This window comes from Blastococcus sp. TBT05-19, assembly GCF_003319095.1.
Classification (GTDB): domain Bacteria; phylum Actinomycetota; class Actinomycetes; order Mycobacteriales; family Geodermatophilaceae; genus Blastococcus.
On record NZ_QOHI01000001.1, the window covers coordinates 959,521 to 1,015,964 of the forward strand.

General features: G+C 74.0%; 53 protein-coding genes and 2 tRNA genes (2 of these 55 only partly in view). 23 read left to right on the forward strand and 32 right to left on the reverse strand.

Annotated features, from left to right (window positions below; all coding sequences use genetic code 11):
* The 3 genes in view from DQ244_RS04725 to DQ244_RS04735 are tightly spaced (at most 29 nt apart) and all read right to left on the reverse strand, a layout consistent with a single transcriptional unit that may run on beyond the window.
* A protein-coding gene (locus DQ244_RS04725; protein ID WP_113810664.1) for a SpoIIE family protein phosphatase crosses the window boundary here: on the reverse strand, nt 1–505 show its beginning. 1,859 nt of this gene lie to the left of the window's left edge; 505 of the gene's 2,364 nt are visible here — the first part of the coding sequence; it begins with the start codon at nt 503–505; the stop codon falls past the left edge of the window.
* Complete coding sequence (locus tag DQ244_RS04730; RefSeq protein WP_113810231.1) at nt 502–1,140, reverse strand: biliverdin-producing heme oxygenase; 639 nt, start codon at nt 1,138–1,140, stop codon at nt 502–504. The genes DQ244_RS04725 and DQ244_RS04730 overlap by 4 nt, the downstream gene beginning before the upstream one ends.
* 29 nt (nt 1,141–1,169) lie before the next feature.
* Complete coding sequence (locus DQ244_RS04735; protein ID WP_113810232.1) at nt 1,170–2,291, reverse strand: CdaR family transcriptional regulator; 1,122 nt, start codon at nt 2,289–2,291, stop codon at nt 1,170–1,172.
* 128 nt (nt 2,292–2,419) lie between these two features.
* Between DQ244_RS04735 and DQ244_RS04740 the strand changes: the two genes are divergently transcribed.
* Together DQ244_RS04740 and pruA are read left to right on the forward strand one after the other, a co-directional pair.
* The gene (locus DQ244_RS04740) at nt 2,420–3,349 is read left to right on the forward strand and encodes a proline dehydrogenase family protein (protein WP_113810665.1); all 930 of its coding nucleotides are present in this window, start codon (nt 2,420–2,422) and stop codon (nt 3,347–3,349) included.
* A 58-nt stretch (nt 3,350–3,407) separates the two neighbouring features.
* A complete protein-coding gene (gene pruA, locus DQ244_RS04745) occupies nt 3,408–5,033 on the forward strand; it encodes an L-glutamate gamma-semialdehyde dehydrogenase (protein WP_113810233.1) in 1,626 nt (541 codons plus the stop codon).
* Between the two features lie 65 nt (nt 5,034–5,098).
* Here the strand turns inward: pruA and DQ244_RS04750 are convergent, their stop codons facing one another.
* The 6 genes from DQ244_RS04750 to DQ244_RS04775 form a co-directional block, all read right to left on the reverse strand.
* Nucleotides 5,099–5,620: a DUF488 family protein gene (locus DQ244_RS04750; RefSeq protein WP_113810234.1), complete on the reverse strand. Its 522-nt coding sequence runs from the start codon at nt 5,618–5,620 to the stop codon at nt 5,099–5,101.
* A 20-nt stretch (nt 5,621–5,640) separates the two neighbouring features.
* Nucleotides 5,641–6,141 carry a DUF3592 domain-containing protein gene (locus DQ244_RS04755; RefSeq protein ID WP_158544461.1) on the reverse strand — a complete coding sequence of 167 codons (501 nt, stop codon included), beginning with the start codon at nt 6,139–6,141 and terminating at the stop codon, nt 5,641–5,643.
* Nucleotides 6,142–6,221: 80 nt separating this feature from the next.
* Nucleotides 6,222–6,566: a hypothetical protein gene (locus tag DQ244_RS04760; RefSeq protein ID WP_113810236.1), complete on the reverse strand. Its 345-nt coding sequence runs from the start codon at nt 6,564–6,566 to the stop codon at nt 6,222–6,224.
* Between the two features lie 50 nt (nt 6,567–6,616).
* Nucleotides 6,617–7,435, reverse strand: coding sequence for an ABC transporter permease subunit (locus tag DQ244_RS04765; RefSeq protein WP_113810237.1), 819 nt, complete (start codon nt 7,433–7,435; stop codon nt 6,617–6,619).
* The gene (locus tag DQ244_RS04770; RefSeq protein WP_113810238.1) at nt 7,432–8,358 is read right to left on the reverse strand and encodes an ABC transporter ATP-binding protein; all 927 of its coding nucleotides are present in this window, start codon (nt 8,356–8,358) and stop codon (nt 7,432–7,434) included. The genes DQ244_RS04765 and DQ244_RS04770 overlap by 4 nt, the downstream gene beginning before the upstream one ends.
* Nucleotides 8,359–8,467: 109 nt before the next feature.
* Nucleotides 8,468–9,562: an FAD-dependent oxidoreductase gene (locus tag DQ244_RS04775; RefSeq protein WP_113810239.1), complete on the reverse strand. Its 1,095-nt coding sequence runs from the start codon at nt 9,560–9,562 to the stop codon at nt 8,468–8,470.
* A gap of 135 nt (nt 9,563–9,697) precedes the next feature.
* Between DQ244_RS04775 and DQ244_RS04785 the strand changes: the two genes are divergently transcribed.
* Complete coding sequence (locus DQ244_RS04785) at nt 9,698–11,023, forward strand: ATP-grasp domain-containing protein (RefSeq protein ID WP_147251467.1); 1,326 nt, start codon at nt 9,698–9,700, stop codon at nt 11,021–11,023.
* Nucleotides 11,024–11,084: 61 nt separating this feature from the next.
* Entirely contained in the window at nt 11,085–11,579 is a 495-nt protein-coding gene (locus DQ244_RS04790) for a DUF4396 domain-containing protein (RefSeq protein ID WP_113810242.1), read from the forward strand.
* An 8-nt stretch (nt 11,580–11,587) separates the two neighbouring features.
* Here DQ244_RS04790 and DQ244_RS04795 read toward each other — a convergent pair whose 3' ends face one another.
* Both DQ244_RS04795 and DQ244_RS04800 read right to left on the reverse strand, forming a co-directional pair.
* Entirely contained in the window at nt 11,588–13,105 is a 1,518-nt protein-coding gene (locus DQ244_RS04795) for an LCP family protein (RefSeq protein ID WP_233491170.1), read from the reverse strand.
* A gap of 174 nt (nt 13,106–13,279) precedes the next feature.
* Nucleotides 13,280–13,355: transfer RNA gene (locus tag DQ244_RS04800), tRNA-Lys, on the reverse strand.
* A gap of 183 nt (nt 13,356–13,538) precedes the next feature.
* Here DQ244_RS04800 and DQ244_RS04805 point away from each other — a divergent pair.
* The 4 genes from DQ244_RS04805 (at nt 13,539) to DQ244_RS04820 (ending at nt 16,642) form a co-directional block, all read left to right on the forward strand.
* Nucleotides 13,539–14,741 carry an Ig-like domain-containing protein gene (locus DQ244_RS04805; protein ID WP_233491171.1) on the forward strand — a complete coding sequence of 401 codons (1,203 nt, stop codon included), beginning with the start codon at nt 13,539–13,541 and terminating at the stop codon, nt 14,739–14,741.
* 74 nt (nt 14,742–14,815) lie between these two features.
* Nucleotides 14,816–15,226, forward strand: coding sequence for a hypothetical protein (locus DQ244_RS04810; protein ID WP_147251468.1), 411 nt, complete (start codon nt 14,816–14,818; stop codon nt 15,224–15,226).
* 55 nt (nt 15,227–15,281) lie between these two features.
* Nucleotides 15,282–16,364, forward strand: a complete 1,083-nt coding sequence (locus tag DQ244_RS04815) for a sialidase family protein (RefSeq protein ID WP_113810246.1) — start codon at nt 15,282–15,284, stop codon at nt 16,362–16,364.
* Nucleotides 16,361–16,642: a ubiquitin-like small modifier protein 1 gene (locus tag DQ244_RS04820; RefSeq protein WP_113810247.1), complete on the forward strand. Its 282-nt coding sequence runs from the start codon at nt 16,361–16,363 to the stop codon at nt 16,640–16,642. The genes DQ244_RS04815 and DQ244_RS04820 overlap by 4 nt, the downstream gene beginning before the upstream one ends.
* Before the next feature lie 19 nt (nt 16,643–16,661).
* On the opposite strand, the gene DQ244_RS04825 is transcribed toward DQ244_RS04820, so the two are convergent.
* From DQ244_RS04825 to DQ244_RS04835, 4 genes are all read right to left on the reverse strand, one after another.
* Entirely contained in the window at nt 16,662–16,904 is a 243-nt protein-coding gene (locus tag DQ244_RS04825) for a hypothetical protein (protein ID WP_113810666.1), read from the reverse strand.
* 107 nt (nt 16,905–17,011) lie between these two features.
* Nucleotides 17,012–17,317, reverse strand: a complete 306-nt coding sequence (locus DQ244_RS19535) for a transcriptional regulator (RefSeq protein WP_199580180.1) — start codon at nt 17,315–17,317, stop codon at nt 17,012–17,014.
* A complete protein-coding gene (locus DQ244_RS19540) occupies nt 17,314–17,763 on the reverse strand; it encodes a hypothetical protein (protein ID WP_199580182.1) in 450 nt (149 codons plus the stop codon). The genes DQ244_RS19535 and DQ244_RS19540 overlap by 4 nt, the downstream gene beginning before the upstream one ends.
* A 45-nt stretch (nt 17,764–17,808) precedes the next feature.
* Nucleotides 17,809–19,599, reverse strand: a complete 1,791-nt coding sequence (locus DQ244_RS04835; RefSeq protein WP_113810249.1) for a long-chain fatty acid--CoA ligase — start codon at nt 19,597–19,599, stop codon at nt 17,809–17,811.
* 137 nt (nt 19,600–19,736) lie between these two features.
* On the opposite strand from DQ244_RS04835, the gene DQ244_RS04840 reads away from it, so the two are divergent.
* From DQ244_RS04840 to DQ244_RS19290, 4 genes are all read left to right on the forward strand, one after another.
* Nucleotides 19,737–20,879: an acyl-CoA dehydrogenase family protein gene (locus DQ244_RS04840; RefSeq protein WP_113810250.1), complete on the forward strand. Its 1,143-nt coding sequence runs from the start codon at nt 19,737–19,739 to the stop codon at nt 20,877–20,879.
* A 66-nt stretch (nt 20,880–20,945) separates the two neighbouring features.
* Nucleotides 20,946–22,160, forward strand: a complete 1,215-nt coding sequence (locus DQ244_RS04845) for an acetyl-CoA C-acetyltransferase (RefSeq protein ID WP_113810251.1) — start codon at nt 20,946–20,948, stop codon at nt 22,158–22,160.
* A 10-nt stretch (nt 22,161–22,170) separates the two neighbouring features.
* Nucleotides 22,171–24,321: a 3-hydroxyacyl-CoA dehydrogenase NAD-binding domain-containing protein gene (locus DQ244_RS04850; RefSeq protein ID WP_113810252.1), complete on the forward strand. Its 2,151-nt coding sequence runs from the start codon at nt 22,171–22,173 to the stop codon at nt 24,319–24,321.
* 77 nt (nt 24,322–24,398) lie between these two features.
* Nucleotides 24,399–24,944 (forward strand): TetR/AcrR family transcriptional regulator, encoded by a 546-nt coding sequence (locus DQ244_RS19290; protein WP_158544462.1) that lies wholly within the window; start codon nt 24,399–24,401, stop codon nt 24,942–24,944.
* 13 nt (nt 24,945–24,957) lie between these two features.
* Here DQ244_RS19290 and DQ244_RS04860 read toward each other — a convergent pair whose 3' ends face one another.
* On the reverse strand, nt 24,958–26,121 hold the full coding sequence (locus tag DQ244_RS04860) for an acyl-CoA dehydrogenase family protein (RefSeq protein WP_113810254.1): 1,164 nt from the start codon (nt 26,119–26,121) through the stop codon (nt 24,958–24,960).
* 154 nt (nt 26,122–26,275) lie between these two features.
* Between DQ244_RS04860 and DQ244_RS04865 the strand changes: the two genes are divergently transcribed.
* Nucleotides 26,276–26,911, forward strand: a complete 636-nt coding sequence (locus tag DQ244_RS04865) for a TetR/AcrR family transcriptional regulator (protein WP_113810255.1) — start codon at nt 26,276–26,278, stop codon at nt 26,909–26,911.
* A gap of 102 nt (nt 26,912–27,013) precedes the next feature.
* Here DQ244_RS04865 and DQ244_RS04870 read toward each other — a convergent pair whose 3' ends face one another.
* Genes DQ244_RS04870 through DQ244_RS04900 form a run of 7 tightly spaced genes read right to left on the reverse strand, consistent with a single transcriptional unit; the run spans nt 27,014 to nt 36,701 of the window.
* Nucleotides 27,014–27,775: an enoyl-CoA hydratase-related protein gene (locus tag DQ244_RS04870; RefSeq protein WP_113810256.1), complete on the reverse strand. Its 762-nt coding sequence runs from the start codon at nt 27,773–27,775 to the stop codon at nt 27,014–27,016.
* Nucleotides 27,768–29,369 (reverse strand): class I adenylate-forming enzyme family protein, encoded by a 1,602-nt coding sequence (locus tag DQ244_RS04875; RefSeq protein ID WP_113810257.1) that lies wholly within the window; start codon nt 29,367–29,369, stop codon nt 27,768–27,770. Before DQ244_RS04875 ends, DQ244_RS04870 begins: the two co-directional genes overlap by 8 nt.
* The gene (locus DQ244_RS04880; protein ID WP_233491172.1) at nt 29,359–31,392 is read right to left on the reverse strand and encodes a biotin carboxylase N-terminal domain-containing protein; all 2,034 of its coding nucleotides are present in this window, start codon (nt 31,390–31,392) and stop codon (nt 29,359–29,361) included. The genes DQ244_RS04875 and DQ244_RS04880 overlap by 11 nt, the downstream gene beginning before the upstream one ends.
* Nucleotides 31,389–32,984 carry an acyl-CoA carboxylase subunit beta gene (locus tag DQ244_RS04885; RefSeq protein ID WP_113810259.1) on the reverse strand — a complete coding sequence of 532 codons (1,596 nt, stop codon included), beginning with the start codon at nt 32,982–32,984 and terminating at the stop codon, nt 31,389–31,391. Before DQ244_RS04885 ends, DQ244_RS04880 begins: the two co-directional genes overlap by 4 nt.
* Nucleotides 32,981–34,756 carry an acyclic terpene utilization AtuA family protein gene (locus DQ244_RS04890; protein ID WP_113810260.1) on the reverse strand — a complete coding sequence of 592 codons (1,776 nt, stop codon included), beginning with the start codon at nt 34,754–34,756 and terminating at the stop codon, nt 32,981–32,983. The genes DQ244_RS04885 and DQ244_RS04890 overlap by 4 nt, the downstream gene beginning before the upstream one ends.
* Nucleotides 34,753–35,562: a TIGR03084 family metal-binding protein gene (locus DQ244_RS04895; RefSeq protein WP_113810261.1), complete on the reverse strand. Its 810-nt coding sequence runs from the start codon at nt 35,560–35,562 to the stop codon at nt 34,753–34,755. Before DQ244_RS04895 ends, DQ244_RS04890 begins: the two co-directional genes overlap by 4 nt.
* Nucleotides 35,559–36,701, reverse strand: a complete 1,143-nt coding sequence (locus DQ244_RS04900; RefSeq protein WP_113810262.1) for an acyl-CoA dehydrogenase family protein — start codon at nt 36,699–36,701, stop codon at nt 35,559–35,561. The genes DQ244_RS04895 and DQ244_RS04900 overlap by 4 nt, the downstream gene beginning before the upstream one ends.
* A 113-nt stretch (nt 36,702–36,814) precedes the next feature.
* On the opposite strand from DQ244_RS04900, the gene DQ244_RS04905 reads away from it, so the two are divergent.
* The 3 genes from DQ244_RS04905 to DQ244_RS19295 are packed head-to-tail and all read left to right on the forward strand — an operon-like array spanning nt 36,815 to nt 41,373.
* Complete coding sequence (locus DQ244_RS04905) at nt 36,815–38,293, forward strand: NAD(P)/FAD-dependent oxidoreductase (protein WP_113810263.1); 1,479 nt, start codon at nt 36,815–36,817, stop codon at nt 38,291–38,293.
* A complete protein-coding gene (locus tag DQ244_RS04910) occupies nt 38,286–40,007 on the forward strand; it encodes a GMC family oxidoreductase (RefSeq protein ID WP_113810264.1) in 1,722 nt (573 codons plus the stop codon). The genes DQ244_RS04905 and DQ244_RS04910 overlap by 8 nt, the downstream gene beginning before the upstream one ends.
* 43 nt (nt 40,008–40,050) lie before the next feature.
* Nucleotides 40,051–41,373: a methyl-accepting chemotaxis protein gene (locus DQ244_RS19295; RefSeq protein WP_158544463.1), complete on the forward strand. Its 1,323-nt coding sequence runs from the start codon at nt 40,051–40,053 to the stop codon at nt 41,371–41,373.
* Between the two features lie 54 nt (nt 41,374–41,427).
* On the opposite strand, the gene chrA is transcribed toward DQ244_RS19295, so the two are convergent.
* From chrA to DQ244_RS19310, 4 genes are all read right to left on the reverse strand, one after another.
* Nucleotides 41,428–42,810 carry a chromate efflux transporter gene (gene chrA / locus DQ244_RS04920; RefSeq protein ID WP_113810266.1) on the reverse strand — a complete coding sequence of 461 codons (1,383 nt, stop codon included), beginning with the start codon at nt 42,808–42,810 and terminating at the stop codon, nt 41,428–41,430.
* A gap of 34 nt (nt 42,811–42,844) precedes the next feature.
* Nucleotides 42,845–43,276: a chromate resistance protein ChrB domain-containing protein gene (locus tag DQ244_RS19300; protein WP_158544464.1), complete on the reverse strand. Its 432-nt coding sequence runs from the start codon at nt 43,274–43,276 to the stop codon at nt 42,845–42,847.
* On the reverse strand, nt 43,273–43,761 hold the full coding sequence (locus DQ244_RS19305; protein WP_158544465.1) for a Chromate resistance protein ChrB: 489 nt from the start codon (nt 43,759–43,761) through the stop codon (nt 43,273–43,275). The genes DQ244_RS19300 and DQ244_RS19305 overlap by 4 nt, the downstream gene beginning before the upstream one ends.
* Before the next feature lie 138 nt (nt 43,762–43,899).
* Complete coding sequence (locus tag DQ244_RS19310) at nt 43,900–44,199, reverse strand: hypothetical protein (RefSeq protein ID WP_158544466.1); 300 nt, start codon at nt 44,197–44,199, stop codon at nt 43,900–43,902.
* 217 nt (nt 44,200–44,416) lie between these two features.
* Here DQ244_RS19310 and DQ244_RS04930 point away from each other — a divergent pair, with 217 nt between their 5' ends.
* Nucleotides 44,417–45,139 carry a GAF and ANTAR domain-containing protein gene (locus DQ244_RS04930; protein ID WP_158544467.1) on the forward strand — a complete coding sequence of 241 codons (723 nt, stop codon included), beginning with the start codon at nt 44,417–44,419 and terminating at the stop codon, nt 45,137–45,139.
* Between the two features lie 101 nt (nt 45,140–45,240).
* Here DQ244_RS04930 and DQ244_RS04935 read toward each other — a convergent pair.
* Nucleotides 45,241–45,316, reverse strand: a tRNA-His gene (locus DQ244_RS04935).
* An 81-nt stretch (nt 45,317–45,397) separates the two neighbouring features.
* Entirely contained in the window at nt 45,398–46,045 is a 648-nt protein-coding gene (gene orn / locus DQ244_RS04940) for an oligoribonuclease (protein ID WP_113810268.1), read from the reverse strand.
* A 157-nt stretch (nt 46,046–46,202) separates the two neighbouring features.
* Between orn and DQ244_RS04945 the strand changes: the two genes are divergently transcribed.
* Nucleotides 46,203–47,378, forward strand: a complete 1,176-nt coding sequence (locus tag DQ244_RS04945) for a hypothetical protein (RefSeq protein ID WP_113810269.1) — start codon at nt 46,203–46,205, stop codon at nt 47,376–47,378.
* Between the two features lie 156 nt (nt 47,379–47,534).
* Nucleotides 47,535–49,250 (forward strand): hypothetical protein, encoded by a 1,716-nt coding sequence (locus DQ244_RS04950; RefSeq protein ID WP_113810270.1) that lies wholly within the window; start codon nt 47,535–47,537, stop codon nt 49,248–49,250.
* A 1-nt stretch (nt 49,251) separates the two neighbouring features.
* On the opposite strand, the gene DQ244_RS04955 is transcribed toward DQ244_RS04950, so the two are convergent.
* Nucleotides 49,252–49,848, reverse strand: a complete 597-nt coding sequence (locus DQ244_RS04955) for a TetR/AcrR family transcriptional regulator (RefSeq protein WP_113810271.1) — start codon at nt 49,846–49,848, stop codon at nt 49,252–49,254.
* Nucleotides 49,849–49,936: 88 nt separating this feature from the next.
* Here DQ244_RS04955 and DQ244_RS04960 point away from each other — a divergent pair, with 88 nt between their 5' ends.
* The 3 genes from DQ244_RS04960 to DQ244_RS04970 are packed head-to-tail and all read left to right on the forward strand — an operon-like array spanning nt 49,937 to nt 54,754.
* The gene (locus DQ244_RS04960; protein WP_113810272.1) at nt 49,937–51,550 is read left to right on the forward strand and encodes a carboxyl transferase domain-containing protein; all 1,614 of its coding nucleotides are present in this window, start codon (nt 49,937–49,939) and stop codon (nt 51,548–51,550) included.
* Between the two features lie 52 nt (nt 51,551–51,602).
* Nucleotides 51,603–53,600 carry a biotin carboxylase N-terminal domain-containing protein gene (locus tag DQ244_RS04965; RefSeq protein ID WP_113810668.1) on the forward strand — a complete coding sequence of 666 codons (1,998 nt, stop codon included), beginning with the start codon at nt 51,603–51,605 and terminating at the stop codon, nt 53,598–53,600.
* Nucleotides 53,600–54,754 (forward strand): acyl-CoA dehydrogenase family protein, encoded by a 1,155-nt coding sequence (locus DQ244_RS04970; protein WP_113810273.1) that lies wholly within the window; start codon nt 53,600–53,602, stop codon nt 54,752–54,754. The genes DQ244_RS04965 and DQ244_RS04970 overlap by 1 nt, the downstream gene beginning before the upstream one ends.
* A 198-nt stretch (nt 54,755–54,952) precedes the next feature.
* Here DQ244_RS04970 and DQ244_RS04975 read toward each other — a convergent pair whose 3' ends face one another.
* Nucleotides 54,953–55,312, reverse strand: a complete 360-nt coding sequence (locus tag DQ244_RS04975; RefSeq protein ID WP_113810274.1) for a LuxR family transcriptional regulator — start codon at nt 55,310–55,312, stop codon at nt 54,953–54,955.
* A 9-nt stretch (nt 55,313–55,321) separates the two neighbouring features.
* Nucleotides 55,322–55,813 (reverse strand): cupin domain-containing protein, encoded by a 492-nt coding sequence (locus DQ244_RS04980; RefSeq protein WP_233491214.1) that lies wholly within the window; start codon nt 55,811–55,813, stop codon nt 55,322–55,324.
* A 232-nt stretch (nt 55,814–56,045) separates the two neighbouring features.
* Between DQ244_RS04980 and DQ244_RS04985 the strand changes: the two genes are divergently transcribed.
* Nucleotides 56,046–56,444, forward strand: the 5' end (the start) of a protein-coding gene (locus DQ244_RS04985) for a GntP family permease (protein WP_199580184.1). The gene runs 1,098 nt beyond the window's last position; the window shows 399 of its 1,497 coding nt (coding positions 1–399); its start codon is at nt 56,046–56,048; its stop codon lies off the right edge, out of view.

A 56,444-nucleotide genomic window follows, 5' to 3' on the forward strand; every position in this document is an offset into this window, starting at 1 on the left:
TCCCGCGCACCGCCTGGTAGGTGTTCGGGAAGGAGAACGGCCGCGGTCCGCGCGCCGGCTCCAGCTCCACGACGACGCTGGACAGCGGCAGGCCGTCGGTGGCCACCGGCCCGTCGCCGGCGTCCTGCGTGCCCCGCTCGACGACGGCGCGGTGCAGCAGCGCGTCCACCGGCACGGGGGCGCCGTCGACGTCGAGCGTGATCTCCACCGGGTTGCGCTCGCGGAGGTCGCCGAACGCGCTCGCCAAGCGGACCACCGCGCCGGCCGCCGCGACGCCCAGGACGTCGGCCAGCGGGCGCCCGATCGCGTCCTGCCACGCCACGCCGGTGAGGCCGGCCAGGTTCTCCGAGGCCTGCTGGACGATCCAGTCGGGGTCACGCACCACGATCAGCACCCCGCGCGGCTGGATGCTGCCCGGGATGTGGATCGGCTCGCGCTCGCAGTTGGAGAGGTCCACCGGGGTGCCCGGGGCCAGGAAGTCGATCGTCCGGTCGACGTCGGTCACGCCGGCACCTCCTCGGAGCAGGCGGCCGGCGCGCACCAGGCGGCGAGCGTCGCGAAGGTCTCCCGGGCGGCGGACACGATGCGGTCGACGTCGCCGCCGGCGGCGACGTGGGCGCGGGTGGCGCGGCGGAACGCGGCCCACATCGCGCCGGTCCGGTCGCCGTAGGGGGAGAAGGCGCCGATCCGCACGCCGGACAGGGCGGGCAGCGTGGCCAGGTGCCGGTCGATGAAGGTGCCGCCGAGCGTGGAGCCCTCGAGCACGTACAGCCGGCCCAGCGCCTCGTCGGTGCCGGGCACCGCGGGCAGCTCTGGGACGCCGGCCGGGGCGCCGGTGCCCAGGGCGCGCAGGTCGGCAGCGAACAGCTCCGCCCGGCGGCGGCGGGGCCAGTCGACCGCGGCCGCCTCCCCGGGCAGGCGGGCGGCCCACTCGTCGAGGCCCCGCTCCGCGGCGATCCAGAACCCGTGCATCAGGGCGAGCGCGGCGCCGAGCCGGGCGCGGTCCAGCCGCGGGTCCAGGAGGTCCAGGGTGCGCTCGACGGCGTCGTGCTCCGCCGCCGTCCCGGTGCGCAGCAGCCGCAGGACGTCGTCGCGATCGCTGCGGTCGTCCTCGTGCACAGTTCTGTCGTCCGCAGCCATCACTCCCGAGCGTAGGTGACCGGCGCGGGTCAGGGGCGGTCGAGCCCGGACAGCCGCGCCGCCCGGAGGCCGGTGTGCAGCAGCAGCCGGTCGTCCCCGTCGGCCAGGTCCAGACCGGTGAGCGCACAGATGCGGCCGAGCCGGTAGTAGAGCGTCTGGCGGTGGATCCGCAGGGCGTCCGCGGTGCGCACGACGCTGCCGGCGAGGTCGAGGTAGGTCTCGGCGGTCCCGGCCAGCACGGGGTCGGCGAGCAGGGGGAGCACCACGGCATCCGGACCGGTGAGTTCCGTCACCGTCCGCCAGGCACCGAGCTCGGCCCAGCGCGCGACGGGGGAGAAGCGGCTCACCGCCGCGGCGACGCGGGCCGCGCCGCGGGCCTCCCGCCACTGCTCGGCGAGGTGGCCGGTGCCGCGGCGCACGGCCGAGACGCCGGCGGTGCTGCCGGGCGGGAGGGAGCGCAGCGAGGCCGCGGCCAGCGCCCCGGCCGGGCGGAGGTCGGTCGTCGACGGCAGCGGGACGAGGACGGCGACCGCGCCGTCGTCCACGAGGGTGGCGACCGCCCCGGCCGCCGGCAGCTGCCAGCCCGGGAGGAGATCGCCGGAGGGGGAGAGGGCGACGAGCACCTGGGTGCCGTCCTCGGCCAACCGGTCGGCGAGCCGCCGGCCCGCCTGCGCCTGCGCCGCGGGCCGTCCGGTGAGGGCGTCGGCGAGGAGGCGGCCGAGGTCGTCGGCGGGGCGGCCGGCGAGCAGCCGCCCGGCTCGGGCGGCCAGCGCCATGGCGGCGGCCAGGGCGGGGTCGGCGTCGTCGTCGGGGTCGATCCGCCCACCGTCGAGCAGCCACAGGTAGCCGTGGGTGCTGCCCTCGTGCCGCACCGGCAGGACCAGGCGGGTGAGGATGCCGGCGTCGGGATCCGCCGGGGTGCGCAGCGGCCGGGTGGTCGAGGCGATGCCGAACTCCTCGAAGCGGCGCCGGGTCTCCGGCGTCGAGCCGCGCGTCAGGATCGACCGGGTGCGGACGGCGTCCATCGGGTCCGCGCCGCTGTCGTCGTGGGCGCAGAAGGCGAGCAGCGTGAAGGCGGCGTCCTCGAGCGTGGCCGGCGCGGCCAGCACCCGCGACACCTCGTCGACCAGTTCCTGCAGGTCGTCCCGCATGCCACCTCCGATCCCGTACATCTGTATGAGAGCAGACGGCGGGAGTCCCGACATCTGTCCCTGGCCCGGAGGGGTGGGGGTGCCTAGCGTTCAGGGAGCAGGTCGGACCGTCCCCCGGAGGTGCTGTGGTGTTGCAGAAGATCCTGCTCGGCGCCTCGCGGCGGCCCGGGCTCCGCGCGGCCGTCACCCGCACGCCGGCCACCCGGCGCGTGGTCGACCGGTTCGTCGCCGGCGAGCGCCTGGACGACGCACTGCGCGCGGTGCGCGAGCTGTCGGCCGAGGGCATCGCGGTCACCCTCGACCACCTCGGCGAGGACGTCACCGACCGGGCGCAGGCCACGCGCACCCGCGACGCCTACCTCGCCCTGCTCGCGGGGCTGGAGCCGCTCGCCCTGGGGGCCGCCGCCGAGGTGTCGGTCAAGCTGTCGGCGTTCGGGCAGGCGCTGCCCGACGGCGGGCACGACGTCGCCCTGGAGCTCGTGCGCCCGGTCGTCGAGGCGGCCACGGCGATGGGGACGACGGTCACCCTCGACATGGAGGACTCCCGCACCGTCGACTCGACGCTGGCCGCGGTCGCCGAGCTCCGCAAGGAGCACCCCGGTACCGGTGCGGTGCTGCAGGCGATGCTGCACCGCACCGAGGACGACGCGAAGGCCCTCGCCGTCACCGGGTCGCGGGTGCGGCTGGTCAAGGGGGCCTACGACGAGCCGGCCGCGGTCGCCCACCAGCGGAAGGCCGACGTCGACGCCGCCTACCTGCGCTGCCTCGAGCTGCTGATGGCCGGCCCCGGGTACCCGATGGTCGGCTCGCACGACCCGGCGGTCCTCACCCGCGCCCACGAGCTGGCCGCCCAGCACTCGCGGCCGGCGGACTCGTGGGAGGTGCAGATGCTCTACGGCATCCGCCCCGACGAGCAACGCCGGCTGGCCGACGCCGGCACCCGTGTCCGGGCCTACCTCCCCTACGGCGCCGACTGGTACGGCTACTTCATGCGCCGGCTGGCCGAGCGCCCCGCCAACGTCGCCTTCTTCCTGCGCTCCCTCGCCACCCGACGCTGAACCCCCGAGGGGCCCACATGGCCATTTCGGCCCCTCCGACGCTGAATCGAGGCACCCCATGGACGCCGTCACCCGAGTCCCCGCCCCGCGCAACGAGCCGGTCCTCACCTACGCGCCGGGCACCCCCGAGCGCGACGAGCTGCAGCGACGCCTCGCCGAGCTCGCCGCCGGGCCCGTGGAGCTGACCAGCACCATCGGCGGCCGGCAGCGCATGGCCGGCGGCCAGCGGTTCGACGTCGTCCAGCCGCACCGGCACGCCGCCGTCCTGGGCACCGCCGCGCACGCCACCCACGGCGACGCGCAGGACGCCGTCCGCTGCGCCAAGGAGGCCGCGCCCGGCTGGTCGGACCTCTCCTTCGACGACCGGGCGGCGGTGTTCCTCCGGGCCGCCGACCTGCTCGCCGGCCCCTGGCGGCAGACGCTGAACGCCGCCACGATGCTGGGCCAGAGCAAGACCGCGCAGCAGGCCGAGATCGACAGCGCCTGCGAGCTGATCGACTTCTGGCGCTGGAACGTGCACTTCGCGCGCCAGATCATCGCCGCGCAGCCGGAGTCCTCGCCCGGTGTCTGGAACCGGTCGGACCACCGCCCGCTGGAGGGCTTCGTCTACGCGATCACGCCGTTCAACTTCACCGCCATCGCCGGCAACCTGCCGACCGCCCCCGCGCTCATGGGCAACACCGTCGTCTGGAAGCCGGCGCCCACGCAGCAGTTCGCCGCGCACTTCCTCATGCGGCTGCTGGAGGAGGCCGGGCTGCCGCCGGGCGTCATCAACCTGGTCACCGGCGACGGCGTCGCGGTGTCCGAGGTGGCCCTGGCCGACCGCGACCTCGCCGGCATCCACTTCACCGGGTCCACGCCGGTCTTCCAGCACCTGTGGCGCACGGTCGGGGAGAACATCGCGAGCTACCGCGGGTACCCGCGCATCGTGGGCGAGACCGGCGGCAAGGACTTCGTCGTCGCCCACCCCTCGGCCGACGTCGACGTGCTGCGCACCGCCCTGGTCCGCGGCGCCTTCGAGTACCAGGGGCAGAAGTGCTCGGCGGCCTCGCGCGCCTACGTGCCGCGCTCGGTGTGGGCCCGCCTGCGGGACGACCTGGTCGGGGTCACCGAGTCGCTTCCGATGGGCGACGTCACCGACTTCTCGAACTTCATGGGCGCGGTCATAGACCGGAAGTCGTTCTCCAAGCTCTCCGGCGTGCTCGACCGGGTGGACGACGACCCGTCGCTGTCGATCGTGGCCGGCGGGCAGGCCGACGACAGCGAGGGCTTCTTCGTGCGGCCGACGATCATCGAGGGCACCGATCCGGGCCACGAGGTGTTCACCACCGAGTACTTCGGCCCGGTGCTGGCGGTGCACGTGTACGAGGACGGCGAGTACGACGCGGTGCTGACCCAGATGGAGTCGGCGGCGCCCTACGCGCTCACCGGGGCGGTCATCGCCCAGGACCGGACGGCCATCGCGCACGCGCAGAAGTGCCTCCGGCACGCGGCGGGCAACTTCTACGTCAACGACAAGCCGACCGGCGCCGTCGTCGGCCAGCAGCCCTTCGGCGGCGGGCGCGCGTCGGGCACGAACGACAAGGCCGGGGCCGCGCAGAACCTGCAGCGCTGGACCTCGACCCGCTCGATCAAGGAGACGTTCGCGCCGCCGACCGACCACACCTACCCGCACATGGCGTAAGGACCTCGTCCTCCCCACCCGTCGCAAGCTCAGGGCGGGCCCCCGGACGAGGCCGTTCCAGCACGTCACCCCGGCCAGGTGAGGACGCCGTCGACGAGCACCGCGCCCTCGGACGGGCGGTGCGGGGTGAGCCGGCCGTCGGGCATGAGGTGGACGACGTCGTGCCCGCGGGCCAGCACGGCGACATCGGCGACGATCCGCCGGTGGCACCGCCACCACACGCTCTCGCTGCACATCACCGCGACCGTGCGGTCCGCCGCCTCGTCCAGCACCTCGTCCAGCGCGGCGGCGAACTCCGGCGTCCGGGTGTGCGCGGCGTAGGCGGCGAACTGCGCGACGGTCCACCAGCCGTCGACCACCGGCGTGCCCTTCGGCAGCGAGCGTCGCCCGCCCAGGCGCTCCTCCCAGCGGTAGGCAATGCCGGCCGCCGGGAGCCACTCGGCGAGCGCCTCCCGGCGGACGTCGGGGTTGTTCCGGCTGCCGGGGAAGCGGCGGACGTCGACCACCGTCTCCACCCCGGCGGCGGCGAGGCGCGCGCCCAGGCGCTCCCGGTCCTCGGGGCCGTGCCCCACCGTCAGCAACGCCACGCGACCTGCCTACCCCGAGGTCAGCGCCGGCGCCGCACCCGCACGACGACCGCCGCGAGCCAGACGAGGACGGCGAACGCGAGCGCGCCGCCGCCGATGGCGAGGTTGACCAGGCCGCGGCGCGTGCGGTCCCCGTCGGCGTGCCCCGCGACGTCGTCGCGCACCATGACCCGCTCGGGGTCCCGCGGGTCGTAGACCACCTCCAGCGGCGCGGCGTACTGGTAGGTGCCCGGGCGCCACTCGGCCTCCCAGCCGTCACGGGCCTCGTACACCGCCAGGTTCGAGCTGAACCCGGTCGCCCGGGCGGTGATCCGCTCGCCGTCCGCGGTGGTGAAGGTGACCTCCAGCTCGCGCCGGTGGTTTCGCCGGGACAGCTCCTCGCGCACCTCGGTCGCGGTCGCGACCACCACGCGCTTCTGCAGCGTCCGGGCGAGCTCGGCGTCCGGCACGTCGGAGAAGACCGTGTAGGCGGCGGTCAAGAGCAACCAGACCAGGGCGAGGACGCCCACCAGGACCGACACCCCGGGCAGCTGCCAGGGTGGTGCGAACGGGCCGCGCGCCCACCAACCGGGACGGGGCGGCTCGGGTGCTGCGGGCACGGTCAGGCCAGGCGGTCGACCGCTGCCTGCAGCGACCGGATGAAGAGGATCTCCTCGCCGCCGCGGCGCAGCCAGGTGCGCAGCCCCGCCGGGTCGTCGCGGTTCGCGTCCCGCAGCTGGCCCAGCCTGAGCTGGCGGGTGCTGGCCTGCGCCCGCTGCGCGGTGGGCAGCGCCCGACCCTCGGCGCGGGCGATCGCGGTGAGGCCGGCGCCGACGTACACGAGGTCGCGGACCTCGGTCAGCCCACCGAGGAGGGCGTCCACGGCGTCGTCCTCGCCGTCGGACAGGGCGGCGAGCAGTGCTTCGGCGCGGCGGCGGCCCTCGGCCGCGGGGTCCTGCGTGGTCACGGCACCACTGTGCCCCGGCCGGATCGGCCGGGGCACAGGCGGGTGCCTTCTCAGGCGTCGCGGCGCCGGAACGCCAGGTGGCCGACGAGCAGGACCGCGGCCACCTCGGCGCAGAAGACCGCGAAGCCGGTCCACGGGTCGAGCAGGTACGGGTTGAACGAGACCGGGGTGGCGACCCCGGCGCCCGCGTTGCCGGGCATGAGCTTCGACGTCCACTCGCCCCAGGCGCCGGGCAGGAGCACGACCATGGTGCCGACGACGAAGACCAGCGCCAGCACGATCGACAGCGCCGCGGCGGTGTGCCGGACGAGCAGCCCGACGGCAGCCGCGAGCAGCCCCAGCCCGGCCATGTACAGGCCGCTGCCGACCATCGACCGCAGCACGCCGTCGTCGGAGAGCGCGAGCCCGATGCCCTCCCGGTCGAGGAAGACGTTGCCGCCGAGGTAGCCGGCGAAGGCGGTGACCGTGCCCGCGACGAACAGGGTGCCGACGAGGACGACGGCCTTCGCCGCCAGGACCTGGCCGCGGCGCGGGGTCGCGGCCAGCGTCGCGCGGATCATGCCGGTGCCGTACTCGGTGGTGATCGTGAGCGTTCCCAGCACGATCGCGGTGACCTGGGCGAACGTCATGCCGAAGGTGATGAAGGAGCCGGGGCTCTCGTCGGCCTCGCTGCTGGCCAGCCACTCGGCGTTGGTCGCACAGATGAGCGTCGTGAGGCCGGCGCCGAGGACGAGCATCGCGATGACCGACCAGGCGGTGGAGCGCACCGACCAGAACTTGATCCACTCGGCGTGCACCGTCTGCCGGAAGCCGGGCCTGGTGAGGCCCGGCACGTGCCGGTTCGGGTCGAGGGCGACCGTGTCGGTCATCGGGGGGCTCCGGCGGTGGTCTCGGTCCGCGTGGCGTACTCGACGCTCGACGCGGTCAGGGTCATGAAGGCGTCCTCGAGGGAGGACGAGACGAGGGTCAGCTCGTGCAGCAGGAGGCCGCCACGGCCCACCAGCTCCCCGACGGCGGCGGCGTCCCGGCCCTGCACGCGCAGCTCGTCGTCGACGGCGGTCACGTCCAGGCCCTCGCGGGTCAGCAGGCCGGCGACCTCGGTGCGCTGCGGGCTGCGCAGCCGCACGTAGGAGGCGGCGTGCTCGGCGATGAACTGCGACATCGTGCAGTCGGCCAGCACCCGGCCCCGGCCGATCACGACGAGGTGGTCGGCGGTCAGCGCCATCTCGCTCATCAGGTGGCTGGAGAGGAAGACCGTCCGGCCCTGCTCGGCCAGCGTGCGGGCCAGCCGGCGCACCCAGCGGATCCCCTCGGGGTCCAGGCCGTTGACCGGCTCGTCGAGGACGACGACCGGCGGGTCGCCCAGCAGCGCGACGGCGATGCCCAGCCGCTGGCCCATGCCGAGGGAGAACCGGCCGACCCGCTGCCCGGCGACGTCGGTGAGCCCGACCTGGTCGAGCACCTCGTCGACGCGGCGGGCCGGGATGGCGTTGCTCGCGGCGAGCCAGCGCAGGTGGTCGCGGGCCGAGCGCCCCGGGTGGAGCGCGCGGGCCTCCAGGAGGGCGCCGACCTCGCGCAGCGGCGCGGGGGAGCCGGCGTAGTGCCGGCCGTTCACGGTCACGCTGCCGGCGGTGGGCCGGTCGAGGCCGAGCACCATGCGCATCGTCGTCGACTTGCCGGCGCCGTTGGGCCCGAGGAAGCCGGTGACCCGGCCGGGCCCCACCGTGAAGGAGATGCCGTCGACGGCGGTGCGGGCGCCGTACTTCTTGGTCAGACCGCGGGCCTCGATCACGTCGGGCCGCCGGGAGTGGGTCGGGAGGTCATGCCTGGAGCCTGTCGGCGCGCTCGTCGCCGATCCATCGGGGAGCGCCCTGATCAGACCCTGAACCGTCCCTGACGGCTCAGGCGCTGCGGGGCAGGGGAGCACCCGGGCGCAGCTCGCGGCGGAGCGCCCGCGCAGCGGCCTGACCGGCGCGGTTGGCCCCGATCGTGCTGGCCGAGGGGCCGTAGCCGACCAGGTGCAGCCGCGGCTCACCGGCGACCTGGGTGCCCTCCAGCCGGAACCCGCCCCCGGGCTGCCGGAGCTGCAGCGGGGCCAGGTGACCGACGGCCGCGCGGAAGCCGGTGGCCCAGAGGATGACGTCGGCGCGCACGGCCCGGCCGTCGTCCCAGGCGACGCCGTCGGGGGTGATCCGGTGGAACACCGGCAGCCGCTCGAGGACGCCGCGGTCGAGCCCGTCGCGGATGTAGGGCGTGGAGACCAGCAGGCCCGTGAGGCTCACGACGCTGCCGGGCCGGCGGCCCTCGCGGACCGCCTCCTCGACCTTCGCGACCACCTCGCGTCCGGCGTTCTCGTCGAACACGCCCTCGCGCCACACCGGCGGACGGCGGGTCACCCACGTCGTCGAGGTGACGCGGGAGATCTCGCCCAGGAGCTGGGTGGCCGAGGCGCCGCCGCCCACGACCACGACGTGCTGCCCGCGGAACTCCTCGGCGGTCCGGTAGTCGACGGTGTGCAGCTGGCGGCCGCGGAAGAGCTCCTGGCCCGGGTAGCGGGGCACGAACGGGCGCGTCCAGGTGCCGGTCGCGTTCACCACCGCCCGCGCCGTCCAGGTGCCGCGGTCGCTCTCCACGCGGAACCGGTCGTCGTCGGTCCGGCCGACCGAGGCCACCCGGACCGGCCGGACGACGGGCAGCGCGAAGTGCTCCTCGTACGCGGCGAAGTAGGCCGGAACCGACTCCACCGCGGGTGCGCGCACGTCGTCGGGTGCGAACGGGAGGCCGGGCAGGTCGTGCACCCGGTGCGTGGTGCCGAGGGTCAGCGAGGGCCAGCGGTGCCGCCACGCGCCGCCCGGGGAGGGCTCGGCGTCGAGGACCACGAACCCGTTGCCGCGCTCGAACCCCTGGCGGGCCAGGGCCCACGCCGTGGACAGCCCGGCCTGGCCGGCGCCGATCACCACGACGTCGACCTCGCGGGGTCCCGGAAGGGTGGCCACGCAGGGCTCAACCCGTCGGCGACCTGCGCCCTTCCCGGCTGCGGCCGGACGGCACGCACCACATCGCGATGTCTTCCGCGCGAAACCAACCGACCGGTATGGTTCGCGCAACTCAGCGAGCGGGGAGCAGCGCCCATGACGGGGTCGAGCGCAGGCGGTCAGCACGTCCTCCGGTCCGCGCCCGCGGACGATCGCTGGTTCGTCGCGGTCGAGCTGCTCCGTCGGTCGTCGCCCGCGCGCCCGGAGCTCGGCGTGGGGGAGCGGCTGGACGTGCCCGGGGTGGCGCAGCTCGAGCGGGCACGGGAGCGGGGCCTGCGCACGGCGGTGCTCGCCCGCGACCGGGCGTTCTACGGGGACGACGCCGCCTGGGCGGTCGACCGGTGGCTCGAGTGCGACACCCTCGACCCGGCGGCCGTCGTCGCGGAGGTCGGCCGGCTCGGTGGGACCGTCGTCGCCGTCACCAGCACCGTCGACACGTTCCTGCGCCCGGCGGCGGTGGCGGCACGGGCGCTGGGTCTGCACGGGCCGACGCCCGGTGCCGCCGCGCTCTCGAACGACGAAGCCGTCCTCCGCGCGGCGATGGACGACGCCGGCGTCGCCGTCGCCCCCTGGGTGGCGGTGTGCGCCGGTGAGCCCGGGCTCACCTCGGCGGTCGGGTACCCCTGCGTCGTCGCTCCCGTCGACGGCGCCCGGCGGTGGGACGTCGCACTGGCAGCCGACGACCGCGAGCTGCGCACGCTGGCCGGCCGGCACGTCGGGCGCACCTCCTACGGCCGGGGCATCCGGCCGCGGCACCGGCTGCTCGTCGAGCAGTACGTGCCCGGGCCGCGGCACGCGGCCGACGGGTTCGTCGTCGAGGGCAGGCCGCAGGTCCACGCCTGGTCCGAGCAGGTGATGACCCTCCCCCCGGAGTTCACCGAGCTGACGCTGACGGCCACCCGGGAGGCGCCCGTGCGCGGCGCGGCCGCGTTCGTCGGCGCGGTGCTGGCCGCGGCCGGCCTGGACTCCGGGCCCTTCCACCTGGAGTTCGCGCTCGGCCCGACCGGGCCGGTGCTGATCTCCCTGCACGCCCGTCCGGCCGCCCCCGGTGCCCAGTTCTGCGTCGACCGCGTCAGCGGCGTGGACAGCGCCGAGTTCGCCGTCGCCCTGCTGCTCGGGGAACCCCTCGCCCCGGGGCGGCCCGATCCGGCCGTCGCGGCGTGCTCCCGGATGTACCTCATGTCCCACCTGGCCGGGCAGGTCCGCAGGGTGTCCGGGGTGCGGGACGTCGCCGGCATCCCGGGCCTCGCGGTGGCGGAGGTCTTCACCGACGTGGGCGCCGGGGCCGAACTGCCGGGGACCCCCGCCGGCTACCTGGGGCACGTGATCGCGTCGGGCTCCTCGCCGGAGCAGGCGAGGCGCCGGGCGGCGTTCGCGCTCGACGGCATCCACGTGGACGTCGAGGCGCTGCTGACAGCCTGACCCCTTGCGAGTGGGTACCCCCGGGGGGTATTACTGCGGGTATTCCGAGAGGAGACCCCCCATGGCCACGCACGTTCCCTCCCACACCGCGCACGACGCAGGCCCCGGCACCACCGCCACCGTGAGCTGGTCCTCCGCCGCGCAGGCCACGCTGCACTGCCTCACCGGCTGCGCCATCGGCGAGGTGCTCGGCATGGTGATCGGCACCTCGCTGGGGCTGCACGACCTCGCCACCGTGGCCCTCGCCGTCGCCCTGGCGTTCGTGTTCGGCTACGCCTTCACCATGCGCGGCGTGCTGCGCGCCGGCGTCCCGTTCCGGCAGGCGCTGGGCGTGGCGCTGGCTGCCGACACCCTCTCCATCACCGTCATGGAGATCGTCGACAACGGCGCGATGCTCGCCATCCCCGGAGCGATGGACGCCGGGATCGGCAGCTGGGTGTTCTGGACGGCGCTGGCCGCCGCGCTCGCGCTCGCCTTCGTGATCACCCTGCCGGTCAACCGGTGGCTGATGAGCCGGGGCCGCGGGCACGCGGTGGTGCACGCGCACCACTCCTGATCCGCCGATCAGTTGATGCAGGTCCGGTCCTCGGCCGTGCGCACGTCGTCGGCCCGGTCGGGGGCCGGCTCCGGTGCCGTCGCCTCGCCCACGCCGTTGAAGTCCGACCCCAGCACGAGGGTCACCGTCCCGCTCGCGGCGCTGTCGTCCAGCTCGGGAACGGCGCCGGGGATCTGCGCGGCGACGGTGGCGGCCAGGGACTCGTCGCCCGCGGCGTGCCGCACGACCGTCTGCGTGTAGTCGGAGGAGTCGGCGTTGCCGGTGTCGGCGATCCCGAAGCCGGCGGCGGACAGCTCCTCGGCGGCCGACGCCCCGAGCCCGCTGGTGCCCGAGCCGTTGAGCACCTCGACCTGGACGTCCTCCGGGCGCACGGTCTCGACGGGCGCGGGGGCCTCCGGCTCGTCGGGCTCGGCGGACAGCTCCGCGAAGAACCGGTGCAGGGTCTCCTCGTCCTCGAGCTCCACGATCGATCGGCCCTGCGCGTCCCGGCCGTCCGGGTCGACGATCGGGATGGTCCGGAACTCGATGGACGCTGCGGTGACCGACTGCATCTGCTCGGCCAGCTGGAGCAGGTCGAGGTCCTCGTCGACGGTGAGCGACTCCGCGGCGGCCTGGACCAGCTCGCGCTGCTTGCCCAGGTCGAGCAGCACCTCGTCGGAGAGCATCTTGCGCAGCACCCCGGCGATGAAGACCTGCTGGCGGACGATCCGGTCGATGTCCACCCGGGGGAGGCCGTGCCGCTGCCGGACGAACTTGAGCGCGTCGGCGCCGCTGATCGTCTGCTCGCCGGCGGGGAACACCGCGCCCGACCAGCGCGAGTCGTCGACGGCGTTGCAGAGGTTCACCTCGACACCGCCCACGACCGAGGTCAGGTTGAAGAAGCCCAGCAGGTCGACCTCGGCGTAGTGGTCGATCTGCAGGCCGGACATCCGGCTGATCGTCTTGACCAGGAGTTGCGCGCCGGCCGCCTGCCGCTCGTTCTCCGACGCCGACTCCCCGGCCCCGTGGTAGCCGTAGGAGTAGGCGGCGTTGAGCTTGTCCGGTCCGTGGCCCGGGATCTCCACGTAGGAGTCGCGGGGGAACGAGACGAACGACGCGCGCGACCCGTCGGCGGGCACGTGCACCAGGATCATCGTGTCGGTGTTGACGCCGGAGTCGGTTCCGGCGCTGAGCTCGGCCAGCTGCTCGTCGGTGAGGTCGGCGCGGCTGTCGTTGCCGACCAGCAGCAGGTTCATCGCCTCGGGGACGCCGTCGCCGTCCTCGTTGCCCGACCCGGGGATCGCGTCGGTCCGGTTGACCGTGGCGTCGGCCACCTGGCCGAGGTACCAGCCCCAGCCGGAGCCGGCCAGGATCGCAACTGACAGCAGAGCGGCGACGGCCCGGCTGACGACGACGGCCCGGCGCCGGCGAAGCCCTGCGGCGGGGGGCTCGCGGTGCGGACGTCCGGGACCCGGCCGGCCCGCGCGCGGGTCCAGTCGCGGTGGCAGCGGCCGGTTGCCGGGCTCGCCGGGGGTCCTCGGGCTCACGCGGGCATCCTCCCTGTCCTCGTGCAGGCGGAGGTGCCGCGTCGGAGAAGTTGCTGGTCAGGGTAGAGCGGGAGACGCCCCGGGTGGGCGCACCACGACGCGCGACGATGCCGGACGGCGCCCGGGAACGACGAAGCGGCCCCGTCCCGGAGGACGGAGCCGCTTCGTCGGACCTGGTGCGCCATCAGGGACTCGAACCCCGAACCCGCTGATTAAGAGTCAGCTGCTCTGCCAATTGAGCTAATGGCGCGTGTGACCGGCGAGGCCGGGCAACGAGGGAGAACGATACCAGCGTCGGACCGGGGTCATGACAGGTGTCCGGGGAGGGCTTCGCCACACGTGGCGGCCTCCGCGGTGTCGGAACTCCGTGGACACTGGTGGGCATGCGCTCGCCCGGCTGGGGCGGGGCGGGGGAAGCGAGGACTCGGTGCAGGTGCGACGGACGGCCGCGATGATCGCCGCGGGGACGCTGGTCCTCCTGGCCGGGTGCAGCGGGGACGACGCCGGGACGTCCGGTGAGCCCACCGCGGAGTCCGCGCCGGCGACCGTCGAGCTCGCCGTGGCCGACGGCTCGGTCGACGTCTCCCCGGTGGTCCCGCTGGAGATCGCCGTCGACGGCGGCGAGCTCTCCGAGGTCACCGTGACCGACGGCCAGGGCGCCCCGGTGCCCGGGGCCCTCGCCCCGGCCGCGGAGGAGGAGCCCGCGACCGACGAGGGGTCCCCGGCTGCGCAGGTCTGGACGCCGGAGGCCCCGCTCGCCTACGGCACCAGCTACACGCTGACGGCCAGCGCCACCAACGACGACGACGAGGCGACCACGGCGACGTCGACCTTCACGACGGTCACCCCCGAGACGGTCAGCACCCCCTCGATCGGCCCGCTGGACGGGCAGACGGTCGGGGTCGGCATGCCGATCCGGGTCTACTTCGAGGAGGCGGTCGCCGACAAGGCCGCCGTCGAGAGCCGGCTGAAGGTCACGAGCACGACCCCGACCGACGGCGTCTGGAGCTGGCTGAACGACTCCGAGGTGCACTTCCGCCCGTCGCAGTACTGGCCCGAGAACATCGACGTCACCCTCGACGCCGAGCTGTACGGCGTGAACTTCGGCGAGGGCGTGTGGGGCGAGAAGAACCGCTCGGTCTCCTTCTCCATCGGCGAGCGGCACGTGTCGATCGCCGACGCCGCCTCGCACACCATGGAGGTCTACGACGGCGACCAGCTGGTGCAGACCTTCCCGATGAGCGCGGGCGGCCCCGACTTCCCCAGCCGCAACGGGCCGCACGTGGTCACCGAGCTGAACCGGGACCGGATCATGGACTCCAGCACCTACGGCACCCCGGTCGACAGCCCCAACGGCTACCGCACGCCGGTCGAGTACGCCGTCCGCCTGTCCAACAACGGCGAGTTCGTGCACGCCGCCCCGTGGTCGGTGGCCCAGCAGGGACGCGAGAACGTGTCGCACGGGTGCATCAACCTCTCCACCGAACGCGCGGCCTGGTTCTTCAACTTCTCCCAGCCCGGCGACGTCGTGGAGATCAGGAACTCGGAGGGGCCCGACCTCTCGGCGGCCGACGGCGACATCTACGACTGGGCCGTCTCCTGGGAGGAGTGGCAGGCCGGCAGCGCGCTGAAGTGATCGACGGCGGGCCGCAGGCGTTTCTCCCTCTGTGACCACGGGCACCCTCCCGGCGACATCGAGGAGGGGTGGTCATGGAGACCTGGCAGATCGTGCTGATCGTCGCGGTCGTGCTGGTGGCGCTCGCGCTGCTGGCGCTGGCGCTGCAGAAGCGGGCCCGCGTCGCACGCGTGCAGCGCGAGGCGCAGCACCGGGAGCAGGCGCGCGAGAACCTGCAGGAGGCGCAGATCAGGGCAGCCCGTGCGGACAAGGAGCAGGCGCTCGCCGAGGAGCAGGCCGCGGCCGCCCGGCGCGAGATGGCCGAGGTCCAGGAGCGCGCGGCGCTCGCCGAGCAGCAGGCCCGGGAGCGGGCCGCCCGCGCAGGTGAGGACCGGACGGCGGCCGAGGAGCTCCGCGCCGAGGCCCAGCGCCTCGCCCCCGGCCTGACGCCCGACGGGCAGCACCCGCACCACGACTCGCCCGAGGGTGGCGCGACCCGCCGCTGAGTTTCCGGTCCCCCTCCGGTCCTAGTCCTGAGGACCGTCGACTCGGAGGGGTGTCATGACCGATCTGCTGGCCATCGGGACGCGCAAGGGGTTGTGGCTGGCCCGCAGCGAGGACGATCGGCGGAGCTGGACGCTGGACGGGCCGCACCTCCTGGCCCAGGAGGTCGCGGCCGTCTGCGTCGACACCCGCCGGCCCACGCCGCGTCTGCTCGCCGGGATCCAATACGGGCACTGGGGTCCGACGGTGATGTGGTCCGACGACCTGGGTGGCACCTGGAACGAGACCGACTCCGGCGCCATCCGCTTCCCGGAGGACACCGGGGCGGCGCTCGAGCGGGTCTGGCAGCTGCGGCCGGATTCCGCCGGCCGGCCCGACGTCGTCTGGGCGGGCTGCGAGCCGCACTCGCTGTGGCGCAGCACCGACGGCGGCTGCAGCTTCACCCTGGTCCGCGGGCACTGGGACCACCCGCACAGGCCCGAGTGGCAGCCCGGTGGCGGCGGGGGAGCGGTGCACACGATCCTCCCCGACCCGGCGTCGGACCGGGTGACCATCGCGATGAGCGGTGGCGGCGTCTACGTGAGCGACGACGGGGGCGCGCGGTGGGAGCCCCGCAACCGGGGGATCAGCGCCGTCTTCATGCCCGAGCCGGCGCCGGAGTACGGGCAGTGCGTGCACAAGGTCGCCGTCGACGCCGCCGGCCCGGACACGATGGTCGCGCAGAACCACTTCGGGGTCTTCCGCACCGAGGACGCCGGGCGTCACTGGTCCTCCATCGCCGGCGGGCTGCCGGCGGACTTCGGGTTCCCGATCGCGACGTCGCCGTCGACACCCGGCACGGCCTGGGTGGTGCCCCTGGTGGCCGACATGCAGCGCGTGCCGCCGGGCGGGAGGCTGCGCGTCCAGCGCACGCGCGACGCCGGCGCGACCTGGACCGAGGGCGGCGAGGGGCTGCCCGACGCCGCGTGGACCGCCGTCATGCGCGACGCCTTCTGCGTGGACGAGGGCGATCCCACCGGCGTCTACCTCGGCACCCGCGACGGCTGCGTCTACGCCAGCGCCGACGAGGGGGACTCCTTCACGCTGGTCGCCGACCACCTGCCCGACGTGCTCGTCGTCCGCGCGGTGCGGCTGCCGTGACCGTCCAGGTGGTGCTGCCCGGCGTGCTGGCCGACCTGGCCGGCGGCGCCAAGCACCTCGACGTCGATCCTGCGGGGACCACCCTCGCCGACGTGCTCGACGCCCTCGCCGAGCGGCATCCGTCGCTGGGCCGGCGGCTCCGGGACGAGACCGGCCGGGTGCGGCGGTTCGTGAACGTCTACGTGGACGGCGACGACGTGCGCTTCGCCGACGGTCTCGCCACGACGGTGCGCGACGGCGCGGAGGTGCAGGTGCTGCCCTCGATCGCGGGCGGCTGACCGGGACGGCGCCGAGGCGTCAGAGGGAGGCGAGCTGCGCGCAGTTCGCGCAGAGCTGCTGCTCGTCGTAGCCCTCGGGCGGCCAGGGGAGCTGCTCGTCGACGGAGACGTAGGCGCCGCACAGCGCCTTGCGGCTCTGCCCCGCGACCCGGCCGATGGTGGCGTGCGCCGGGCCGATCTGCCGGGGCTGCAGACCCTCCGCCCCGAAGGAGCCGACCATCACGACCGCGTGTGCCGTGCCGTACGCGTAAACGGTGGTCATGGCCCCAGGGTCCGAGGCGGCGCGCCGCGAGACCAGCACCGGCGGGTGCGTGTTCGGCGCACCCGCCCCATCCGTCCCGTGCGTCCCCTCGCCGGGGGTGGACCGTGTTATCCGGGCTCCTCCGCCTCGGCGTCGACGATCTCCCGGAGCGCCCGCACGTGCCCGGCGTAGGCGCGCGCCCCCTCGCGGGTGAGCGAGAGCCACAACCGGCTGCGGGCATCCCGCACGGCGCGCTCCTGCTGGACGTAGCCGGCCTCGACCAGGTGGGCGAGCTGCTTGCTGAGCGCGGACTTCGACAGGCCGAGCCGGTCCTGGAGGATGCCGAACTCCACGCTCTGGGCGGCGCTGAGCATCGCGCAGATGCGCAGCCGCTGCGGAGCGTGGACGACCTCGTCGAAGGCCGGCGCGGTCACCCGAACTCCCGCCGGTAGGAGCGTCCGGTGACCAGGACGACGGCCGCGGCGACGACGGCTCCGGCGATCCAGACCCACGTCGCGCCGGTGGTCTCCGCGAGCACCCAGCACAGCGCGTAGCTGCCGCAGAGGACCGCCAGGAAGGGCAGCAGATCGCGGGGGCGGGCGGTCGCCCACGAGACGCCGTCGCGGTCGAACCAGTACTTCCGGCCGAGTCCGCCGGTCGCGAGGGCGATGGCCAGGATCGCGACCAGCTGGGTGGCCCGGCCGGCGCCGGACTCCGGCAGCAGGCGGACCAGGAACAGGCCGGCGACCGCTGCGGCCTGCACGAGGAAGAACCAGGCCGGGATCGGCGGGTAGCGGACGGCGTCCTCGTCGGCGGCGAGCTGGCGGAGGGCCTCGCGCGCCTCGTCCGGTGTGGGGGAGTGCCCGGCAGGGGTTTCCATGCAGGAAACAGTAGCGCACTGTTTCCTGCATGGAAACCCTCGCCGTCAGGAGGCGTAGATCTTCTCCACCTCGGTGGCGAACTCCTTCATGACCACCGACCGCTTCAGCTTCAGCGACGGCGTCAGCTGCCCGCCCTCCACCGTCCACTCGACCGGCAGGATGGCGAAGGAGCGGATCGACTCCGCCTTCGACACCTGCTTGTTGGCCGCGTCCACGGCGGCCTGGATCTCCGCGACGATCTCCGGGTCCTCCACCAGCTCGCTCATCGGGGTGCCGGCCGGGCGGCCCTTGGTCTCCAGCCAGCCCGGCAGCGCCTCGGCGTCCAGGGTGATCAGGCAGCCGATGAACGGGCGGTTGTCGCCGACGACGATGCACTGGCTGACCAGCGGGTGCGCCCGGATCTTGTCCTCGAGGGTGGCGGGAGAGACGTTCTTCCCGCCCGAGGTCACCAGGATCTCCTTGATCCGGCCGGTGATCGTCACGTAGCCCTCGCCGTCCAGGACCCCGATGTCGCCGGTGGCGAACCAGCCGTCGCGCATCGTCTCGGCCGTCGCGGTCGGGTTGTTCCAGTAGCCGCGGAACACCTGCGGGCCGCGCACCAGGATCTCGCCGGTGTCGTCGATCCGCACCGACGAGCCGGGAGCGGCCCGGCCGACCGTGCCGACCTTGAGCGCCTCCGGTCCGCTGACGGTCGCCGGCCCCGCGGTCTCGGTGAGCCCGTAGCCCTCGAGGATGGTGACGCCGATGCCGCGGAAGAAGTGGCCGAGCCGCTCGCCGAGCGGGGCGCCCCCGGACAGCGCGTACTCGACCTTGCCGCCCATGGCCGCCCGGAGCTTGCCGTAGACGAGGGCGTCGAACAGCTTGTGCTGCAGGTTCAGCCCGAGCCCGGCGCCACCGGTGTCCTGCGCCTTGGACCAGGCGACGGCGACCCGCTCGGCGCGGTCGAAGATCGAGCCCTTGCCGGCGGCGTGCGCCTTCTGCCGGGCGCCGTTGTAGACCTTCTCGAACACGCGCGGGACGGCGACGAGGAAGGTCGGCTGGAAGGTGCCCAGGTCGGCCAGCAGCGAGGTGAGGTCGCCGGTGTGGCCCAGCCGGGCGCCGTTCTGGATGCAGCCGACCTCGATGATCCGGGCGAAGACGTGCGCGAGGGGCAGGAAGAGCAGCGAGCTCCCGTTCTCCGCGCTCATCGCCGGGATGACCGCCGGCGCGAGCTCGGCCACGTAGAGCAGGTTGCCGTGGGTGAGCTCGCAGCCCTTGGGGCGTCCCGTCGTCCCGGAGGTGTAGATGATCGTGGCCAGGCTCTCGGGGCTCAGCGTCGCGCGCCGGTCGGCGAGCGCGGACTCCGGCGCCTCTCCCGCCCGGGCGGCGACGGCGTCGAGGTCGCCGGACTCGATCTGCCAGACCTCGCGCAGGCCGGGGACGTCGGCGCGCACCGACTCGACCAGCGCCTGGTGCACCGCGGTCTCCACGACGACGGCGACGGCGCCGGAGTCCGAGAGGATCCACTGCGCCTGCTCGGCCGACGACGTCTCGTAGATGGGCACGCCCACGCCGCCGGCGGCCCAGATGGCGTAGTCGGCCAGGGTCCACTCGTAGCGGGTCTTGCTGAGGATGCCGACGCGGTCACCCGGACCCACGCCCGCCGCCACCATCCCCCGGGCGAGCGCGGTCACCTGCTGCTCGAACTCCCGGCTCGTCACCGGCACCCAGCTGTCCCCGACGTGGCGGCTGAGGGCCACCCGGTCGGGGTGCTCGGCGGCGTTCCGGGTGACGGCGTCCGGGAGTGCGGCGGTCGCCGGGATCTCGAACGTGGCGGGGCTGGAGTACTCCTGCATCGGGTGGGCTCCTCGGGGCTGAAGGCTGCGTCACGACGGTGTGACGCAGATCGCGAAGATACAGAACAGATGGTCTGTATGTTCGGGTTTCCGGCGCGGGGTGATGGCCGGAGCTCTCCGAACCCCAGGGGGTACCAGTGCAGTCCGCTCTCTACGAGGCCGAGCACGAGGCGTTCCGCGCGATGGTGCGCGACTTCCTCGCCAAGGAGGTCGTCCCGCACAACGCGAGCTGGGAGGAGGCGGGCATCGTCGACCGGGCCGTCTGGCTCAAGGCCGGCGAGCAGGGCCTGCTCGGCATGGAGGTGCCGGAGGAGTTCGGCGGCGGCGGGGTCAAGGACTTCCGCTACAACGCGATCCTGGCCGCGGAGATCACCCGGGTCGGCGCCAGCGGGCTCGGCTTCACGCTGCACAACGACGTCATCGCGCCGTACATGCTCGACCTCACCACCGACGAGCAGAAGCAGCGCTGGCTGCCGAAGTTCGTCAGCGGCGAGCTGATCACCGCGATCGCGATGACCGAGCCGGGTGCCGGCTCCGACCTGCAGGGCCTGCAGACCACGGCCCGCCGCGACGGCGACTCCTGGGTGCTCAACGGCTCCAAGACCTTCATCACCAACGGCATCAACGCCGATCTCGTCATCGTCGTCGCCAAGACCGACCCCGAGGCCGGCGCCCGTGGGTTCTCGCTGCTGGTCGTCGAGCGCGGGATGCCCGGTTTCGAGCGCGGCCGCAACCTGGACAAGATCGGCCTCAAGGCGCAGGACACCGCCGAGCTGTTCTTCGACGACGTCCGCGTGCCGGCCGAGAACCTGCTCGGCACCGAGGGCCACGGCTTCTTCCACCTGATGAACAACCTGCCCCAGGAGCGGCTCTCCATCGCCGCCGTCGCCGTGGCCGCCGCCCGCATCGTCCTCGACCGCACGGTCGAGTACTGCAAGGAGCGCACCGCCTTCGGCAAGCCGATCGGCAAGTTCCAGAACACCCGGTTCGAGCTCGCCGAGATGCACACCGAGGTCTCGATCGCCGAGACCTACCTGGAGAAGGCGGTCCTCGAGCACAACGCCGGCCGGTTCACCGCCGAGGACGCGGCCATGGCCAAGTGGTGGACGACGGAGCTGCAGAAGCGCGTCGTCGACCGGTGCCTGCAGCTGCACGGCGGCTACGGCTACATGCTCGAGTACCCGGTCGCCAAGGCCTACCTCGACTCCCGCATCCAGACCATCTACGGCGGGACGACCGAGATCATGAAGGAGATCGTCGGCCGCTCCCTCGGCGTCTGAGAACGTCCCCCGCTCCTTCAGGGCCGATATGGCCAGTTTGGCCCTTTTTCCATCGAGAGGACACGTATGACCGCCGAGGCGTTCATCTACGACGCCGTGCGCACCCCGCGCGGCAAGGGCAAGAAGACCGGGGGGCTGCACTCGGTCAAGCCGATCAGCCTGACCACCGGGCTCATCGACGCGGTCCGCGACCGCAACCCCGGCCTGGACACCGACCTGGTCGACGACATCGTGCTGGGCGTCGTGTCGCCGGTGGGCGAGCAGGGCGCGGTCATCGCGCGGACCGCGGCGCTGGCCGCGGGCCTGCCCGACACGGTCGCCGGTGTGCAGATCAACCGGTTCTGTGCCTCCGGCCTCGAAGCCGTGAACCTGGCCGCCCAGAAGGTCCGCTCCGGCTTCGAGGACCTGGTGCTCGCCGGCGGCGTCGAGTCGATGTCGCGGGTGCCCATGGGTTCCGACGGCGGCGCCTGGCCGATGGACCCGGAGACCGCCGCGCGCACCGGCTTCGTGCCCCAGGGCATCGGTGCCGACCTGATCGCCACGCTGGCCGGCTGGAGCCGGGAGGACGTCGACGCCTACGCCGCCGAGTCCCACGCCCGCGCCGCCAAGGCCTGGTCGAACGGGTACTTCGACCGCTCGGTCGTGCCGGTGACCGACCGGAACGGCACCGTCGTGCTCGACGCCGACGAGCTCGTCCGCCCGGGCACGACCGTCGAGTCCCTCGCCGGCCTGCCGTCCGCGTTCGCCGGGATCGGCGACATGGGCGGCTTCGACGCCGTGGCGCTGAACAAGTACCACTCGGTCGAGCGGATCGACCACGTGCACACCGCCGGCAACTCCAGCGGCATCGTCGACGGCGCCGCGCTGACCGTCATCGGCACCGAGGAGGCCGGCACCCGCAACGGGCTGACCCCGCGGGCCCGCATCCTGAGCACCGCCGTCTCCGGCGCCGACCCGGTGATCATGCTGACCGGCCCGGCGCCGGCCACCTTCAAGGCGCTGGCCAAGGCCGGTCTCACCGTCGACGACATCGACCTGGTCGAGATGAACGAGGCGTTCGCCGCCGTCGTCCTGCGGTTCATGGCCGACACCGGCTTCGACCACGAGCAGGTCAACGTCAACGGTGGCGCGATCTCGATGGGGCACCCGCTGGGTGCCACCGGCGCGATGATCCTGGGCTCGCTCGTCGACGAGCTCGAGCGGCGCGACCTGCGGTACGGCCTGGCCACCCTGTGCGTCGGCGGCGGGATGGGCATCGCCACCGTCGTCGAGCGAGTCTGAGGAGTCCTTCGTGTCTGACAGCACCATCCGCTGGGAGTCCGACGCCGACGGCGTCGTCGTCCTCACCCTCGACGACCCGTCGTCGTCGGCCAACACCATGAACGACGCCTACGTGCGCTCGATGGCCGAGGTCGTCGACCGGCTCGAGGCCGGGAAGGAGCAGGTGCGCGGCGTCGTCGTCACCAGCGCGAAGAAGACCTTCTTCGCCGGCGGCAACCTCGGCAGCCTGATCCAGGCCGGCCCGGAGTCGAAGGACGACGTCCTCGCCCAGGTCACCCTGGTCAAGTCCCAGCTGCGCCGGCTGGAGACCCTGGGTGTGCCGGTCGCCGCGGCGATCAACGGCGCCGCCCTCGGCGGTGGCCTGGAGATCGCCCTGGCCTGCCACCACCGCGTCGTCCTCGACGACCCGAAGGTGAAGCTCGGCCTGCCCGAGGTGACCCTCGGCCTGCTGCCCGGCGGCGGTGGCGTCGTGCGCACCGTGCGCCTGCTCGGCCTGACGACGGCGCTGCTGGAGCTGCTCCTGCAGGGGCAGCAGCTGCGGCCGGAGAAGGCGCTGAAGCTGGGGCTGGTGCACGAGCTCGCCGCCGACCGCGACGAGCTGGTGGCCAAGGCACGCGCCTGGGTGCTGGCGAACCCCGACGCCGCCCAGCCCTGGGACACCAAGGGCTACAAGGTGCCCGGCGGCACGCCGTCCACCCCGTCGCTGGCTTCGACCCTGCCGGCGTTCCCGGCGAACCTGACCAAGCAGCTCAAGGGAGCGCCCTACCCGGCGCCGTACGCGATCCTGTCCGCGGCGGTGGAGAGCCTGCAGGTCGACGTCGACACCGCGTTCACCGTCGAGGGCCGCTACTTCGTCGACCTGGTCACCGGCCAGATCTCGACGAACATGATCCAGGCGCTGTGGTTCGACCTCAACGCCATCAACGGCGGCGCCTCCCGTCCGTCCGGCCCGGAGGCGCACGCCGCGAGCAAGGTCGGCGTGCTGGGCGCGGGGATGATGGGCGCCGGCATCGCGCACTCCTTCGCCAAGGTCGGCGTCGAGGTCGTGCTCAAGGACGTGAGCACCGAGGCGGCCCAGAAGGGCAAGGCGCACGTCGAGGGGCTCGTCGGCAAGCAGGTCTCGCGTGGGCGGATGAGCCAGGAGAAGGCCGACGCCTTCCTCGCCCGCATCACCCCCACCGGCGACGCCGCCGACCTCGCCGGCTGCGACGTGATCGTGGAGGCGGTGTTCGAGGACACTGCGCTCAAGCACCGGGTGCTCAGCGAGGCCGAGGCCGCCGCCCTGCCGGACGCGCTGCTGGCGTCCAACACCTCGACCCTGCCCATCACCGGGCTGGCCGAGGGAGTGCAGCGGCCCGCCGACGTGGTGGGCATGCACTTCTTCTCGCCGGTGGACAAGATGCCGCTGGTCGAGCTGATCGTGGGGGAGCGGACCTCCGACGAGGCGCTCGCCCGGGCCTACGACGTCGTCCGGCAGATCGGCAAGACGCCGATCGTGGTGCAGGACAGCCGCGGCTTCTTCACCAGCCGGGTGTTCGGCACCCTCGTGCTCGAGGGCGCCGCGCTGCTGGCCGAGGGTCTGGCGCCGATGAGCATCGAGCGGGCGGCGCTGCAGGCCGGCTTCCCGGCCGGACCGCTCACCCTGCTCGACGAGGTCACCCTCACCCTGCCCCTGAAGATCCGCGACGAGGCGGCGAAGGCGGGCGCCACCGACGACCACCCGGGCATCGCCGTCCTCCGGGCGCTGGTCGAGCAGGGCCGCACCGGCAAGTCCGCCGGGAAGGGCTTCTTCGACTGGCAGCCGGAGAAGCGGGTGTGGCCGGGCCTCACCGAGCTCTTCCCGAGTTCGGATGCGGTGCCCTTCACCGACGCGCAGGAGCGGCTGCTGTTCGTCATGGCGGTGGAGACGGCGCGCTGCGTCGAGGAGAAGGTCCTCAACTCGGTGGAGGACGCCAACATCGGCTCGATCATGGGCATCGGCTTCCCGCCCCTCTACGGCGGCGTGCTGCAGTACGTCGACCAGTACGCGGGCGGGGTCGCCGGGTTCGTGGCGCGGGCCGACGAGCTGGCCGACCGCTACGGCGAGCGCTTCCGCCCGCCGGCGATCCTGCTCGAGCGGGCCGTCCCGGCCGGCAGCGTCCGGGCCGCGGTGGCGGGCTGACCGTCATCGCCGGAACCACCCGCTCGCCGCTCCGCCGCACCCAGGCGGAGCGGCGGGCGGGCACCCGCGACGCGCTGGTGCGGGCGACCGTCGAGGCGCTGGTCGAGCTCGGCTACGCGGGCACCACCACGAGCGAGGTGCAGCGCCGCGCCGGGGTGTCCCGGGGGGCGCTCACGCACCACTTCACGTCGAAGGCCGAGCTGGTGCTGGCCGCCGTCGACCACCTCTACGAGGAGTTCAGCGCCGGCGTGCGGCGGGCCGCCGCCGACCTGCCGGCCGACTCAGCGCTGCGCATCCGGCCCGGCGTCGAGGTGATCTGGGAGCGCTTCCACGGCCCGCTGTTCGTGGCCGCGATGGAGCTGTGGAACGCGGCCCGCACCGATCCGGAGCTGCGCGCGGCGCTCTTCCCGCACGAGCGCCGGCTCAACGTGCAGCTGCGCGCGCTGTCGATGGAGGTGTTCGGCGAGCGGGTGGCCCGGCACCCCCGGGCCGAGGCGGTCTACCAGGTGCTGCTCACCTCGATGCGCGGGCAGGCGCTCACCTACGCGCTGCAACCGGACGCGCCCCGCTCCGGCCCGCACCTGGAGCACTGGGTGACGATCGTCGAGGCCTTCACCGCCTGATCTCGGCCAGGGGTCAGGCGAGCAGGAGCTTGGAGATGACCTCGTTCATGATCTCGTTCGTCCCGCCGCCGATGCCGAGGATCCGCGCGTCCCGGTAGTGGCGCTCCACCTCGGACTCGCGCATGTAGCCCGTACCGCCGTGGATCTGCACGGCCGCGTCCACGACGAAGTCGCAGGCGTAGACGGCCGTGTTCTTGGCCATGGAGACCTCGGTGATCACGTCCTCGCCGGCCACGTGCCGCTGCAGGACGGCGCGGGTGTAGGTGCGGGCGACGTCGACCTGGCGCGCCATCTCGGCGAGCTTGTGCCGGATGACCTGGCGCCCGGTCAGCGGCCGGCCGAAGGTCTCCCGCTCGCGCGCCCACGCCAGGGCCAGGTCCAGGCAGCGCGCGGCGGTGGCGTAGGCCTGCACCGCCAGGCTCAGCCGCTCGGCCTGGAACTGCCGCATGATCTGCACGAACCCGCTGTCCTCCGGGCCGACCAGGTTGGTCACGGGCACGCGGACGTCGACGAACGAGAGCTCGGCGGTGTCCGAGCAGCGCCAGCCCATCTTGTCCAGCCGCCGGGACACGGTGAAGCCGGGGGAGTCGGTGTCGACGACGAGCAGCGAGACGCCGCCGTAGCCCGCACCGCCGGTGCGCACGGCCGTGGTGACGAAGTCGGCGCGGACGCCGCTGGTGATGAAGGTCTTCGCCCCGTCGACGACGTAGGAGTCGCCGTCGCGAACCGCCCGGGTGCGCAGCTGCGCCACGTCGGATCCGGCGTCGGGCTCGCTGACGCCGAGGGATCCGATCAGCTCCCCGGCCAGCGTGGGCCGCACGTAGCGCTCGACCAGGTCGGCCGATCCGCTGCCCACGATGTGGGGGAGGGCGATGCCGTGGGTGAACAGCGCGGCCACCACGCCGCTGGACCCACCGCCGAGCAGCACCTCCTCGGTGACGATCGCAGAGTCGATGGAGTCGCCGCCTCCGCCGCCGACCTCCTCGGGGAACCCGACGCCGAGGAGCCCGACCGCGGCGGCCTTCCGGTGCAGCTCGCGGGGCAGCTCCCCGGCCGCCTCCCACGCGGGCAGGTGCGGGGCGATCTCGCGGCGCACGAAGTCCCGGGCCAGCTGCCGCAGGGCGACGCGCTCCGGCGTGCGCCACGGGTCGGCCGGCGCTCCGGGGTGGTTCTCCACTGGCCGCTCTCCGCTCGCCGTGGCTCCCCGTCCCGGGTGGGGCGGAGCGCCGATCCGTGTGCTGCGTCCCGGAGTCTGCGCATACTTGACAGGGTCGTCAACTACCGCCGGTGTGCGAAGCTGCGCGGGTCCTGACCGGCCAGAGAGGAGCCCGATGGCAGCCCCCGGGCAGGAGCAGGTGCCGACCACGGACAGAGGACGGCGCACGCGCGCCGCCCTGCTGCAGGCGGGTCGGGAGCTCTTCGAGGAGCGCGGGTTCGCCGACGTGCGGATCGACCACGTGGCCGAGCGCGCCGGCGTCTCGCACGGCACCTTCTACACCTGGTTCGACTCCAAGGAGTCGCTGTTCCGGCAGCTCGTCGCGGACGTGGTCGCCGAGGTCTTCGCCGCCACCGTGGTCGGCGACCGGCTGCCGCCCGAGGCCGCCTACGAGCGGATCGAGGCGGCCAACCGGCTGTACCTGGTGGCGGTCACGCGGCACGCGCGCATCCTGCGGGTCCTGGACTCCCTGGCCGACACCCGCGAGGAGTTCCGCCGGCTGCGGGTCGACGTCCGCGAGGGTTTCGTCCGCCGGGGCATGGAGGGCCTGGTCCGGCTGCAGGAGCTGGGGTTGGCCGACCGGTCCTTGCCACCGCGCGCCGTCTCCAGCGCCCTGGGCGCGATGGTCGAGGCGTTCGCGCACCTCTGGCAGGACCCGGTCGAGGACCTGGACGAGGACGCCGCCGTCGACGTCCTCACCCGGTTGTGGGCCGGGGCGATCGGCCTGCCCCGCTCGTCCTGGCCCGACTGACCTCAGCCGACGAGAGGCACTGTGCGCGGGCGGCGCCTTCCCGACGTTGGGACGCGCCGCCGGCGCACATCGCTCCAGGCGACCCCTCGCTCCGGGCTGACCTCAGCCCGGCTGCGCCCAGGCGGGCGGGCGCTTCTCCAGCAGCGCCGCGATGCCCTCGCGGGCCTCCGCCGAGGCGAACCGCTCGGCCGACAGCGCCGCCATCCGGCGGAAGTCCTCGGCGAGGTCCTCCCCGGGCAGGTCCCGCAGCAGCTGCTTGGTGACGGCGAGCGCCTCGGGCGCACCGCCGGCGAGCTGTGCCACCAGCTCGTCCACGGTGGCGTCGAGGGCCTCCTCGGACACCGCCCGGTCGAGCAGCCCGGCCGCACGGGCGCGCTCGCCGTCGAACGGCTGGCCGGTGAGGAAGAGCTCCCGGGCGGCCCGCGGGTCCATCCGTCGCAGCACCGGGACGGCGATGATCGCCGGGGCGACGCCGATGCGGACCTCGCTGAACCCGAACGTCGCCGTCGTCAGGCCCACGGCGAGGTCGCAGGCCGCGATGAGCCCGAGGCCGCCGGCCCGGGCGGCGCCGTTGACCCGGGCGACCACCGGCTTGGGCCCCTCGATGAGCAGCGTGAGGATCTCGGGCAGGTTGACGACCGGCCGCACGCCGGTGCGCTCCTCCTTGAGGTCGGCGCCGGAGCAGAACACCGGTCCCGCACCGGTGAGGACGACGACGCGCACGGCCGGATCGTCCATCGCGTCGGTGAGCGCGGCGTGCAGCTGCTCGAGCAGAGCGGCGGACAGGGCGTTGCGGTTGGCCGGGGAGTCCAGGGTCAGGACGGCGGCCGGCCCGCGCCGCTCGGCGCGCACCAGCTCAGGCACGGAACTCGTCCCGCAGCTCGTGCTTCTGGATCTTCCCCGTCGCCGTCTTCGGCAGCCCGACGCGCACGTCGATCCGCTTGGGCACCTGGAACCCGGCGAGGTGCTGCCGGCAGTGCGCGAGCAGCCGCTCGGTCAGCTCCGCGGGGTGGACACCGGGGTCGGCCGGCACGACGACGCCGGTGACGGCCTCGCCCCAGCGGTCGTCCGGGACGCCGATGACCGCGGCCTCGACGATCTCCGGCGAGGCGAGCAGCACCCGCTCCACCTCGACCGAGGAGACGTTCTCGCCGCCGCTCTTCACCATGTCCTTGACCCGGTCGGTGAACCAGACGACGCCCTCGTCGTCGAGATGGCCGACGTCGCCGCTGTGGAACCAGCCGTGCGCGAAGGCGGCGGTGTTGGCCTCGGCGTTGTTCCAGTAGCCGCTCATCACGTGCGGGCCGCGGTAGACGATCTCGCCGGTGCCGCCGGCCGGGACCAGCTCGCCGGCGGCATCCATGATCCGGGTGTCGACGGTGACGGTGGACGGGCCCCAGGACGCCGCCTTGGTGGTCTGGTGCGAGGGCCACTGGAACACCGTGGCCGGCACGCACTCGGTCTGGCCCGACCCGAGCAGCACCCTCGCGTTCGGGAACGCGGCGGCGATCTCGGTGATCCGCTCCTGCGGCATCGGGGCCATGGCGTAGATGGCGAGCTGGACCGACGAGAGGTCCCGGGTCCTGATCCCGGGCGAGGCCAGCAGCGCGGCGTACATCATCGGCAGGAGCATGAGGTGGGTGGCCGAGCGCTTCTCGACCACCTCGAGGAAGCCCTCGGGGTCGAAGCCGCGGGGGAGCACCGCGGTCCCGCCGGTCAGCAGGATCGGCAGGAGGAGCGTGTCCAGCGCGGTGGTGTGGAACAGCGGCAGCACGATCGGCATCACCGAGAACTCGTCACCGCGGCGGTGACCGACCTGCAGCGCGTTGCTCAGCACGCCGACGTGCACGGCGAGGTGGCTGGTGAGCACGCCCTTGGGCCGGGCGGTCGTGCCCGAGGTGTAGAGGCAGTGCACCGTGTCGCGGTCCTCGACCACCACGCGCACCGGGGTGGGGTCGACCGCGACGTCGTCCCAGCGCCGCACCGGGCGGCCGGCGACCTGCTCCGGCACCTGGTCGCCGGTCACGACCACCGTGGTGATCTGCGGCAGGTTCGGGAGCACGGCCTCCAGCAGCGGGACGAACGGGGCATCGGCGACGACGGTGCGGGTGCCGGAGTCCGAGAGGATCCAGCCGATGTCCTCGGGCGCGAGCATCAGGTTCACCGGCAGGGCGACCAGGCCGGCCTTGGCGCAGCCGAAGAAGCTGGCGGCGAAGCGCCAGGAGTTGCCCAGCAGGAACGCCACCGGCTCCTGGTGCTGCACGCCGGCGTCGAGCAGACCGCGCCCGAACGCCTCGGCGGCGGCGTCCAGCCGGCCGTAGCTGATCTCCTCCTCGCCGTCGACGATCGCGGTGCGGTCGGCGAACAGCTGGGTGGAGCGGGTCAGCAGGTCGCCCACGGAGAACCTGGTGGCCAGGTTCAGCTCGAGGGGGTCGACCCCGGACAGGTCAGGACGCATCGCTGCTCTCCTCGCTGGTCTCCGCGACGACCACCGCGAGCGTCGCGCCCGTCTCCACCTGCGCGCCGACGGCGACGTGCAGGGACTGCACCACCCCGGCGGCGGGTGCCACCACCGGGTGCTCCATCTTCATGGCCTCCAGCACCAGGACCAGCTGTCCTGCCTCGACCCGATCGCCCTCGGCGACGGCCACCCGGGTCACCGCGCCGGGCATGGCGGCGGTGAGCGAGCCGGGCGCCACCGAGGCCGTCGGCTCCGGGAAGCGCGGCAGCTCGGTCAGCGTCGTCGAGCCGTCGGGCCCGTCGACGTAGGACCGGTCGCCGTCGAGGTGCACCTCGTAGCTGCCGCGCAGCCCGTCGGCCTCCACCTCCAGGCGGACCCTGGGCCCGTCCACCGTGGTGCGGAGGACCGTCAGCTCCACCGGCTCCCCGTCGACGTCGGCGGTGACCCCGGTCCGGTCCAGCCGGTAGCGCACCGTGCTGCCGTCGAACGCGGTGGTCTGCGGAGCGGTCGGGTTGTTCCGCCAGCCCGACGGCAGGCCGGCCAGCACCGGCGCGGCCGCCCGGCGCAGGGCCGCACCGGCGAGCGCGGCCACGACGGCGTGCACCCGGCGACCGGCCTCGTCGACCAGCGGAGCGGCCAGGGTGTCCAGGCCGTGCCGGTCCAGGAACGCGGTGTCGGTCTCCCCGGCCAGGAAGGCCTCGCTGCGCAGCACCCGCACCAGCAGGTCGCGGTTGGTGGTCAGGCCGTGGAGGCGGGCCCGGGTGAGCGCGCCGGCCAGCGCGAGCGCGGCCGACGAGCGGTCCGGCGCCCAGGCGATGACCTTGGCGAGCATCGGGTCGTAGTGCACCCCCACCTCACCGCCGGGGGCCACGCCGCTGTCCACCCGGATGCCGGCGCCGGCGGGCAGGGCGAACTCCGCGTCCGTGGGGATCGCGAAGTCGGCCAGCCGGCCCGACTGGGGCAGCCAGTCGCGGGCCGGGTCCTCGGCGTAGAGGCGCACCTCGATCGCCGACCCGGTCAGGGTGGGCGCGAGCGCCTGCGCGGGCAGCGGGCGTCCCGCGGCGACGTCGAACTGCAGCCGCACCAGGTCGAGGCCGGTGACCGCCTCGGTGACCGGGTGCTCCACCTGCAGCCGCGTGTTCATCTCCAGGAAGAAGAACTCGCCGGAGTCGTCGAGCAGGAACTCCACGGTGCCCGCACCGAGGTAGTCGATGGCGCGCGCCGCGGTGACGGCCGCCTCCTGCAGCCGCGCGCGCAGCTCCGGGCCTACGGCGGGCGACGGCGCCTCCTCGACGACCTTCTGGTGCCGGCGCTGGATCGAGCACTCGCGCTCGAACAGGGCCACGGTGGAGCCGTGCCGGTCGCCGAACACCTGCACCTCGATGTGCCGGGGGCGCTCGACCAGCCGCTCGAGGAACACCGTGCCGTCGCCGAACGCCGACGCCGCCTCGCGACCGGCGCCCTCGACCGCTTCGGCGAGCTCTCCCGGCCCGCGGACGGCGCGCATGCCGCGACCACCGCCGCCGAACGAGGCCTTGACCAGCAGCGGGTAGCCCACCTCGGCGCCGGCCTTCGCCAGGGTGTCGCCGGAGAGCCCGGTCGCGTCGATGCTGGGCAGCGTGGGCACGCCGGCCTGCCGCATGAGCTCCTTGGCGGCGAGCTTGCTGCCCATCGCCTCGACCGCTTCGGGGCTCGGCCCGACGTAGACCAGGCCGGCCTCGGCCACGGCGCGGGCGAACCCGGCGTTCTCCGAGAGGAAGCCGTAGCCGGGGTGCACGCAGTCGGCACCCGCCTTGACCGCGGCGGCCACCACGAGGTCAGCCCGCAGGTAGGTCTCGGCCGGGGAGTTGCCGGGCAGCCGGACGGCGACGTCGGCGTCGGCGACGAAGGGCGCGTCGGCATCGGCGTCGGAGTGCACCGCCACCGTCCGCAGCCCCATGGCGCGGGCGGTGGCGAACACGCGGCGGGCGATCTCGCCGCGGTTGGCGACGAGCACGCAGGTCAGGTTCCGGGCGGTCACAGCCGGAACACCCCCCATCCGTCGTGCAGGCCTTGCACGGGCGCGTTGTGGATGGCCGAGAGGGCCAGCCCGAGGACGGTGCGGGTGTCGCGCGGGTCGATGATCCCGTCGTCGTAGAGCCGCCCGGAGAGGAACAGCGCCAGCGACTCGGCCTCGATCTGCTGCTCCACCGCGGCCCTCATCAGCGCCGCGGACTCCTCGTCGTAATCGCGGCCGCGGGCCTGGGCGCTGGCCCGGCCGACGATGTCGAGCACGCCGGCGAGCTGCGCCGCCCCCATGACCGCGCTCTTCGCGTTGGGCCAGGTGAACAGGAAGCGGGGGTCGTAGGCGCGGCCGCACATGCCGTAGTTGCCGGCGCCGTAGGAGGCGCCGATGTTCACGGTGAGGTGCGGGACGGCGCTGTTGGAGACCGCGTTGATCATCTGCGAGCCGGCCTTGATGATCCCGTCCTGCTCGTACTCGGTGCCCACCATGTAGCCGGTGGTGTTCTGCAGGAACAGCAGCGGGGTGTCGGTCTGGTTGGCCAGCTGGATGAACTGGGCGGCCTTCTCGGCGTCCTGCCGGAACAGCACGCCCCGGGCGTTGGCCAGCACGCCGATCGGGTAGCCGTGGATGCTCGCCCAGCCGGTGACCAGCGAGGTGCCGTACAGCGGCTTGTGCTCGTCGAACCGGCTGCCGTCGACGATGCGGGCGAGCACGTCGCGCGGGTCCAGCGGCTGGCGGAGGTCGGCCGGCGCCAGGTCGAGCAGCTCCTCGGGGTCGTGCAGCGGCGGATCGGCCGGGCGGGAGGGGCCCGGGCTGCGCTTGCGCCAGTTGAGGTTGCGCACGATCTGCCGGCCCAGCCGGATCGCGTCGAGCTCGTCCACGGCGAGGTGGTCGGCGCTCCCGGAGATGCGGGCGTGCATCGAGGCCCCGCCGAGCGACTCCTCGTCGGCGTCCTCGCCGGTCGCCATCTTCACCAGCGGTGGCCCGGCCAGGAACACCTTGCTGCGCCCGTCGATCATCACCACGTGGTCGCTCATGCCGGGCACGTAGGCGCCCCCGGCCGTGCTGTTGCCGAAGACCAGGGAGATCGTGGGGATGCCCTGCGCCGACAGCCGGGTGAGGTTGCGGAAGCCGCGGCCGCCCGGGATGAAGATCTCCGACTGGGTGGGCAGGTCCGCGCCGCCGGACTCGACCAGGCTGAGGAACGGCAGCCGGTTGGTCTCGGCGATGTCGTGCGCGCGGCCGGCCTTGCGCAGCGTGTAGGGGTTGGACGTGCCGCCGCGCACCGTCGGGTCGTTGGCGGAGATCATCACCTCCACGCCCTCGACCACGCCGATGCCGGTGACCGTGCTGGCGCCGACCGGGAAGTCGGTGCCCCAGGCCGCGTAGGGCGAGAGCTCGAGGAACGGGCTGTCGCGGTCCAGCAGCAGCTCGATCCGCTCCCGCACGGTCAGCTTGCCGCGCTTCCGGTGCCGGGCCAGCGCGCTCTCGCCGCCGCCGGCGTTGGCCAGGCCGCGCTGCTCCTCGAGCTCGGCCAGCCGTTCCAGCAGCGCCGCGCGATTGCTCGCGGCGCGGTCGGTCGTTCCTTCGTGCTGCAGGACTGTCATGCGCCCACCTCCGGGGGCAGCAGGCGCACCGGGACGTCGACCACGCGAGAGCGCAGCCACTCGCCCACGGCCTTGGCCTGGGGGTCGAACCGGGTGCCCGCGGCGACGCCGTCGCCGAGCAGCCCGGGCAGCTGGAAGAGCAGCGCGCGCAGCCCCGGGAGGAGCTCGCGGGTGACGGGCAGCCGGGCGGCCTCCGGGAGCAGCGCGCACAGCCGGTCGGCGGTGAGGAAGCCGGCCAGCCAGGCGTAGCCCTCGTCGCTGCGCGCGTAGACGCCGAGGGTGGCCGCGCCACCCTTGTCGCCGCTGCGCGCTCCGGCGACCCGGCCCAGAGGCATCCGGCGGGTCGCGCCGTCGTCGGTCCACGCCGGCGCCTCGACGGGATCGGGTGCCGGGGTGGAGGTGCCGGACGGTGCGGAGGAGGGGATGGTCTCCGTCGTCCCGTCCGGGAGGCCTACCACCTGCGGCACCTCGGCGGCCGGCACCCAGGCCGCGGAGTAGACGCCGTAGGGCGAGGGGCTGGGCGGGGCGGCCGTGGCGTGGAAGCCCGGGATGCTGGCCAGCCCGAGCTCGATGACCGGCACGGTGAAGCCCTTGCCGACCTTGCGGCGGTCGCGGTCCTTGACCGTGACGTGCAGCAGCGCGGCGGCCTCCTCCTGCACGCCGGCGTCGGGGGAGTCGGTGCGGGCGAGCGCCACCCGGACCTCCTCGACACCGGCCAGCGCCGGCGCGAGCTGCCGCTGCAGCAGCTCCGCCTTCCGCTCGACGTCCAGGCCGGTCAGCGGCAGCGTCATGGAGTTGCGGAAGCCGCCCAGGCGGTTGACCGCCACCTTGAGGTGCTCCCCGGCCGGCATGCCCCGGGCGCCGGAGATCTCGACCCGGTCCGGGCCGGCCTGGCGCAGCCGGAGGGTGTCGAACCGGGTGACGACGTCGGGCCCGCCGTAGGAGGAACCGGTGAGCTCGTAGAGCAGCTGCTCGGTGACCGTCTCCACGGTGACCGCGCCGCCGGTGCCGGCGTGCTTGGTGATGACCGAGGAGCCGTCGGCGGCGATCTCGGCCAGCGGGAAGCCGATCCGGTCCAGCGCCGCGGGGTCGGCGTCGAGCAGCTCGGCGAAGAAGCTGAAGTTGCCGCCGGTGGCCTGCGCGCCGCACTCGAGCACGTGCCCGGCGACGGTCGCCCCGGCCAGCGCGTCCAGGTCGCCGGCGCCCCAGCCGTGGTGCCACGCAGCCGGCCCGACCACCAGGCTGGCGTCGGTCACCCGCCCGGTCACGACGACGTCGGCCCCTGCCTCCAGCGCGCGCACGATGCCCCGGCAGCCGAGGTAGGCGTTGGCGGTGAGCGCGTCCGTGACGTCCCGGTCGCCGGGGGCGCGGTCGCCGCCGCGCAGCAGGCCGCCGGCGGTGAGGTCGCCGACCCGGGGGAGCAGGTCGTCACCGCTCACCGTCGCCACCCGCACCGCGAGCCCGAGGCGCTGCCCCAGCTCGGTGACGGCGGCGGCGAGCCCCTGCGGGTTGAGCCCGCCGGCGTTGCTGACGATCCGCACCCCGCGCTCCAGCGCGGTGCCGAGGCACTCCTCGAGCTGGGAGAGGAAGGTGCGGGCGTACCCGGCGGTGGGGTCGTCCGCCTTCTGCCGGCCGAGGATGAGCATGGTCAGCTCGGCGAGGTAGTCACCGGTGAGGACGTCGACCTCGCCGCCCTCGAGCATCTCGCGCATGGCGCTGTGCCGGTCGCCGTAGAAGCCGGACACGTTGGCGACGCGCAGCGGCGCGCTCACGACCGAGCCCCGAGCGGCTCGCGCCCGGCGCCGGGTGGGCCGGCGAAGGCCTGGGCGATGCCCATCCACTCCTCGGCCGCGGCCCCGCTCACCCGCAGGTCGACGTCGTCGCGGTGCCGGCGCTGGGTCACCAGCAGGCAGAAGCCGAGCGCGGAACCGCGGACCACGTCGTCGGCGTCCGCCGGCCCCCAGGTCCAGGTGTCGCCGTCGGGGCCGTCCAGCTCGACGCGGACCAGCTGCTCGGGCACGGCGAGGCCGCGCACGAGGTAGGAGAACGTGCGGGCGCGGACGCCGATCTCGGCGACCGACCGCAGCCGCGCGGTCGGTGCCCGGTCCTGGCCGAGCGCGTCCACGACGTCCTGCCCGTGCGCCCAGGTCTCCATCAGGCGCGCGGTGACGAACGACGCGGGGCTCATCGGCGGGCCGAACCACGGCACCCGCACCCCCGGGTCGACCGCCCGCAGCGCGTCGGCGAGGGCGTCGCGCCCGATCCGCCAGGAGGTCAGCACGTCCTGCGGGGGAGTGGCCCGCCCCTCCTCCGTCAGCTGCTCGACGTAGCCGAGCACCTCGGCGCCGAGGCGGGACAGCAGCGCGCCGAAGCCCTCGGGGTCGGTGACGGCCAGCAGCGCGTCCCGGTCGAAGAAGCGCAGGTGGTTGATCGTGTCGCGGACGTCCCAGCCGGCCGCCGGGGTGGGGGTGGCCCAGGCGGCGTCGTCCAGCGGTGCGACGCGGGCGTCGAGGTCGGCGGACTCCGCGGCGAGGTCGTCGACCAGGGTGCCGAGCAGCGCGGCGCGGGCCTCGCTCACGCGAACCCGTCCATCCGGGCCAGCACCTGCAGCATCACCTCGTCGGCGCCACCGCCGATCGAGGCCAGCCGGCTGTCCCGGAAGAACCGGGCGGTCCAGGTCTCCTCCATGTAGCCCATGCCGCCGTGGAACTGCAGGCACGTGTCGGCCACCTCGCGCAGCAACCGCCCGGCGGTCAGCTTGGCGACGGTCGCCTGCCGGGTGGTGTCCTCGCCTGCGAGGTAGGACTCGGCGCAGGCGTAGTTGTGCGACTGGAGCAGGTCGACCTGCGCCGAGAGCTCGGCCAGCCGGAAGGCCAGGTACTGGCTCCTCATCAGCGGGCCGCCGAAGGCCTCGCGCTGCTTGAGGTAGCCGGCGGTGCGCTCGATCGCGTGGCGGCAGCTGCCGACAGCCCCGTACGCGGCGAACATGCGCTCGACCACGAACTGCGCCATCTGCTGCTGGAAGCCGCGGCCGATCGAGCCGATGGTGTTGGACACCGGCACCCGCACGTCCTCGAAGTACAGCTCCGCGGTGTCCGACGAGCGGTTGCCGAGCTTGTCCAGCTTCCGCGAGACGGAGAAGCCGGGCGTCGTCGTCTCCACGATGATCTGGCTCATCCCGCGGTGGCCGCCCTCGTCGGAGGTGCGCGCCAGCAGGCACAGCCAGTCGGCCTGGGTGCCGTTGGTGATGTACAGCTTGCTGCCGTTGATCACCCAGTCGTCGCCGTCGCGGACAGCCTTCGTCCGCAGCCCGGCGACGTCGGACCCGGCGCCGGCCTCGGTGACCGCGATGGAGGCCACGGCGGTGCCGCGGATCGCGGGCTCCAGGTACCGGCGCTTGAGGTCCTCGCTGCCGAACTCGTGCAGCGAGGGGGTGGCCATCATCGTCTGGACGCCGATCGCCATCGGCACACCGGCGCAGCCCGACCGGTGCAGCTCCTCGCACAGGATCACCGAGAAGAGGTGGTCGGCGCCCTGGCCGCCGTACTCGGGGTCGTACTCCAGCCCGAGCAGGCCGAGCTCGCCGAGCTTCGGGAACAGCTCGTGCGCCGGGAAGATCCCGGCCCGCTCCCAGTCGTCGACGTGCGGGGCGATCTCCTTCTCGACGACGTCGCGGACCACCTTGCGGAAGTCGTCGTGCTCACTGGTGAAACGCATGCGGGACCCCCTGCGGATCGACCCGGCAGCGGGTCGGCGCGGAACTTGACGACATCGTCAGGTCTATCAGGGAAGTGTGACCCGCACAACGATCCAGCGGTTAGGGTGCCGCCGTGACGAGCGTGGCCATCATCGGCAGCGGGTTCGGCGGCATCGCGGCCGCGGTGCGCCTCAAGGAGGCCGGGGTCACCGACCTCGTGCTGTTCGAGAAGAGCTCGGACGTCGGCGGCGTCTGGCGGGAGAACACCTATCCGGGCGCGGCCTGCGACGTGCCGTCCCACCTGTACTCGCTGTCCTTCGCCCCGAAGCCGGACTGGTCGCGCCGGTTCGCGCCGCAGGCGGAGATCCACGCCTACCTCCGCGACGTCGCCCGGGACTTCGATGTCCTCCGGCACATCCGGTTCGGCGCCGAGGTGCTCACCGCGGTCTTCGACGAGCAGGCCGCGCGCTGGCGGCTGACCCTGGCCGGTGGGGAGGAGCACGAGGCCGACGTCCTGATCACCGCGACCGGGCAGCTCAGCCGGCCGAGCCGGCCCGACGTCCCGGGCCTCGACCGCTTCGAGGGGACCCTGTTCCACTCGGCGCAGTGGGACCACGACCACGACCTCACCGGCGAGCGGGTCGCGGTGCTCGGCACCGGCGCCAGCGCCATCCAGTTCGTGCCGGCCATCGCGCCGCGGACGGCCTCCCTCACCGTGTTCCAGCGGTCGGCGCCCTACGTGCTGCCCAAGCCCGACCGCGCCTACCGGGCCCGGGCGAAGAAGGCGTTCGCCCGGGTGCCCGGGCTGCTGCGCCTGTCCCGGGAGGCCAACTACGTCTCCAACGAGCTGCGCACGCTCGGCTTCAACACCGAGCCCCGGCTGCTCTTCGCCCACCGGGCCGCCTACCGCAGGCACCTGGCGAGCGCCGTCGCCGACCCGGTGCTGCGCGAGAAGCTCACCCCCACCGATCCGATGGGCTGCAAGCGCATCCTCATGTCCAACGACTGGTACACCGCGCTCCAGCTGCCCCACGTCGAGGTGGTCACCGACCGGATCACCGAGGTGCGCCCGCACTCGGTCGTCACCGCCGACGGCGCCGAGCGCGAGGTCGACACGATCGTCCTGGGCACCGGGTTCGCCGCGACGGAGTTCCTCGCGCCGATCCGGTTCACCGGCCGCGACGGGCGCGACCTGCACGAGCAGTGGGCCGACGGCGCCAGCGCCTACCTGGGCACCGTCGTCCCGGGCTTCCCGAACCTGTTCGTGCTCTACGGGCCGAACACCAACCTCGGCCACAACTCGATCATCTTCATGCTCGAGGCCCAGGTGCGGTGGGTCGTGCAGGCGGTGCGCCACCTGCAGCAGGGACGCAGCCGGTGGCTCGAGGTGCGCGGCGACGTCGCCGAGGCCTTCGACGCCTGGGTGCAGCAGCGGGTGCGCGGCACCGTGTTCGCCGGCGGCTGCCGCAGCTGGTACCTGACCGAGAGCGGCCGCAACACGCAGAACTGGCCGGCGTCCACGCTCACCTTCCGGCGCCGGCTGCACCGGCTGCGCCCGGAGGACTTCGCGCCGGCCCCGGCCGCCGTCCCGGTGGGAGGTCCCCGTGGCTGAGCACGTCGACGTCGTCGTCGTCGGCAGCGGGTTCGGCGGCAGCACCGCGGCGCTCCGGCTGTCGGAGAAGGGCTACCGGGTCGCGGTCCTCGAGGCCGGCCGCCGGTTCGCCGACGACGAGCTGCCGCGGACCTCCTGGGACCTGCGCCGCTACCTGTGGGCGCCGCAGCTCGGCTGCTACGGGGTGCAGCGCATCCACCTGCTGCCCGACGTGCTGGTGATGGCCGGCGCCGGGGTCGGGGGCGGCTCGCTCAACTACGCCAACACGCTCTACAAGCCGCCGAGCGCCTACTTCCGGGACCCGCAGTGGGCCGGCATCACCGACTGGGAGGCCGAGCTCGCGCCGTACTACGAGCAGGCGAGCCGGATGCTCGGCGTCACGACCAACCCGACCACGACGGCCGCCGACGAGGTGTTCCGCGAGGTGGCGGAGGAGATGGGCGTGGCCGGCAGCTTCGTCTCCACGCCGGTCGGCGTCTTCTACGGGGAGCCCGGCGTGACGGTGCCGGATCCCTACTTCGGCGGGGCCGGGCCCGAGCGCACCGGCTGCACCGAGTGCGGGTCGTGCATGACCGGCTGCCGGGTGGGTGGCAAGAACACGCTGGTGAAGAACTACCTGCACCTGGCCGAGCGGGCCGGGGCGGTGGTGCACCCGCTGACGACGGTGACCGCGGTGCGCCCCCGGCCGGGCGGTGGCTGGGAGGTCGAGACCGTGCGCAGCGGCTCCTGGGGGCTCCGTCGGCGGGTGCGCCGGTGGACCTGCGACCAGGTGGTGCTGGCGGCGGGGACCTACGGGACCCAGCGGCTGCTGCACGCCATGCGCGACGGCGGCACGCTGCCGGACCTCTCGCCGCGACTGGGGCACCAGACCCGCACGAACTCCGAGGCGGTGCTGGCGGCGACCGGCCGGCGCGGGGGACCGGTGGACTACAGCCGCGGGGTCGCCATCACCTCCTCCTTCCACCTGGACGACCACACCCACCTGGAGCCGGTGCGGTACGGCCGGGGCAGCAACGCGATCGGACTGCTGCAGACGGTGCTCGTCGACGGGGGCGGCCGGCTGCCGCGCTGGCTGAAGGCGCTCGGGGTGGTCGCGCGGAACCCGGCGGCCTTCGTGCGGCTGCTGTCGGTGCGGGGGTGGTCGGAGCGGACGGTCATCGCGCTGGTCATGCAGAGCCGGGACAACAGCATCGTGGTGTCGGGGCGGCGGTCCCGGTTCGGGCGGCGGCTGACCAGCCGACCCGGCCCGGGGGAGCCGAACCCGACCTGGATCCCCGGCGGGCACGAGGCCGTGCGGCGGATCGCGGCCAAGATCGGCGGCGACCCCGGCGGGGCGCTCACCGACCTGGTCGACATCCCGATGACCGCGCACTTCCTGGGCGGATGTGCGATCGGTGCGACCGCGGACACCGGCGTCGTCGACCCCTACCACCGGGTGCACGGCTACCCGGGGCTGTCGGTGGTCGACGGTTCGGCGGTCTCGGCCAACCTCGGGGTCAACCCGTCGCTGACCATCACCGCGCAGGCCGAGCGGGCCACCGCGCTGTGGCCGAACAAGGGGCAGCGCGACCCGCGTCCGGCGCCGGGGGAGGCCTACCGCCCGGTGGCCCCCGTCCCGCCCCTGTCGCCGGTCGTGCCGGCCTCGGCCCCGGGGGCGCTGCGGCTGCCGCTGACCGTCGTCTCCCGGGTAGCGGACCGGGCTGGTTCAGCATGATCGTTGTACTGGATACAGCGTCGGGGCTGCCGATAGATCGTGCGTGACCGACATCAGTGCTGATCCGGCCCGCCCGACCGGTTTCTGGGCTGCCATCCCTCGAGGCGCACGCCTGGACGAGGACGGCTTCCGCAGCCGGCACCGCATCATCTGCGTGGTGCTGGCACTGCACCCGCCGGTGCTCGTGACCATCGCGTACCTGCGCGACCACCTCCACGGCCTGGCCCTGTGGGGTCAGCTCGCGGCGCTGGTCACGCTGCTCGTCGCCGCGATGCTGCTGCGCGGCATGCTCGCGCGGGCGTCGGCGGCCGGCGTGGGACTGATGTTCGGCGCCGATCTGCTCGTGCACGTGGGTGGCGGCCTCACCGACCTGCACATCTGGTTCTACGCGGTGCTCGCGCTCGTGGCGCTCTACCAGCTGTGGACGCCCTTCCTGCTGGCCGTGGTCTTCGTCGCCGTGCACCACGCGCTGACCAGCCTCATCGCTCCCGAGGCGGTGTACTCGACCCAGCAGGCGCAGGACAACCCGCTCCTGTTCGCGCTGCTGCACGCGGTGTTCCTGCTCGCCGAGGCGTTCTTCCTCGCCTACTCGTGGAAGTTCACCGAGGAGGCCGACCGCGGACGCCGCGCCGAGGCCCAGCGGGCCGAGGAGCAGGCCTGCGCTCAGGCGCAGGCGCAGGCCGAGCTCGCCGAGGAGCGGGCCCGCACGGCCGACGAGGCCGCCTGCCGGCTGGCCGAGGGCGAGCGGAAGGCCGCGTCCCTGGAGGAGCGGCTGGCCGGGCTCGTGCAGGCCGGTCACCGGCTGGACCAGAACGTGGGCACCGCCACGGACGTGATGACCGGCCTCCGGGCAGCCATCTCCGACATCTCGGCGGCCGCCAGCCACGCCACCACCACGGCGAACCAGGCCAGCGCCGGCTCCCGCGAGAGCGCCGAGGTGATCGAGCGGCTGGCCGCCACCATGGCCGAGATCGACCAGATCGCCGGGAGCATCTCCTCGATCGCCGACCAGACGAACCTGCTGGCGCTCAACGCGACCATCGAGTCGGCGCGCGCCGGTGAGGCGGGCAAGGGCTTCGCGGTCGTCGCCGGCGAGGTCAAGGACCTGGCCTCGGAGACGGCCAAGGCCACCGAGCGGATCCGCGGCGTGGTCGACACCGTGCGCGGGGACGTCGAGGCGGCCGGCACCGCGCTGGAGCACGTGCAGGAGGTCATCCAGGGCGTCGTCGAGGCTCAGACGACGATCGCCGCCGCCGTCGAGGAGCAGAGCGCGTCGACGGCGCAGGCCCAGGACGCCATCGTCGGCGCCTCCCGCGAGGCGACCCGCGTCGCCGAGGACCTGCGGAGCATCGTCGACGGCATGTGAGCCGTACGCGTCGAGGACCCGGCCGCACACCGCGACCGGGTCCTCGTCGCGTCCTCAGCCGACCGGCAGGCCCGCCAGCCCGGCGGCCAGCCCGAGCACGGCGCAGACGCCGAGGGTGCGGAGCACCGACCACTTGAACCGGAACAGCAGCACCGCGGCGACCAGGGCGATGACCACCGCGACCGGTCGCAGCGAGCCGAGGTCGGGCACCTCGAGGTGCAGCGGGCCGGCGTCGACGCTGCGGGAGTCGGCGAACAGGGTGTGCACCGCGAAGTAGACGCCGAGGTTGGCGATGACGCCGACGACGGCGGCGGTGATGCCGGTCAGGGCCGCGGACAGCGACCGGTTCCCGCGCAGCCGCTCCATGTACGGGGCGCCCAGCAGCACGAACAGGAAGCTCGGCACGAACGTCACCCAGGTGACCAGGAGCGAGGCGAGCACCGCGGCGACCCACGGATCGAGGTCGCCCGGTGCGCGGTAGGCGCCGAGGAACGCCACGAACTGGACCACCATGATCAGCGGTCCGGGCGTCGTCTCGGCCAGGGCCAGGCCGCGCACCATCTCGCCCGGGGACAGCCAGCCGTAGGTGGCGACGGCCTGCTGGGCGACGTAGGCGAGGACGGCGTAGGCGCCGCCGAAGGTGACCACCGCGGCGCCCGAGAAGAACAGCCCCTGCTCGGTGAACACGCTGCCCGCACCGGTCAGGACGGCGACCGCAGCGACGGGCACGCCCCAGACGAGCAGTCCGACGAGCAGCACCGTCAGGGTGCGGCGGGGAGTCGGTGCCTCGTGGTGCAGCACGTCGTCGGAGATGACCGGAGCCGGCCCCGCGTCGGGTCCCTCGGACGACTTCCTTGCCGGCAGCGCCGAGGGCCGCCAGCGGCCGAGCGCCCAGCCGGCGATCCCGGCGAGCGCGACCACGACCGGGAAGGGCACCCCGAAGAGCGCGAGAGCGAGGAAGGAGACGACGGCGAGGACGACCAGGGCGCGGCTGTCCAGGGCCTTCTTCGCCACCCGGACGACCGCCTGCACGACGATGGCCAGGACCGCGGCGGCGAGCCCGGCGAACACGGCGGTGACCGCGGTCGTGGTGCCGAAGGCGACGTAGATCGCCGACAGCGCGAGCAGCGCGACCACGCCGGGGAGGACGAAGAGGCCACCGGCGACCAGGCCGCCGCGGGTGCCGTGCAGCAGCCAGCCCACGTAGGTGGCGAGCTGCTGCGCCTCGGGACCGGGCAGCAGGGTGCAGTAGTTCAGGGCGTGCAGGAACCGGCGCTGGCCGATCCACCGCTTCTCGTCGACCAGCGTGCGCTGCATGACCGCGATCTGGCCGGCCGGGCCGCCGAAGGTCTGCAGCGAGATGAGGAACCAGGCGCGGACGGCGGTGCGGAAGGGCACGCCCGTCTGCTCGTGCGGCGGAGCGGCGTCGGCGGTCATGGACGTCCTCGTCGAGGGGGTCGGCAGGAGAGGTTCAGGCGGGTTCGCGGCCGAGCAGCAGCCGGCGGCGGTGGTACTCGTAGAGCCCGTCGAAGACCGGGCCGGAGACGGCGAGGGTCCGCTCGTCGTCGCCGGTCATGGACAGACCGCGGAGGACCACGTCCAGGCCGGGTGCCTCCGGGGCGTCGAAGCGCTCGTCGTCCAGGTCGGCCTCGTGCACGATCTCGGCGATCCGCCAGAGCACCGGGTCGGTGAGCTCCTCGCGCCGCAGGATCGTCTCGAAGGTGCAGTCGCCGCCGTGGTGGCCGAGGTCCACCCCGCGCATGTCGAAGGGGGTGGCGTCGGCGGGCACGTCGGCCGGATCGGTGACGAAGACGAACTCCGCGTCGGCGTCCACGAAGCGGCGGATGAGCCAGGCGCAGGCGGCGCGGTCGATGTGCACACCGGCGCGGGTGGCCCACCTCATCGGGCCGGCACCCCGGCGCGCTCGGCCGCCGCCAGCTCCCGCAGCGCGGCGGCGGCGACGTCGCGGTCCGGTGGCGGGAAGAAGTCGCGCCGGTCGATGGCCCGCCACTCCGAGCGCAGCCGGCGCAGCGCGCGCGCCCGGTCGGTGGGGTCGGAGTCCGTGGCGGTCCGGCACTGCTCGGTCAGGGCGCGGTACTCCTCGGCGCGGGCGGCGGCCATGGTCGTCGCGAGCTCCTTCTCCTGGGTCGCGCTCGTCGGCCGAGCCGTCCAGAGGCCCGCGGTACCGCCGGCCTCGGTGACCTCGCCGGCGAGCCATTCGAGCTGCTCGCGGGTGCGGGCATCGGCCGGCAGGGCCACCAGGCCGTCGGCCAGCTGCACGACGCCGAGCCGCTTGAGCCGCCGCCACAGCGTCGTGCGCGGGCCGGACGGCTCGCGGGGGAGGCGGTAGGAGAGCAGCACCCACTCGCCCGGCGACGTCGTCGACACGAACGGATGCAACCACGGTTGCAGCAGCGGTGTCCAGGGTGCCGGGTCTCCAGATCCCGGCGAGCTGGCCCAGGTCATGAGCCGGAGGGTGCGGAGCCCCGAGGGAGGAGTCGGCCCGCCGCCGGCGGGGGCTGGGTGCTACTCCCGGACGACCCACACCTGGGCCGGCCCCTGCGGGGTGTCCTGGGTCCGCGCGGGCTGGAACTGCTCGTAGACGCCGAACCACCGGGGCCCGTCGTAGACGAGCACCGCGGACGTGAGCGACTCGATCGGCAGGTGGTCGACCTCGTTGTGCCGAGGGCCGCCCCAGTGCAGGACCAGGGTCGTTCCCAGCGGGGAGTCGACCCGGTCCTCCGGCGGCGGCGCGGGGCGGGATCGCGGGGCGGTGCGGCTCCGGGGAGCGGGAGTGGTGGTCGGGCGGGTCGGAACTGACGTCATCAGGAGGAGGCTCTCGCTCGAGGGGCGGGCCGGGGTGCTGTTCACCCGTGCCCGCTCCGGGGCCCATGCCCAGTCGGTGCCCGTTCGAACCCGGACCGGACCGATGTGGCGCACGCCTCGTCCTGGCGCGCGGTCGCCGGGGTGCGTCCGCCAGGTGGGACGGCGCGCCCGGCATACTGGAGCGATATCGGTAGGGCACAACCGGAAGGCGGGGAGCGTGGCTGAGCCGAGCCGGCGGTCCTCCGTCGACGGTGGGCAGGACGTGCTGGCGCTGCTGGACGAGTTCGCGGACGTCGCGACCTTCCTCGACTCGCTGGTGACCTGGGCGGTGGACCAGACCCCTGGCGCCGAGGCGTGCGGGCTGACGCTGGAGCAGTCGGGCCGGAACCTCACCGTGACCTACAGCGGCGAGCTGGCCGCCGCCGGCGACGAGCGCCAGTACGAGCTCGACGACGGCCCGTGCCTGGAGGCGTTGCGGACCGGGGAGCGGATCGCCGTGACCGACATGGCGACCGAGCAGCGCTGGGGGTCGTACCCGCAGCGCGCCCTGGAGGCGGGAGTGCGCTCGTCGCTGTCCTTCCCCCTCGTGCTCGGGCAGCGGGGCCGGGGAGCGCTGAACCTCTACGCCAGCGAGGCGCATGCGTTCACCGAGGCCGACGAGCTGGCCGGGCAGGCCTGGGCGGGGCAGGCGAGCGGTGCGCTGTCGGTCGCCTGGCAGATGGCCGAGCGCGACGAGACGGTCGACCTGCTGACCCGGGGGATGGTCACCCGGCAGGTGATCGGCCAGGCCGTGGGTCTGCTCATGGCGCAGCAGCGGTGCACCGCCGACGAGGCCTTCGACATGCTCAAGGCGGCGAGCCAGCGCAACAACGAGAAGCTGCGCGACGTCGCGGCGCGCATGGTGGCCGGGCACGAGGAGAACACGCGCGCCGCACGCTGACCTCCCGGTCCGCCCGCACGTGTCGCGCGCGGTGTGCGTTCCCCGCGGACCCGAGCACGACAGAGGCCCTGGTCGGCGAACCGACCAGGGCCTCTCTTGCGTGGGGTGAGTGACGGGGCTCGAACCCGCGACACCCAGGATCACAACCTGGTGCTCTACCGACTGAGCTACACCCACCGCGTGCCCACCCCGGACGCCGGGGGGACGCAGCAACGATACCGGAGACCGTGCGCGGTCCCGCCGGGGGACCGGCGGGGATCAGGCGGTGCCGGCGTCGCCCGCGGCGAGCAGGCCGGCGAACGTGCCGGTGACCTGCTCGGCGGCGCTCTTCGCCTGGTCGCTGCCCGGGCCGGGGGCCGGCACGAACAGCGTCTTCCGGTAGTAGGCCAGCTCGCGCACCGACTCGATGATGTCGGCCAGCGCGCGGTGGGCCAGCCCCTTGGCCGGCTGGGCGAAGTACACCCGCGGGAACCAGCGCCGGGCCAGCTCCTTGACCGAGGAGACGTCGACCATCCGGTAGTGCAGGTGGTCGTCGAGCTCGGGCATGTCGCGGGCCAGGAAGCCGCGGTCGGTGCCGATCGAGTTGCCGCACAGCGGAGCGGTCCGCCGCTCGGGCACGAACCGCTTCACGTAGGCCAGGATCTGCTGCTCGGCCTCGGCGGTCGTGAGCGTCGCCGCGCGGACCTCGTCGGTGAGACCGGACTTCGCGTGCATGTCCCGCACGAACTCGGTCATGCCGTCGAGGTCGGCGTCGTCGGCGGAGATGATGAGGTCCAGGCCCGGGTCCAGGACGTTGAGCTCCGAGTCGGTGATCAGCACCGCGACCTCGATCAGCTTGTCCTTGGTGAGGTCCAGGCCGGTCATCTCGCAGTCGATCCAGACCAGGTGTCCCGCGCTCTCCGCCACGTCGGCTCACAGTACGCACCGGACGTTGCGTGCGCCCCGCTCACCCCACGCGTGCCCGCGGTAGCGCAACCGTGTCGGCGGCGCGACCGGAAACGCTCGGCCCTGGCCCGGATCACCGCTAGGGTCGCCGGAACGCCCTCCGTCAGGAAGCAAGCCTGTGTCGACTGCACCCGCACCCACCGCGCCCCAGGCCCCGGGAACGCTCCGGTCGGGCCTGGCCCACCCGGTGGCGCTCCTGCGCTGGCTCTGGACGGCCTACCTGACCCCCGGCCGGCCCGGTCGCCCCACCGACCAGACCGAGCTGCGCTGGATCTACACCGCCTGGCTCGGGGCGTTCCTGCTCAAGATGCTGGGCTCGTCGTGGGACGTCTCCTGGCACTTCAAGTGGCTGCGCGACGACCTGGCGCCCCCGCACCTGCTCAACACCGTCGGCACCGCCGTCGTCGTCGTCCTCGTGCTGTTCCACAGCTACAGCGGCTACGGCGTCGACCGCCGGGCGCTGCGGCTCATGCAGGTCGGCATCGGGGCGTTCCTGATCGCGATCCCGATCGACATCCTCAACCACCGCATCAACGGCCTGGACATCACCAGCTGGAGCCCCAGCCACGCGCTGCTCTACATCGGGACGGCGATCATGCTGGCCGGCGCACTGCGGGGGTGGTGGCTGTACGCCGCGCCGGGGCGCCTCCGCGACCTGGTGTCGCTGGGCCTGTGGTTGTTCTTCGTCGAGAACGTGGTCTTCCCGAACCAGCACCAGGAGTACGGGGTGCTGTCGCTGGAGGCCTGGGAGGCCGGCCGGACGACGGCCGAGCCGTCGCTGCTGGACTTCGCCGCCGCGCAGGGGCAGACGCCCGCCATGTTCATGCTGCCGGTGCCCTCCTGGGTGCACCCGGCCTGGATGATCTGCGCCGGCCTGCTCGCCCTGGTCGTGGCCCGCAAGACGGTCGGCCTGCGCTGGACGGCGACGGTCATCGCGGTCGTCTACCTGGGCTACCGCGGCGTCATGTGGCTGGGCCTGGTCGCCATGGGCTTCCCGCCCTCGGTGCTGCCGGTCGTGCTCATCCTCGGCGCGGTGCTCATCGACCTCGCGGTCACCTCCCGCGTGCCGGGCTGGATCGCCGGCATCGCGGTCACCGCCGCCGTGTACGGCCTGGCGTTCCCGCTCGAGGCCCTCGGCCTGCTGCCCCCGTGGAACTGGTGGTCGGCGCTGCCGGTCGCGGTCGGTTTCGCCGCGCTCTGGGCGCTGGTCGACGTCGTCTCCCGGAGCTCCTGGCTGGCCCGCTGGCGCACCGCCGACGAGCCCGCGGGCGTCGCGGAGACCGCCGCCGCCTGATCCGCCACACCCCCGGCGCGGAGCGCCGGAGCGGCCGTCGGCATGACGTAGCGTCGAGGGCGGCTGCGTCACGGGGGCGCCCGCCGAGCCGGCGTCCCGCGCCGCGTCCGGAGCGGCGCCGGCCCTGCCCGCACCATCGAGCGCCCGGAGGACGACGTGCTGGTCCTGACCCCCGAGCCGTTGCAGACGGCGGGGGAGCGCGCCTTCTTCGGCGAGCTCTCGCGGTGGGACACGGGCGCCTCGGTCCGGGCCGCCGTGGTCGCCTCGGTCCCGCTCGTCGACGGTCCGCTGGGACGACGGCAGTCCGACGCCGTGCTGCTGGTGCCCGAGGGCATCGCGGTCATCCGGGTGGTCGAGGTGCCGCGCCAGTCCGGCGTCGTCACCGCCTCCCCGGAGGGGGCGTGGAGCATCGCCGCCGAGGGCGGGCCCAGCCAGGTCCTGCAGCTCGGCGGGGGTGGGTCGAGCCCGCTGGACGGCCTGATGCGCGCCGGCATGGACACCGCGATGAAGCTGCGCCGGGCGGGTCTCGAGCCCGGCCGGATCGCGCGGCTCACCGTCCTCGTCGGCGAGATCACCGGGCTGGTGCCCGCCGACGGCGACCTGGGCGAGGGCGACCACGTCGCCACCCTGGAACCACGGTCCCTGCTGCTCGCGATCGCCCGCGCCAGCCGGCACGCCGGCGTCGACAACCCCCGGCTCTGGACGACGGCCGACGTGCGGGCGGCGCTGCTGGCGCTCGAGCTGCCGGGTCGCGGGCCCACGGTGGAGGAGCTGAACGGGGAGTCCTTCCCGTACTCGCCCTACGTGCTCCGCCGTCCGCAGCTGCTGACCCCGGCGGCCATGGCGGCCTCGCCGCTGGTCGCCGATCCCGCGCCGGAGCCGGCCGGCGGGGCGTCCGGCAGCGCCGAGCCGCTCAGCGCCAGCGCGGTGGCCCGCGCGGTCGCCGCGTCGGTCGCCTCGGCGCACGCAGCGGCCGTGTCCGCGGCGGCGCCTCCGCGCCCGGTGCCCAACCTGACCGGGCAGCGGGACACCGTCGCGGTGGACGGGCCGGCCTCCCCGCCGAACGCCGACGCCGGGGTGGGCGGGCTGTTCGCATCCGCGCCGGCCGAGCCGGAGCAGGCCGGCCCGCCCCGCACCGCCGTGCAGCCCGTGGTGCCGCGTGCCGAGGAGCCGCCGCCGCGCCCGCCGCTGTCCCCGGCCTGGGGTGCCGTTCCCCCGGACCGTCCGGCACCCGACGACGAGCCCGACGGCGAGCGCCGGCGCTGGGGGCTGGTCATCGCGGCCGCCGTGCTCGCGCTGGCCGTCGTCTGCGGCGTGGCCGTGTGGCTGCTGACGGGCGGCGAACCCGAGGACGAGGCCGGCGGCGGGACCGGGCCCGCCCCGACGACCGAGGCGGGCCCGGCGCCGGGCGACGTCCTGGCCGCCGGGAGCACGCGGTTCACCGTCGAGCAGGTGCGGGTGGACGAGACCTGCGCCGGGCACGCCTACGGCGACGTGGCCGCCTTCCTGGACGCCACCGACTGCGTCGGGCTCTCCCGCGCCCTCTACTCCGCGAGCGTCGAGGGCGCTCCGGTCGTCGTCTCGGTGTCCCGGGTGACGATGGCCGACCCCGCGACTGCCCGCCAGCTGCGCGCCCTGGCCGACACGAACGGCAGCGGCAACGTGAGCGACCTGCTGCGCGAGGGGCTGACCTTCGAGGGCGGCCCGGCGAAGCTCAGCGGGGCCGAGTACGCCAGCGCCACCTCGGGGGCCACGGTCACGATCGTGGAGAGCGCGTGGTCGGACCCGGCACGCGCCGGCAGTGCCGCGGCGGTCGACGCCGTCGCCACCGAGGCCCTGGCACTCCCGGTCCCGCCGCTGCCCGGCGACTGAGTCATGAGGTGGCGGCGGCCCAGGCCATCCCGGCCAGCAGTCCCGCCATGGCGGAACGGTCGAGCCGCCCGGCGCTGTGCGGGGTGGAGTTGATCAGCCCGAAGACGGCGTGGGCGCGCGCCCGGCAGGCGGCCGCCTCCGCGCCCGGGTGCAGGCGGGCCAGCACGGTCACCCACACCTCGACGTAGCGGCGCTGCAGCCGGCGCACCTGCCCGGCCTCGGCCTCCGGCAGGGAGGTGAGGTCGCGGTCGTGCACCACGATGAGCGCCGGGTTGTCGAGGGCGAAGTCCACCTGGAAGCCGATGAGCGCCCGGAGCTGGGCCGCGGGGTCGGCGCCCGCCGCGGCCACGCGCTCCCGCCCGCCCTCGGCCAGCCGCTCGCTGATCCGCAGCAGCATCTCGGCCAGCATCGCGTCCTTGCTCGCGAAGTGCCGGTAGATGGCCGGGCCGGTGACGCCCACGGCCGCCCCGACGTCGTCGACACCGACGGCGCGCGAGCCGCGCTCGGCGAACAGCTGGGCCGCGGCCTGCAGGATCTGCTCGCGGCGCGACGGGCGGTCGACGTCGGCGTGCAGTGCCGCGTCCCGCGTCGAGGTCATGCGGGGATGCTAGCCCCGACGTGAACCGTCGTTCACCCCGCGACGTGGGGAGTGGACCGCATGCGTGAACCACCGTTAACCTCTGCCCGTGGACGCACCGGTGCTGCCCCGAGCCCTCTCGGCCGACCCTGACGCGGCCGCCCGCAACGCCGCCGCGCACGCCGAGCTGGTCGCCGACCTCGCCGCCCGGCTGCAAGAGGTGGCGCTGGGTGGTGGCGAGCGGGCGCGCGAGCGGCACACCGCCCGCGGCAAGCTGCTGCCGCGCGAGCGGGTGGACGCGCTGCTCGACCCGGGCAGCCCCTTCCTCGAGCTCTCCGCGCTGGCCGCGCACGGGATGTACGACGGCGACGCCCCCGCCGCCGGGATCATCACCGGCATCGGCCGCGTCTCCGGCCGCGAGTGCGTGATCGTCGCCAACGACGCCACCGTCAAGGGCGGCACCTACTACCCGATGACGGTGAAGAAGCACCTCCGGGCGCAGGAGGTGGCGCTGCAGAACCGGCTGCCCTGCGTCTACCTGGTCGACTCGGGTGGGGCGTTCCTGCCGATGCAGGACGAGGTCTTCCCCGACCGCGAGCACTTCGGCCGGATCTTCTTCAACCAGGCGAACCTCTCCAAGGCGGGGGTCGCGCAGATCGCCTCCGTCATGGGCTCGTGCACCGCCGGCGGGGCCTACGTGCCGGCGATGAGCGACGAGGCGGTGATCGTCAAGGACCAGGGCACGATCTTCCTGGGCGGCCCGCCGCTGGTGAAGGCGGCCACCGGTGAGGTGGTGACCGCGGAGGACCTCGGCGGAGGCGACCTGCACAGCCGCGTCAGCGGGGTCACCGACCACCTGGCCGACGACGACGCGCACGCCCTGCAGATCGTCCGGCAGATCGTGTCGACGCTCGGCCCGCGCGAGGCCCGGCCGTGGGACGTCGAGCCGGTCGAGGAGCCGGTGCACGCACCGGAGACGATCTACGACGTCGTGCCACCGGACCCGCGCACGCCCTACGACGTCCGCGAGGTGATCGCCCGGCTGGTCGACGGCTCCCGCTTCGCGGAGTTCAAGCCGCTGTACGGGCAGACGCTGGTCACCGGCTTCGCCCGGCTGCACGGTCACCCGGTGGGCATCATCGCCAACAACGGCGTGCTGTTCGCCGAGTCCGCGCTCAAGGGCGCGCACTTCATCGAGCTGTGCGACAAGCGGAAGATCCCGCTGCTGTTCCTGCAGAACATCACCGGCTTCATGGTCGGCCGCGACTACGAGGCCGGCGGCATCGCCAAGCACGGCGCCAAGATGGTCACCGCCGTCGCCACCGCCCGGGTGCCGAAGCTGACCGTCGTCATCGGCGGCTCGTTCGGCGCCGGCAACTACTCGATGTGCGGCCGGGCCTACTCGCCCCGGTTCCTCTTCACCTGGCCCAACGCCCGCATCTCGGTGATGGGTGGGGAGCAGGCGGCGTCGGTGCTGGCGACCGTCCGCCGCGACGGCATCGAGGCCCGCGGCGAGGAGTGGCCGGCCGAGGAGGAAGAGGCGTTCAAGGCGCCGATCCGGGACCAGTACGAGTCGCAGGGCCACCCGTACTACGCCACCGCCCGCCTGTGGGACGACGGCGTGATCGACCCGGCCGACACGCGCACCGTGCTCGGCCTCGCCCTGTCCGCCTGCGCCAACGCGCCGCTCGAGGACGTCGGCTACGGCGTCTTCCGGATGTGAGGAGGGCCAAAATGGCCATTTTGGCCCTGATCAGGACCGGTCGGTGACGGCGATGTTCGACACCGTCCTCGTCGCCAACCGGGGCGAGATCGCCGTCCGGGTGATCCGCACGCTGCGCGAGATGGGCATCCGCTCGGTCGCGGTGTACAGCGACGCCGACGCCGGTGCGCTGCACACCCGGCTGGCCGACGTCGCCGTGCACATCGGCCCGGCTCCCGCGGCGCAGAGCTACCTCTCCATCGAGCGGGTGCTGCAGGCCGCGGCCGCGACCGGGGCCCAGGCGATCCACCCGGGGTACGGCTTCCTGTCCGAGAACGTCGACTTCGCCCGCGCCTGCGAGGCCGCCGGGGTGGTGTTCATCGGCCCGCCGGTGGCCGCGATCGACGCGATGGCCGACAAGATCCGCGCCAAGCAGACCGTCATGGCCGCGGGCGTGCCCGTGGTCCCCGGGCGCACCGAGCCCGGCATGTCCGACGCCGAGGTCGCCGAGGCGGCCGTCGCGGTCGGCTTCCCGGTGCTGCTGAAGCCCAGCGCCGGGGGCGGTGGCAAGGGCATGCGCGTGGTGCGGTCGGCCGACGAGCTGCCCGACGCGATCGCCGGCGCCCGCCGCGAGGCGAGCGGCTCCTTCGGCGACGACACGCTCCTGGTCGAGCGGTACGTGGGCAACTCCCGGCACATCGAGGTGCAGGTGCTCGGCGACGCCCACGGGAACGTCGTCCACCTCGGCGAGCGCGAGTGCAGCCTCCAGCGCCGGCACCAGAAGGTCATCGAGGAAGCGCCCTCGCCGCTGCTGGACACCGCCATGCGGGCCTCGATGGGCCGCGCGGCGGTCGAGGCGGCTCGCGCGGTGGGGTACACCGGCGCCGGCACGGTGGAGTTCATCGTCGACGCCGACCGGCCGCGCGACTTCTTCTTCCTCGAGATGAACACCCGCCTGCAGGTCGAGCACCCGGTCACCGAGTGCATCACCGGCCTGGACCTGGTGGAGCAGCAGATCCGGGTCGCGGCGGGGGAGCGGCTGCCGATCGAGCAGAGCGACGTCGCCCTCGACGGGCACGCGATCGAGGCCCGGCTGTACGCGGAGGACCCGGCGCGCGGGTTCCTGCCGCAGGCCGGCACCGTGCTGGGGCTGGTCGAGCCCGCGGGCCCCGGCGTCCGGGTGGACAGCTCGCTGGCGGTCGGCTCGGTCGTGGGCACCGACTACGACCCGATGCTGGCCAAGGTCATCGTCTGGGCGCCGGACCGGGAGACCGCGCGGGCCCGGCTGGTCGGGGCCCTGGGGCGGACCGCCGTCCTCGGGGTCACGACGAACGCGGCGTTCCTGCGGGCCCTGCTCACCGACGACGACGTCGTCGCGGGATCGCTGGACACCGGCCTGATCGAGCGGCGCGGAGAGGCGCTGACCACCCCCGAGCCCGTGCCGTCCACCGTGTACGCGGCGGCGGCGCTGGCGCTCCTGGTGGAGAGCGAGCCGGCCGGTCCCGTCGTCGACCGCTGGGACGTGCCCGACGGCTGGCGGCTGGGCGAGCCGGCGTGGACGGTCCGCCGGCTGCAGGCCGCCGGCGGCGAGCCGGTCGAGGTGCGGCTGCGGGGCCGCTCGACCGCCGCCGAGGTGCAGGTGGCCGGCAGCGCGGTCCCGGCCCGGGCGACCCGCGACGGCGACCGGCTGAGCGTCACCGTCGGCGACCTCACCACCTCGTACGCCGTCGTCCACTCCGGCGGAACGGTGTGGCTGGCCGCCGACGGGCACGTCACCGCGCTGCGGGAGCAGGAGCGGCTGTCCTCGACGGCCGGTGCGACCGCGGGCGACGGCGTCGTCACCTCACCGATGCCCGGCACGGTGACGGTGGTGCGGGCGTCGGTCGGCGACGAGGTCGAGGCGGGCACCCCGCTGCTGGTCGTCGAGGCGATGAAGATGGAGCACGTGCTCACCGCCCCCGTCGCGGGGACGGTGACCGAGCTCGGAGCGACAGCCGGCCGCACGGTCGCGCTGGACGAGCGGCTGGCCGTGGTGACCCCCCGGGCCGCTGCTCCCGAGGAGGAGAACTGATGTTGGACTACCGGCTCAGCGACGAGACCGAGGCCCTGCGGAAGACCGTGCAGGAGTTCGCCCGCGAGGTCGTCGCCCCGCGGATCGGCGAGTTCTACGAGCGGGACGAGTTCCCGACGGAGATCGTGCGCCAGATGGGCGAGCTGGGGCTCTTCGGCCTGCCCTTCCCCGAGGAGTACGGGGGCGGGGGCGGCACCTACTTCGACCTGTGCATCGCGCTCGAGGAGCTGGGCCGGGTCGACCAGTCCGTGGCGATCACGCTCGAGGCCGGCGTCTCCCTCGGTGCCATGCCGATCTACCGGTTCGGCACCGAGGAGCAGAAGCAGGAGTGGCTGCCCCGGATGTGCACCGGGGAGGTGCTCGGCGCGTTCGGCCTGACCGAGCCCGGCGGTGGGTCCGACGCCGGCGCGACCCGGACCACCGCGCGCCTGGAGGACGGGCACTGGGTGATCAACGGCTCGAAGGCCTTCATCACCAACAGCGGCACCGACCTCACCGGCCTGGTCACGGTCACCGCCGTCACCGGCACGCGCCCGGACGGCGGCAAGGAGATCTCGGCGATCATCGTGCCGTCGGGGACGCCGGGCTTCACGGTGGGGAAGCGGTACTCCAAGGTCGGCTGGAACGCCTCGGACACCCGCGAGCTCGCCTTCGACGACTGCCGCGTGCCGGAGGAGAACCTGGTCGGGCAGCGTGGCCGCGGCTACGCGCAGTTCCTCTCCATCCTCGGCGAGGGCCGGATCGCCATCTCGGCGCTCTCGGTCGGGCTGGCCCAGGGCTGCGTGGACGAGTCGGTGAAGTACGCCGCGCAGCGCGAGGCCTTCGGGCAGGCGATCGGCCGCAACCAGGCGATCCAGTTCATGATCGCCGACATGGAGGTGCGGGCCTCCACCGCGCGGCTGGCCTACTACCGGGCGGCGGAGAAGATGCTGCGCGGCGAGCCGTACGGGCGCGAGGCCTCGATCGCCAAGCTGTACAGCTCCGAGGTGGCGATGGACAACGCCCGGTACGCCACCCAGGTGCACGGCGGGTACGGGTTCATGAACGAGTTCCCGGTGGGCCGGTTCTACCGCGACGCGAAGATCCTGGAGATCGGCGAGGGCACCAGCGAGGTGCAGCGGATGCTCATCGCCCGCGACCTCGGCGTCGGCTGATCGCCGAGGCCGCGCGAGCTCCGGGCCCGGGTACGGGGGCACCCGAGCGGCTCAGCGGTGACCTCTCCGGCCGCCGGCGACCTGCTCGTCATCCTGCGGGCGCGCCACCACTGCTGACGTCGACGTCGGCTCGCCGTCCTCGGGCGTCGGTGGGCCTGCCCGCCGGTCGACGTCGTCCGGGTAAAGAGCTGCGACGGATCAGTCTGCGACCGGCGCGCGCTGGGGGAGGGCGACGCTGAGCAGGACGACGGATTCCTCGTCGGCGTGCAGGCTGTGCCGGCGGTCGGGGATCGGGCCCACCTGGTGTGCGGAGAGCTCCGTCGACTCGTCGCCGGCGACCAGCCGGACGCGTCCCCGGAGCACCTGCAGCGAGGCGGAGCCGGGGCTCTCGTGCTCGGCCAGCTCGGCACCGGCGCGCAGGGCGATGACCGTCTGGCGCAGGCCGTCCACCGGATGCGGGAGCGTGTGCCCCGATCGGCCGGCGTGCTCGGTCCGCGCGCGGCCCAGCAGCTCTTGGGCGAGGACGGACAGGTCGACGGGGGACGGGGTGGCGCTCATGCACCGACCCTAGGGCTGCGGCGTGCTCCCGTGCCGTGGCGAGCTCGCGCCGCCGGACCCGCCCGCCGGGTGGTCCCCGAGGATGTCGGTGCCGTGCTCGGCGGCCAGCTCGAGCAGCCGGTCGGGGTCGGCGAGCAGCGCGTCCTCGCCGACGTCGACCACCGCCTGGAAGAACCGCTCCATCCCGGCGGGGCTGACGAGCGTGAGGAAGCGCACCGGCTCGTCACCGATCCGCCGCAGGGCGTGCGGGCGCCCGCGGGGGATCAGCAGGAAGGCGCCCGGACCGGTCTCGCTCTCGACGCCGTCCTGCCAGACCGCGGCCCGCCCCGAGAGCACGTAGAACGCCTCCTCCGCAGCGGTGTGCCGGTGCAGCGGCGTCGTCTCCCCGAAGAACTCCTCCTCGACCAGCCAGTACGCGCCGCCGGTGGTGACGCCGTCGGCCTTGGTCGTGTACGTCGAGCCGAGCGCGGTGAGCCGCCGCCCCTCGCCGGGGCCGAGCATCGTCACGGGGCACCTCCGTGGTGGGCGGTCCTCCCACCGTGGCCCGGGGCGGCGGCACGGTCAACGCTTCGCGGCGCGGTCCGAGCGGTGGCACCCGACCGGAGCTGCCCCGGAAGTTGCGCAGACCGCGCAAGTTTTCTCGCCCTACCGCTTGCTGCGCGCAGTGGCGTGGGCCACGATTCCGCTGTCTTCCTCCAACGGCGGAGGAGTGTCAGAGAGGTCCCGCATGGACGTGCAACTGCTTCTCGCTCTGGTTCTGGGCATCGCCACGATCGTCGTGATCGTCCTGCGCACGCGGCTCGACGCCTTCGTGGCGCTCCTGCTCGCGGCGCTCGTCACCGGGTTCGTCGCCGGTGCGCCGGCCGGGGAGATCATCACCTCGATCACGACCGGGTTCGGCAACACGCTCGCCTCCATCGGCATCGTGATCGGGCTGGGCGTCGCCATCGGCAAGATCCTCGAGGTCTCCGGCGCGGCCGACGCGCTGGCCCGGAAGTTCGTGAAGCTGCTGGGCAAGGGGCGTGAGCACTGGGCCATGGCCGGCACCGGGGCGGTCGTGTCCATCCCGGTGTTCTGCGACTCCGGCTACGTGATCATGAACCCGCTGGCCCGCTCCATCGCGCGCCGCCTC

Bases quoted from the DNA above. Each gene is read 5' to 3' on its own strand.
- DQ244_RS04730 (WP_113810231.1), bottom strand. From the start codon at position 1,140: ATGGCTGCGGACGACAGAACTGTGCACGAGGACGACCGCAGCGATCGC.
- DQ244_RS04735 (WP_113810232.1), bottom strand. From the start codon at position 2,291: ATGCGGGACGACCTGCAGGAACTGGTCGACGAGGTGTCGCGGGTGCTG.
- pruA (WP_113810233.1), top strand. From the start codon at position 3,408: ATGGACGCCGTCACCCGAGTCCCCGCCCCGCGCAACGAGCCGGTCCTC.
- DQ244_RS04765 (WP_113810237.1), bottom strand. From the start codon at position 7,435: ATGACCGACACGGTCGCCCTCGACCCGAACCGGCACGTGCCGGGCCTC.
- DQ244_RS04785 (WP_147251467.1), top strand. From the start codon at position 9,698: ATGACGGGGTCGAGCGCAGGCGGTCAGCACGTCCTCCGGTCCGCGCCC.
- DQ244_RS04790 (WP_113810242.1), top strand. From the start codon at position 11,085: ATGGCCACGCACGTTCCCTCCCACACCGCGCACGACGCAGGCCCCGGC.
- DQ244_RS04810 (WP_147251468.1), top strand. From the start codon at position 14,816: ATGGAGACCTGGCAGATCGTGCTGATCGTCGCGGTCGTGCTGGTGGCG.
- DQ244_RS04815 (WP_113810246.1), top strand. From the start codon at position 15,282: ATGACCGATCTGCTGGCCATCGGGACGCGCAAGGGGTTGTGGCTGGCC.
- DQ244_RS04825 (WP_113810666.1), bottom strand. From the start codon at position 16,904: ATGACCACCGTTTACGCGTACGGCACGGCACACGCGGTCGTGATGGTC.
- DQ244_RS19540 (WP_199580182.1), bottom strand. From the start codon at position 17,763: ATGGAAACCCCTGCCGGGCACTCCCCCACACCGGACGAGGCGCGCGAG.
- DQ244_RS04835 (WP_113810249.1), bottom strand. From the start codon at position 19,599: ATGCAGGAGTACTCCAGCCCCGCCACGTTCGAGATCCCGGCGACCGCC.
- DQ244_RS04845 (WP_113810251.1), top strand. From the start codon at position 20,946: ATGACCGCCGAGGCGTTCATCTACGACGCCGTGCGCACCCCGCGCGGC.
- DQ244_RS04865 (WP_113810255.1), top strand. From the start codon at position 26,276: ATGGCAGCCCCCGGGCAGGAGCAGGTGCCGACCACGGACAGAGGACGG.
- DQ244_RS04875 (WP_113810257.1), bottom strand. From the start codon at position 29,369: ATGCGTCCTGACCTGTCCGGGGTCGACCCCCTCGAGCTGAACCTGGCC.
- DQ244_RS04885 (WP_113810259.1), bottom strand. From the start codon at position 32,984: ATGACAGTCCTGCAGCACGAAGGAACGACCGACCGCGCCGCGAGCAAT.
- DQ244_RS04900 (WP_113810262.1), bottom strand. From the start codon at position 36,701: ATGCGTTTCACCAGTGAGCACGACGACTTCCGCAAGGTGGTCCGCGAC.
- chrA (WP_113810266.1), bottom strand. From the start codon at position 42,810: ATGACCGCCGACGCCGCTCCGCCGCACGAGCAGACGGGCGTGCCCTTC.
- DQ244_RS19300 (WP_158544464.1), bottom strand. From the start codon at position 43,276: ATGAGGTGGGCCACCCGCGCCGGTGTGCACATCGACCGCGCCGCCTGC.
- DQ244_RS19310 (WP_158544466.1), bottom strand. From the start codon at position 44,199: ATGACGTCAGTTCCGACCCGCCCGACCACCACTCCCGCTCCCCGGAGC.
- DQ244_RS04955 (WP_113810271.1), bottom strand. From the start codon at position 49,848: ATGACCTCGACGCGGGACGCGGCACTGCACGCCGACGTCGACCGCCCG.
- DQ244_RS04965 (WP_113810668.1), top strand. From the start codon at position 51,603: ATGTTCGACACCGTCCTCGTCGCCAACCGGGGCGAGATCGCCGTCCGG.
- DQ244_RS04970 (WP_113810273.1), top strand. From the start codon at position 53,600: ATGTTGGACTACCGGCTCAGCGACGAGACCGAGGCCCTGCGGAAGACC.
- DQ244_RS04975 (WP_113810274.1), bottom strand. From the start codon at position 55,312: ATGAGCGCCACCCCGTCCCCCGTCGACCTGTCCGTCCTCGCCCAAGAG.
- DQ244_RS04980 (WP_233491214.1), bottom strand. From the start codon at position 55,813: ATGCTCGGCCCCGGCGAGGGGCGGCGGCTCACCGCGCTCGGCTCGACG.